The sequence below is a fragment of the Arcanobacterium urinimassiliense genome, assembly GCF_900119495.1.
GTDB lineage: Bacteria > Actinomycetota > Actinomycetes > Actinomycetales > Actinomycetaceae > Arcanobacterium_A > Arcanobacterium_A urinimassiliense.
Genome location: NZ_LT632435.1, coordinates 359302 through 416972 on the forward strand (window position 1 = coordinate 359302; position 57671 = coordinate 416972).

At 48.4% G+C, this 57671-nt stretch carries 43 protein-coding genes, 2 tRNA genes, 1 pseudogene and 1 CRISPR repeat array; of the genes and pseudogenes, 21 read left to right on the forward strand and 25 right to left on the reverse strand.

Features of this window, described 5'->3' with window-relative positions; genetic code table 11:
* Nucleotides 1-35 precede the first annotated feature (35 nt).
* Nucleotides 36-1019 carry a class II aldolase/adducin family protein gene (locus BQ7117_RS01685; protein WP_073995915.1) on the reverse strand — a complete coding sequence of 328 codons (984 nt, stop codon included), beginning with the start codon at nucleotides 1017-1019 and terminating at the stop codon, nucleotides 36-38.
* A gap of 12 nt (nucleotides 1020-1031) precedes the next feature.
* Nucleotides 1032-2495 (reverse strand): aspartate aminotransferase family protein, encoded by a 1464-nt coding sequence (locus tag BQ7117_RS01690; protein WP_073995916.1) that lies wholly within the window; start codon nucleotides 2493-2495, stop codon nucleotides 1032-1034.
* Nucleotides 2496-2704: 209 nt separating this feature from the next.
* Here BQ7117_RS01690 and BQ7117_RS01695 point away from each other — a divergent pair, with 209 nt between their 5' ends.
* Nucleotides 2705-4312 carry a xylulokinase gene (locus BQ7117_RS01695; protein WP_073995917.1) on the forward strand — a complete coding sequence of 536 codons (1608 nt, stop codon included), beginning with the start codon at nucleotides 2705-2707 and terminating at the stop codon, nucleotides 4310-4312.
* On the forward strand, nucleotides 4312-4899 hold the full coding sequence (locus BQ7117_RS01700) for a GtrA family protein (protein WP_084789811.1): 588 nt from the start codon (nucleotides 4312-4314) through the stop codon (nucleotides 4897-4899). The genes BQ7117_RS01695 and BQ7117_RS01700 overlap by 1 nt, the downstream gene beginning before the upstream one ends.
* Nucleotides 4900-5086: 187 nt before the next feature.
* On the opposite strand, the gene hrpA is transcribed toward BQ7117_RS01700, so the two are convergent.
* The gene (gene hrpA, locus BQ7117_RS01705; protein ID WP_143273944.1) at nucleotides 5087-9394 is read right to left on the reverse strand and encodes an ATP-dependent RNA helicase HrpA; all 4308 of its coding nucleotides are present in this window, start codon (nucleotides 9392-9394) and stop codon (nucleotides 5087-5089) included.
* Between the two features lie 204 nt (nucleotides 9395-9598).
* On the opposite strand from hrpA, the gene nrdD reads away from it, so the two are divergent.
* From nrdD to BQ7117_RS01725, 4 genes are all read left to right on the forward strand, one after another.
* Nucleotides 9599-11758: an anaerobic ribonucleoside-triphosphate reductase gene (gene nrdD, locus BQ7117_RS01710; RefSeq protein WP_073995918.1), complete on the forward strand. Its 2160-nt coding sequence runs from the start codon at nucleotides 9599-9601 to the stop codon at nucleotides 11756-11758.
* Between the two features lies 1 nt (nucleotide 11759).
* Complete coding sequence (nrdG, locus tag BQ7117_RS01715) at nucleotides 11760-12392, forward strand: anaerobic ribonucleoside-triphosphate reductase activating protein (protein ID WP_073995919.1); 633 nt, start codon at nucleotides 11760-11762, stop codon at nucleotides 12390-12392.
* 57 nt (nucleotides 12393-12449) lie between these two features.
* Entirely contained in the window at nucleotides 12450-13511 is a 1062-nt protein-coding gene (locus BQ7117_RS01720) for an endonuclease/exonuclease/phosphatase family protein (protein ID WP_073995920.1), read from the forward strand.
* A gap of 82 nt (nucleotides 13512-13593) precedes the next feature.
* Nucleotides 13594-13926 (forward strand): hypothetical protein, encoded by a 333-nt coding sequence (locus tag BQ7117_RS01725; RefSeq protein WP_073995921.1) that lies wholly within the window; start codon nucleotides 13594-13596, stop codon nucleotides 13924-13926.
* A gap of 5 nt (nucleotides 13927-13931) precedes the next feature.
* Here BQ7117_RS01725 and BQ7117_RS01730 read toward each other — a convergent pair whose 3' ends face one another.
* The 11 genes and pseudogenes from BQ7117_RS01730 to BQ7117_RS01780 form a co-directional block, all read right to left on the reverse strand.
* Nucleotides 13932-14684 (reverse strand): GntR family transcriptional regulator, encoded by a 753-nt coding sequence (locus BQ7117_RS01730; protein WP_073995922.1) that lies wholly within the window; start codon nucleotides 14682-14684, stop codon nucleotides 13932-13934.
* Nucleotides 14685-14722: 38 nt separating this feature from the next.
* Nucleotides 14723-16399: a phosphoglucomutase (alpha-D-glucose-1,6-bisphosphate-dependent) gene (gene pgm / locus BQ7117_RS01735; protein ID WP_073995923.1), complete on the reverse strand. Its 1677-nt coding sequence runs from the start codon at nucleotides 16397-16399 to the stop codon at nucleotides 14723-14725.
* Between the two features lie 151 nt (nucleotides 16400-16550).
* A complete protein-coding gene (locus BQ7117_RS01740; RefSeq protein WP_073995924.1) occupies nucleotides 16551-19223 on the reverse strand; it encodes a lysylphosphatidylglycerol synthase transmembrane domain-containing protein in 2673 nt (890 codons plus the stop codon).
* 131 nt (nucleotides 19224-19354) lie between these two features.
* On the reverse strand, nucleotides 19355-21700 hold the full coding sequence (locus BQ7117_RS01745; RefSeq protein ID WP_073995925.1) for a heavy metal translocating P-type ATPase: 2346 nt from the start codon (nucleotides 21698-21700) through the stop codon (nucleotides 19355-19357).
* Between the two features lie 77 nt (nucleotides 21701-21777).
* Nucleotides 21778-22017 (reverse strand): heavy-metal-associated domain-containing protein, encoded by a 240-nt coding sequence (locus BQ7117_RS01750; RefSeq protein WP_237563032.1) that lies wholly within the window; start codon nucleotides 22015-22017, stop codon nucleotides 21778-21780.
* 202 nt (nucleotides 22018-22219) lie between these two features.
* Complete coding sequence (locus tag BQ7117_RS01755; RefSeq protein WP_073995927.1) at nucleotides 22220-22912, reverse strand: DedA family protein; 693 nt, start codon at nucleotides 22910-22912, stop codon at nucleotides 22220-22222.
* 38 nt (nucleotides 22913-22950) lie between these two features.
* Nucleotides 22951-24384, reverse strand: a complete 1434-nt coding sequence (purB, locus tag BQ7117_RS01760; RefSeq protein WP_073995928.1) for an adenylosuccinate lyase — start codon at nucleotides 24382-24384, stop codon at nucleotides 22951-22953.
* Between the two features lie 75 nt (nucleotides 24385-24459).
* Nucleotides 24460-25374 (reverse strand): fructosamine kinase family protein, encoded by a 915-nt coding sequence (locus tag BQ7117_RS01765; RefSeq protein ID WP_073995929.1) that lies wholly within the window; start codon nucleotides 25372-25374, stop codon nucleotides 24460-24462.
* Nucleotides 25375-25420: 46 nt separating this feature from the next.
* Nucleotides 25421-26428, reverse strand: a pseudogene (purB, locus tag BQ7117_RS01770) (adenylosuccinate lyase); the annotation flags it as partial.
* A gap of 75 nt (nucleotides 26429-26503) precedes the next feature.
* Nucleotides 26504-27418 (reverse strand): fructosamine kinase family protein, encoded by a 915-nt coding sequence (locus BQ7117_RS01775; protein ID WP_073995929.1) that lies wholly within the window; start codon nucleotides 27416-27418, stop codon nucleotides 26504-26506.
* 37 nt (nucleotides 27419-27455) lie between these two features.
* A complete protein-coding gene (locus BQ7117_RS01780) occupies nucleotides 27456-28064 on the reverse strand; it encodes a hypothetical protein (RefSeq protein WP_073995931.1) in 609 nt (202 codons plus the stop codon).
* A gap of 166 nt (nucleotides 28065-28230) precedes the next feature.
* On the opposite strand from BQ7117_RS01780, the gene aroD reads away from it, so the two are divergent.
* Entirely contained in the window at nucleotides 28231-28998 is a 768-nt protein-coding gene (gene aroD / locus BQ7117_RS01785; protein ID WP_073995932.1) for a type I 3-dehydroquinate dehydratase, read from the forward strand.
* A complete protein-coding gene (locus tag BQ7117_RS01790) occupies nucleotides 28998-29459 on the forward strand; it encodes a PaaI family thioesterase (protein WP_073995933.1) in 462 nt (153 codons plus the stop codon). Before aroD ends, BQ7117_RS01790 begins: the two co-directional genes overlap by 1 nt.
* Nucleotides 29460-29513: 54 nt before the next feature.
* Here the strand turns inward: BQ7117_RS01790 and BQ7117_RS01795 are convergent, their stop codons facing one another.
* Both BQ7117_RS01795 and BQ7117_RS01800 read right to left on the reverse strand, forming a co-directional pair.
* Nucleotides 29514-30134, reverse strand: a complete 621-nt coding sequence (locus BQ7117_RS01795) for a uridine kinase family protein (protein ID WP_073995934.1) — start codon at nucleotides 30132-30134, stop codon at nucleotides 29514-29516.
* A 2-nt stretch (nucleotides 30135-30136) separates the two neighbouring features.
* Complete coding sequence (locus BQ7117_RS01800) at nucleotides 30137-32230, reverse strand: neutral/alkaline non-lysosomal ceramidase N-terminal domain-containing protein (RefSeq protein WP_073995935.1); 2094 nt, start codon at nucleotides 32228-32230, stop codon at nucleotides 30137-30139.
* 381 nt (nucleotides 32231-32611) lie between these two features.
* Here BQ7117_RS01800 and nagB point away from each other — a divergent pair, with 381 nt between their 5' ends.
* From nagB to BQ7117_RS01855, 11 genes are all read left to right on the forward strand, one after another.
* The gene (gene nagB, locus BQ7117_RS01805) at nucleotides 32612-33388 is read left to right on the forward strand and encodes a glucosamine-6-phosphate deaminase (protein ID WP_073995936.1); all 777 of its coding nucleotides are present in this window, start codon (nucleotides 32612-32614) and stop codon (nucleotides 33386-33388) included.
* 242 nt (nucleotides 33389-33630) lie between these two features.
* Entirely contained in the window at nucleotides 33631-36447 is a 2817-nt protein-coding gene (locus BQ7117_RS01810) for a CRISPR-associated helicase/endonuclease Cas3 (protein ID WP_073995937.1), read from the forward strand.
* Entirely contained in the window at nucleotides 36444-38054 is a 1611-nt protein-coding gene (casA, locus tag BQ7117_RS01815) for a type I-E CRISPR-associated protein Cse1/CasA (protein ID WP_073995938.1), read from the forward strand. Before BQ7117_RS01810 ends, casA begins: the two co-directional genes overlap by 4 nt.
* A 2-nt stretch (nucleotides 38055-38056) precedes the next feature.
* Nucleotides 38057-38650, forward strand: coding sequence for a type I-E CRISPR-associated protein Cse2/CasB (gene casB / locus BQ7117_RS01820; protein WP_073995939.1), 594 nt, complete (start codon nucleotides 38057-38059; stop codon nucleotides 38648-38650).
* A gap of 35 nt (nucleotides 38651-38685) precedes the next feature.
* Nucleotides 38686-39801, forward strand: a complete 1116-nt coding sequence (gene cas7e, locus BQ7117_RS01825; protein WP_073995940.1) for a type I-E CRISPR-associated protein Cas7/Cse4/CasC — start codon at nucleotides 38686-38688, stop codon at nucleotides 39799-39801.
* A gap of 8 nt (nucleotides 39802-39809) precedes the next feature.
* A complete protein-coding gene (gene cas5e / locus BQ7117_RS01830) occupies nucleotides 39810-40535 on the forward strand; it encodes a type I-E CRISPR-associated protein Cas5/CasD (RefSeq protein ID WP_073995941.1) in 726 nt (241 codons plus the stop codon).
* A complete protein-coding gene (gene cas6e / locus BQ7117_RS01835) occupies nucleotides 40510-41157 on the forward strand; it encodes a type I-E CRISPR-associated protein Cas6/Cse3/CasE (protein ID WP_073995942.1) in 648 nt (215 codons plus the stop codon). Before cas5e ends, cas6e begins: the two co-directional genes overlap by 26 nt.
* Before the next feature lie 38 nt (nucleotides 41158-41195).
* Nucleotides 41196-42167, forward strand: a complete 972-nt coding sequence (gene cas1e, locus BQ7117_RS01840; protein ID WP_237563033.1) for a type I-E CRISPR-associated endonuclease Cas1e — start codon at nucleotides 41196-41198, stop codon at nucleotides 42165-42167.
* Between the two features lie 9 nt (nucleotides 42168-42176).
* Nucleotides 42177-42530: a type I-E CRISPR-associated endoribonuclease Cas2e gene (gene cas2e, locus BQ7117_RS01845; RefSeq protein ID WP_237563079.1), complete on the forward strand. Its 354-nt coding sequence runs from the start codon at nucleotides 42177-42179 to the stop codon at nucleotides 42528-42530.
* Nucleotides 42531-42574: 44 nt separating this feature from the next.
* Nucleotides 42575-44311: direct repeats of the CRISPR family, unit length 28 nt; unit sequence GTGTTCCCCGCGTGAGCGGGGATGATCC.
* A 213-nt stretch (nucleotides 44312-44524) separates the two neighbouring features.
* Nucleotides 44525-44938, forward strand: a complete 414-nt coding sequence (locus BQ7117_RS01850; RefSeq protein ID WP_073995945.1) for a helix-turn-helix domain-containing protein — start codon at nucleotides 44525-44527, stop codon at nucleotides 44936-44938.
* A gap of 271 nt (nucleotides 44939-45209) precedes the next feature.
* Entirely contained in the window at nucleotides 45210-45461 is a 252-nt protein-coding gene (locus tag BQ7117_RS01855; protein WP_073995946.1) for a hypothetical protein, read from the forward strand.
* Nucleotides 45462-45684: 223 nt separating this feature from the next.
* On the opposite strand, the gene BQ7117_RS01860 is transcribed toward BQ7117_RS01855, so the two are convergent.
* The 6 genes from BQ7117_RS01860 to BQ7117_RS01885 form a co-directional block, all read right to left on the reverse strand.
* Nucleotides 45685-45776 (reverse strand) — tRNA-Ser (locus BQ7117_RS01860).
* Nucleotides 45777-45840: 64 nt separating this feature from the next.
* Nucleotides 45841-45927: transfer RNA gene (locus tag BQ7117_RS01865), tRNA-Ser, on the reverse strand.
* A 101-nt stretch (nucleotides 45928-46028) separates the two neighbouring features.
* Nucleotides 46029-47318, reverse strand: a complete 1290-nt coding sequence (serS, locus tag BQ7117_RS01870; RefSeq protein ID WP_073995947.1) for a serine--tRNA ligase — start codon at nucleotides 47316-47318, stop codon at nucleotides 46029-46031.
* Between the two features lie 67 nt (nucleotides 47319-47385).
* The gene (locus BQ7117_RS01875; protein ID WP_073995948.1) at nucleotides 47386-51312 is read right to left on the reverse strand and encodes an LPXTG cell wall anchor domain-containing protein; all 3927 of its coding nucleotides are present in this window, start codon (nucleotides 51310-51312) and stop codon (nucleotides 47386-47388) included.
* A gap of 401 nt (nucleotides 51313-51713) precedes the next feature.
* On the reverse strand, nucleotides 51714-52478 hold the full coding sequence (locus BQ7117_RS01880) for an ABC transporter permease subunit (protein ID WP_073995949.1): 765 nt from the start codon (nucleotides 52476-52478) through the stop codon (nucleotides 51714-51716).
* 2 nt (nucleotides 52479-52480) lie between these two features.
* Nucleotides 52481-53428, reverse strand: coding sequence for an ABC transporter ATP-binding protein (locus BQ7117_RS01885; RefSeq protein WP_073995950.1), 948 nt, complete (start codon nucleotides 53426-53428; stop codon nucleotides 52481-52483).
* Between the two features lie 284 nt (nucleotides 53429-53712).
* Between BQ7117_RS01885 and BQ7117_RS01890 the strand changes: the two genes are divergently transcribed.
* The gene (locus tag BQ7117_RS01890) at nucleotides 53713-54579 is read left to right on the forward strand and encodes a Bax inhibitor-1/YccA family protein (RefSeq protein WP_073995951.1); all 867 of its coding nucleotides are present in this window, start codon (nucleotides 53713-53715) and stop codon (nucleotides 54577-54579) included.
* Nucleotides 54580-54787: 208 nt separating this feature from the next.
* On the opposite strand, the gene BQ7117_RS01895 is transcribed toward BQ7117_RS01890, so the two are convergent.
* From BQ7117_RS01895 to greA, 3 genes are all read right to left on the reverse strand, one after another.
* Nucleotides 54788-55201, reverse strand: coding sequence for an FKBP-type peptidyl-prolyl cis-trans isomerase (locus BQ7117_RS01895; RefSeq protein ID WP_073995952.1), 414 nt, complete (start codon nucleotides 55199-55201; stop codon nucleotides 54788-54790).
* 72 nt (nucleotides 55202-55273) lie between these two features.
* The gene (gene msrA, locus BQ7117_RS01900; RefSeq protein WP_202613015.1) at nucleotides 55274-55879 is read right to left on the reverse strand and encodes a peptide-methionine (S)-S-oxide reductase MsrA; all 606 of its coding nucleotides are present in this window, start codon (nucleotides 55877-55879) and stop codon (nucleotides 55274-55276) included.
* Complete coding sequence (greA, locus tag BQ7117_RS01905) at nucleotides 55866-56339, reverse strand: transcription elongation factor GreA (protein WP_073995953.1); 474 nt, start codon at nucleotides 56337-56339, stop codon at nucleotides 55866-55868. The genes msrA and greA overlap by 14 nt, the downstream gene beginning before the upstream one ends.
* Nucleotides 56340-56774: 435 nt before the next feature.
* Between greA and mca the strand changes: the two genes are divergently transcribed.
* Complete coding sequence (gene mca / locus BQ7117_RS01910; protein WP_073995954.1) at nucleotides 56775-57656, forward strand: mycothiol conjugate amidase Mca; 882 nt, start codon at nucleotides 56775-56777, stop codon at nucleotides 57654-57656.
* Nucleotides 57657-57671 lie beyond the last annotated feature (15 nt).

Genomic DNA, 57671 nt, shown 5'->3' on the forward strand with positions numbered 1-57671 from the left:
CGCCCCGCCGGGTGCCTCTCCAGAAAATAAAGTGTTTATTTCTCTTTCCGCTTGGAATAGGTGAGTCGGTATACCGCATTCATAATCAAGCGATCGGGTAGAGGTAAGGGGCGCACGGCAAATATATTTGCCATAGTAGCGGTGAGGGCATTCTTATGAGTTATCATGCGCACCGCCTCGGCGTCCGCTATATCTTTTCCGTAGTAGTAGACAGCATTTTCGCCAAACATAGCATTCGCATAAGGATTAGCGCTCATCTTTATCCCTACGATTTGGGCAAAATCGTCTAAATACGGAGGGAGGGAATTCTTATACTGCAGCACCACCGGATCGGCATCTTCGAGTACGCACTTAATATCCGGGCGTTTCGCAAAAATGCGCTCTACTTCTTTGGGTAAGCGCCCGCCATCTCCTCGTTGATAAGCAGCGGGAGGAAGGTCTGCGCTATGTATATCGGTACGGCGTTCGTATTCTTCCCGGCAGAAATCTTCCACATCTAAAGCGAGCTGTAGAGCTTCCTCTGCTGTCTGAGCAAATACGATTAAGCCGTGTGAACGCATAAGCACAGCGCGGCTGCCGGTGGAGCGTAAAGCATCCATCACCGCATTGTGTAGCTTTTTCTGCCCCGGCAAGCCATAAGCGGCAGCCGGCAGGGTGGCAGAGCCCAGCTTCTTTTGCAAATCTTCAGGAATTGCATAGTCAGTGGTGCTGATAGAAAGAGCAGACGCATAGGGCTGATGAGTGTGAATCACGAAATTTGCATCTGCGCGCTCCCCGTAAATAAGGGCGTGCAGAGAACGCTCGGTCGTCGGTTTCAAATTTCCCTGATAGCTGCCGTCTAAATGGCAAACCACCATTTCGTCGGCAGTTAAATCCGCATAGTCACGCCCCGAAGGAGTGCAGTAGAAAGAATTTTCATCGATGCGCTGGGAAAGATTTCCCCAGGTGCGCGCCACTAAATTATTTTCTACCAACTTATGAGCGGTATTAATAATGTTTTCTTGAATTTCCGTACTCATATTTTTACTCTCTTATTTCTCTAGGCGTTCTACCTTGGAGAATACGCGGTCAAAGCGGCTCAGCGCATCGTCGATATCTGCTTCCGTATAGGCGGCAGAAGTGTAAAGACGCGAGCCGGCTAGAGTTACCAGCCCTTCCGCCATATAAGCGGCTCCCATATGCTCCATCTCCGCTTTCCGCTTAGAGGTCTGATCGAGCACACGCTTAATCTTCCACGGCTTCTTCCAGTCGATAGAGAAGTGCATAGTGCCTACAGTTTCTAGGTGGCAGACTGATTCTTGATTGAAAGCCACAAAGGGTAAATCGTATTTCTTTATTAAAGCGCGCAGACCTTTCGTCATCTGATCGCCGCGCTCTCCGGCTTTCTGGCAGGCGCCCGTCTCCGCAATTTCTTTAATGGTGTAGTAGCCGGCCAACGAAGAAAGCGGCGTGGCAGCTAGAGTGCCGCCGATAAGAGCTTTCTTTACTTTGTCACCAGTCTGGATACCAGCTGCGAGATAGCGCATATATTCGCGCTTGCCGCCGAGCCCGCCGGCGCCGGGATAGCCACCAGCTACTACCTTGCCGAATACCGTGAGATCGGGTTCGATGCCGAAATATCCTTGCGCACCATGCTCGGAAATTCGGAAAGCCGTCACCACTTCGTCAAAAATCAATAAAGCTCCGTACTTACGGGCGAGCTCCTGAGCACCTTCGAGGAATTCTTGGGTGAGGGGGCGGGTGCCGGATTCCGGGCCAATGGGCTCAATGAGTATGGCTGCTGTGCCGCCGCGATACTTCTTATGCTTGAGTTTGCGCTCCAGATCCTCTAAATCGCCAGGGAAGAATTCGTCGGTATAGCGGAAATAGGTGAGGGGGACGCCGTGGGCTTGGGTGAATTTAGAGCCCGGTACGCGTATTCCGTAAGCGAGCGAATCTGACCAGCCGTGATAGGCACCGCCCATTTTTAGTACATGTTTATGCCCAGTAGCTAACCGCGCTACGCGAATAGAAGCCATAGCAGATTCCGTACCCGTACCGAGCATCCGGAACATATCTACAGTAGGAATGAGCTCCGAAATGAGGCGGGCCAGCTTTGCTTCGTATTCATGGAATAGTCCAGTGCTCGGGCCGCAGGTATCTAGCAACTCTTTTACTTTCGTGCGCACCGATTCCGGATTAGAACCGAGCACGGTAGGGCCGCCTGCCTGCAAGAAATCCCAGTATTCGTTGCCGTCTATATCGCGCAGTTTATTACCGCTCGCTTTGTCGAAAGCTAAGGGGAAGGGGTGGTTGAAAGCCAAATTATGCTGTACGCCTCCCGGAATTACTTCTTTCGCGGATTCAATCATGCGCTTCGATTTCTGGCATTTTTTCTCAAAATATTCTTCTTCATATTCCCGCAGTGCCGTGGGATTAATGGAATATATAGGAAGCTCGATGAGGTGATCAAGTTCCGAGATAATGCTGCTTACACTCGGTTCGTTCATAGACATAATGACTCTCTTCGTTGAGGACCAAACTAAATCAGGACGCTATTATGGTAACACGGAGCAGAAATTAGCGGTACCCTTGGTCTTATATAGAAGCAATATTTTTTAATTAGTTGTGAGATACTGGAAAACAACAGTGGAAGGCAGCTTAAAAGAATTGCTTCTCCGCAGCTAGATATTCTCTGTAACAATGACGTTAAGGAGCGATTCTTATGTACGTACTCTCGTACGATATTGGCACGAGTGGGGTAAAGACTTGCCTATACCAGGTGGTGGATAAAAAACTTCTGGAAGTGGCAGCCGAAATGCGGGAGTACGATCTTTATATTCTGCCAGACGGCGGTGCTGAGCAAGATCCGGAGCAGTGGTGGGAGGCGCTCTGCTCTTCCACCCAAGCTTTGCGAAAAGAGCATGCGGCGGAATTAGATCAGGTAGAGGGAATCAGCTTCTGCTCGCAGATGCAATCGGTGGTGCTGGTAGATAAAGAAGGAAATGCGCTCCGTAATTCCATGAGCTATATGGATCAGCGCTCTACTGAGCAGTTGAAAAAAGGCCTCGGCAGCGGAATTACCGTATTCGGCATGAATGCGCGCAAGCTGGCAATTAGTTTACGGCATACCGGCGCGGTATCGGGTTCTGTAAAAGATCCGGTCTGGAAATATCATTGGGTGCGCGATAACGAGCCAGAAATTTTTGCGCAAGTGCACAGCTGGCTAGATGTAAAAGATTATCTAGCGGCGCGCATGACCGGAGAATGTAAGCGCAGCGAAGATTCGGCTTTCACTACACTCTTGCTGGATATTCACTCCAATCCTCCGCAATGGTCGAAAGAGGTGTGCAAGCTTTTCGACGTCAATATGGAGCATCTGCCGGAAATCATCCCAAGTACGGGGGTAGTGGGTTTGCTCCGCGAGCAGCAGGCAAAAGAATTAGGCTTGCCGGCAGGAATAAAAGTAATTTCCGGCGGAGGAGATAATTCTTTAATCGGCGTCGGTGCCGGAGCTACCAATATTGGAGATACGCATATTTACTGGGGTACATCCGGTTGGGTAATCACCGTAGCTGATAAGCAATTTGTAGATATTTCAGCCATGATAGCGGGAATCGTCGGTGCGGAACGCGGGCGCTATAACTACTTTGCCGAGCTGGAGACGGCCGGAAAATGTTTCCAGTGGGTACGCGATCACTTAGCTTTAGATGAAATTAACATCTACCTCGACCGCACGGATATCAATCCAGAGGAAGCAGATAAAGAGCCCGAGTATAAGAATCTTTACTCCTATATGAACAAAGTGATAGAGCAGGCAGAACCTGGCTCCGGAGGAGTAATTTTCACCCCGTGGCTGCACGGCAATCGTTGCCCCTTTGAAGATCCAAATGCGCGCGGAATGTTTTTCAATATCGGCATTGAGACCGGTAAAACGGAGCTGCTGCGGGCAGTTATCGAAGGAGTTTGCTTCCATCTGCGCTGGTTCATAGAAACTCAGGAAAAGAAGACTCCTACTGCACAAGTGGTGCGTTTTGTAGGCGGCGGCGCACTTGGGGAAGTCACTTGCCAGATTTTGGCCGATATTCTGGGGCGCACGGTGGAAACGCCGGCCGATCCGCAAAATATTGGTTCGGTAGGGGCAGCCATTGTGACTGCCTGTGGATTAGGGGTATATGAAACGGTTAGTGAAGGAGCTAGTTTCATAAAAGCAGCGAAACGCTATGAGCCTAATCCAGAGGTAAAAGCGGTGTATGATCGCAATTTTGTGGCTTTCAAGACCTTATATAAAAATAATAAGAAAACATTTGCGTTATTAAACGGAGGAAAATAATGACTGATGTAAATGAAGCTGGGGCTGTGGAGCCTAACTCCGCAGTGCCGGGGGAGGTAAAACCTCCTAAAGAACCAGAATCAGAGCGGCGGAAAGCGTTAAAGCAGGCTATCCTCTTTACGCTCTTTTCCTGCACGGCAGCTGCGGTAGAGGTGCTCACCTATACGCTCTTTATCTATTTGCCGCAGATGGACTTTTTCGTAAATACTTTCAATATGCCCCAGCAGTGGTGGGTAGACGGTATGGGAGCTGAAGCAGCTGCGACTAAGAAAGCAGTCGCCACTTGGGCACAGGCTATTTCGCTCTTCCTGTCGGTGGTATGGAACTTTACGATTAATCGTAAGTTCACCTTCAAATCCACTAATAATATTCCGATTGCTATGTTGAAAGTGGCTCTTTTCTATGTAGTATTCTTGCCGGCTTCCACGTGGTGGACCGGCGAACTGGTAGCTAAGGGTCTGCACCCAATGCTGGTAAAGTTCGGCAATCTGTTGGTGAACTTCGTCGGCGAATTCCTCTGGTGGAAGTACGTAGTATTCCGCGAGCCGAAGAAAGATAAAGCACCGAAAACAGTAGCAGAAGCTTAAGTTTTCTGTTTGTAAACAATGCGGGTAGCTCCGAAAATTTCGGAGCTACCCGCTTGTTATAGGTACTAGTTTTCACTGCGCTGAGCGATTGTGCCCTCGCGTTATGAGGGATCGCGCCCTCGCGTTATTGCACTATTGCGTTATTGTGGTGTTAATGTGGCATTTCCTCGCCGGGTAGCTCGCGAATTTATTTCTTTCCGCGCAATAACTTAGCCAGCCGCTGCGGGGATACTTTTTCTGCCGTCCCTAACTGCTGGGCAAAAAAAGATACGCGTAATTCCTCAAGTAACCATCTTCCGCGGCGCGCGCGCTCTGCGAGAGCAGTTTCATGCGGATTTTCCCGCGCAGTTATCTGTAAATCGTGTATCCATTCAGCTATTTCTGCTATCTGCAGCGCCAACTCTTCATCGCGTTCTATGTTGAGAGCGGCTTTTTCTATTCGGCACTTCGCCGCCTGTAAATAGCGGGAAAGATAGGGAAAATACTTTTCGGGAGTTCGTGATATAAAACCGGCATAGATTAACTGCGAAATTTGGGCGTGAATATCGGTGACTGGATTTATCAGGGAAATACTGGCTTTTTCTAAAGCGGACTCCACTTCTGCCCAATTTATAAAAATCTGTACACTGCGGCGTGCAAGCTGGTATATCTCATCTTCTAAACCATTTTTTACATACTGGCGAAGCTCTAGATACTGTTTTTCGCTACGCAACTTACCCAAGGGAATTTTATGCGTCTTCCCCCAGCTATCTGCTAAATTTCGCACCGCTGCTAGCTGTAAATCAGCCACGAGCGCGGCAGTATCTGGATAAGAGGAGCCCGCTAGAATAAGGGATTCTTTTCCATTCCACCGCGTGGTGATACGGATTTCTGGCAATGCCACTTCTCCCGCTAAGAGACTGATTATTCCGGTGCGCTGGGCTTGAAGCTGCTGAGCTGCGGTTGAAAGTACGCGCAGCTCCACATCTCCGGCTTGTAGCGTAACAAAAGTAGTTTTTCGTGCCACAAGTGCTGGATATCCGCGCACCACCCCGGCGGGTGTAGAGTTTTCCACTATTTCCGGAATTTCTCCTCCCGGTAGTTGCGGCCAAGTGGATAAATGTGCAGCTTGTGCAGTTATTTTTCTTCCCTCCGCTGCTTCTGCTGCTTTTTTCGCTGCAGCTGCTTGAGCAGCGTGCCGAGCGGAATCGCGGGCGGCTTTTTCACTAGCTGCCTGCTGGCGTAAGCGGCTTTCCGCTTCTTCTAAAGCTTTTGCCACTGCTCCCTGCACCACGGATTCCACCGCGGTACGGGCTTGCGGCGCCAGCTCTGCCTGCAGTTCTCGCAGCGAAATTCCCTCCGCGAGTATGGCACCTTTCTCAGAGCGCACTCGGAAGTGCATCTGTAAATGCTCTGGCAGTTCTACTGTTTCCCAGACTTCTTCCGGAATCTCTACTGCGCGCAGTTGCCGAGCTGCTGTGGTAAAGGTTTTTCGGAAACTAGGGGGAGCGGCCACTATTTCTTTCCAGGTGGGGAAGAGCTCAATTATTTCTCGCGCCGTATCGGGGGCGGGCACTAATTGCCGGCGTATTTTTTTCGGAAGTGCACGGATAGTGCTGGTGGTGAGCTCTTCCCACATCCCTGGCACCAGCCAATCAAAGCCATTTTCTTTTAATTGCGGAAGCAAAGCCACTGGAATTTCAATTGTGAGCCCATCTCCGTAACCGCCGGGGCGGAATTCGTAGGCGATGGGTAGAAGAATATCGCCTTGTGGCCATTCAGAAGGGAAATCTTCTTCAGAGTTTAAATTTTTTCCGAGGAGAAATTCTTGCGTGAAATCGAGCAGATGCGGCTGCTCTGTGCGCATAGTTTTCCACCACTTATCAAAGTGTCTTCCGGAAAAAATATTTTTTGGTAGGCGCTTAGCAAAGAAATCGAAGCGGGCAAATTCATCTGCCACTAATCCAAATTCCCGCCGGCGGTTTTCACTCTCGTGAGCTTCTGCGAGAGCCTGCTTATTCTGCTTTAGAAAAGCGTGCGGCGCCCGCCAATCTTGCTCCACCAAGGCGTGGCGAATAAAAAGTTCACGCGCTAAAGCCCGCGCTTCGGCGGTGCCTACTTGGGTAAGAGGCACTCTTCTATCGGCAATAATCGGCAATCCATACAGCATAATCTTGGCATGTACTTCTGCTGCTCCGCGCCGAGCTGACCAGTAAGGCTCGGAATATTGAGTCTTTAGAAGCGGGCCTGCTGCTCTCTCTATCCACTCGGGGCGTATTTGCGCTACCGTGCGAGCAAAAAGCCGCGAAGTTTCCACTAATTCGCTAGCCATCACCCATTCGGGATTGCGTTTATTTAGCCCAGAGCCGGGCCAGATTACAAAACGGCTTCCGCGCGGCCCTACATAGTTGCCATGGCGTTGATCCCAGTTGCCAATTTTGGAGAGCATACCGGTGAGTAAAGAGCGGTGAATAGCTTCTGCGGCGGGCACATCGGCGGAATTTCCGAATTTGCGCACTGCTGCCGCCACTGCGTAATTTTTTCCCGCTTCTGGGTGGGCGGTAATTTCTTTTTGCGCCTGCGCGGCAGAAGGAATCCGCAGGCGTTTCAAGTAAATACCGAGCGGTTTAGCTAATTGGCGTAGCTGATTCACCACGTCTTGCCACTCCCGAAAACGTAACCAATTCAGATATTCATCTTGGCAGAGCCGCCGAAACTGCGATCCAGAAAGTTCTTGCTGTTGAAAGCGCAGGTAACGCCATAAATTTAGATAGGCAAGAAAATCTGAACGCGGATCGATGAAACGGCTGTGTAGCTGATCGGCTTGGGTGGCGAATTCGACTGGGCGAAGTCGTACATCTTGTACGCTCATCGCGGCTACCAGCACGAGCACTTCGGCCGCGCAGCCGTTTTCTGCCGCTTCAAGCAGCATTCTCCCCAGTCGTGGATCGATAGGGAGGCGAGCGAGTTTTCGCCCCATTTTAGTTAACCGAGGAGTGCTGCGATTTAACTCTAGCGCGCCGATTTCTTCTAGAAGTTGTTTGCCGGCCTGTATCGCCTGCATATTAGGGGGATCAAGAAATGGGAAATCTGCTACTTCTCCTAGCTGGAGTGCTGCCATTTGCAGTATGACGGAGGCGAGTGAGGTGCGCTGAATCTCTGGTTCGGTAAATTGAGGGCGAGCTAGAAAATCGGCTTCGCTATAAAGACGAATCGCGATACCGCCGGCGAGCCGCCCACAGCGTCCAGCGCGCTGATCGGCTGCCGATCGGGAAACTGCTTCGATGGGGAGGCGCTGTACTTTTGTTTTAGCTGAATAGCGAGAAATTCGGGCAGTACCTGGGTCTATTACGTAGCGAATTCCGGGCACGGTAAGAGAAGTTTCTGCGATATTGGTGGCGAGCACGATGCGTCGGTGGGGATGGGCAGTGAAAATGCGGTGTTGCTCTGCCATAGAGAGCCGGGCATAGAGCGGCATAATCTCTACTGCGCCCGGCACCTTAGATTTTTCTCCCGGTGCGATGTAGCGATTTTGGAGGTGGTCGCGAAAAGCTTTTTCCGTATCGCGTATTTCTCCCTCTCCGGAAAGAAACACCAAAATATCTCCGGGGCCTTCCGCCATCAACTCTTCGGCTGCTTCCAGAATCCCCGTCACCTGATCGCGGGGTTGAAAGCGTGCTTCGGAATCTGTAGCTGTGTCTATAACAGCGTCTATAGCTGCGTCTGTAGTAGGGCGTTCCGCAGTGTCTGCTGTAGCTTCACTATCGAGGGGACGATAGCGGATTTCTATCGGATAGGTACGCCCACTCACTTCAATTACGGGCACTGCTGGCGTGGCGGCATTTTCAGGGGTGGTGTTTCCAGATATGGCGTTTCCGGGGGCGGCGTTTTGGGGGGCAAGGCCTCCGGAGTTAGCGTTTCTGGCTACGAATTTTCCAAAGTGCTGGGCGAAGCGCTGTGAATCGATAGTGGCAGAGGTGATTATCAGCTTCAAATCAGGGCGCTGGGGGAGAAGCTGCGCTAAATATCCGAGTAAAAAATCGATATTTAAGGAGCGCTCGTGGGCTTCGTCGATAATTATAGTGTCGTAGCGCAGAAGCTGTGGATCGTCGGGGATTTCCGCGAGGAGAATTCCGTCTGTCATCAATTTGATTAAAGTCTGCGGCGATACCTGCTCCGTGAAACGCACTTGATAGCCGACTATTCCACCTAGCTCCGTTTTTAGCTCGGCGCTAATTCTGCTGGCTACGGTGCGGGCGGCAATGCGGCGGGGCTGCGTATGGCCAATCAAGCCGTGGATACCGCGCCCTAGTTCTAGGCAAATTTTCGGTAACTGGGTAGTCTTTCCAGAGCCGGTGGCACCGGAGAGAATTACTACCTGATTCTCGGCGATAGCTTTCTTGATATCTGCCTGCCGAGCGGTAATCGGGAGTTCCGGCGGATAGGAGATTTCTGGCACGCTCGCTTCCCGCTGCTTGAGCTGCGCGGGAGTGAAACGAGAAAGCGGAGTGTGCACCTCTATATTCTTGCACAGCTGCCGAAGCTCAAGCGAATGCAAAAAATCCGGATGAGGACCTTCGTCCCTCTCATTTTATTTTCCTCGGGGAATGCAAAAACATTTGCAACACAATTTTTCCGAAAGGTGTGTCTGGTATAGAAATTGGCGCCGCTTTCGTCTTACTATCTATATCTAGTGGTAAAAAAAGACAGGAGGCACAATATGTTGGTTAATGAGGAGCTAAAGACCGACGCACAGGTAATCAAGCGGGATGGGCGAAAAGTAAAATTCGATCCGGCGAAGATCTATCGTGCTGTCTACCTGGCACTTAATAATAATGGGATAGATGATCACCCCTTTGCGATGGAGGCGGTGCGCCAGATTCTGCGTTCCCTTCCCGATGGTGATTTAGATATTGCCACTATTCAGACGGCTACGGAAAACTTCTTGATGAGCTCCAAGTATCCAGATGTAGCCCGTGCCTATATTGAGTACCGCCATGATCGCGATATTGCCCGTGAGCAGAATATGGACGTCACCTATTCAGTGGGGCGCCTCCTCAAGCGGGATAAGACAGTAGTAAATGAGAACGCCAATAAAGATTCCACTGTCTTTAATACGCAGCGAGATTTGACGGCCGGTTCGGTGGCAAAGGCCTATGCGCTCCGCTCCATGCTGCCGCGCGCCGTCGCCAATGCTCATATCAAAGGTGAAATCCACTATCACGATTTGGATTACCAGCCTTTCCAGCCGATGACTAACTGCTGCTTAATCGATATTAAAGGAATGCTGGAAAACGGCTTCCAGATTGGTAATGCGCGGGTGGAATCGCCGCGTTCGATTAACACAGCTACGGCGCAGATTGCGCAGATTATTGCGAATGTGGCTTCTTCGCAGTACGGCGGGTGCTCGGTAGATCGCGCAGATGAAATCCTCGCTCCTTATGCACAAATCAATTTCGAGAAGCATATGCGCGATGCTAAGGAGTGGGTGGAGCCGGAGCGGCAAGAAGAATACGCCTGGGCAAAGACGAAAAAAGATATCTATGACGCTATGCAGTCTCTCGAATACGAGATTAATACGCTTTATACCTCGAACGGGCAGACTCCTTTCGTCACCCTCGGATTCGGGTTGGGTACGGAGCGCCTAGAGCGGGAGATTCAAAAAGCAATTTTGCAGGTACGCATTAAAGGAATTGGGCGCGATTGCCACACCGCTATTTTCCCGAAGTTGGTATTTGGCTTGCGGCGCGGTGTGAATCTCGATCCACAAGATCCGAATTACGATATTAAACAGCTGGCTTTGGAATGCTCGGCGAAGCGTATGTATCCGGATGTGCTTTCCTATAAGCGAATTACTGAGCTGGAAGGCGATTATAAGGCGCCGATGGGTTGCCGTTCGTTTTTACCGAAATGGGTAGATCCGCAGACGGGAGAGGCGGTAAACGCTGGGCGCAACAATCTTGGTGTAGTTACTTTGAATGTGCCGCGTATTGCGATTGAAGCGCATGGAGAAAAGGATCGCTTCTGGAGAATCTTCTCGGAGCGTATGGAAATAATGAAAGAAGCTCTTTTCTACCGGATAAAGCGCTGCGAAGAGGCTTCTACCGAAAATGCTCCTATTCTCTACAAGTATGGAGCTTTTGGAAAACGAGTGGCCGAAAACGATACAGATGTTTCGCAATTTTTCCGTAACTATCGCTCGACTATTTCCATCGGCTATATCGGACTCTACGAGGCAGCCACCTGTTTCTATGGCCCGAACTGGGAGAATAATCCGGAAGCGAAAGAGTTTACCCTCGAGATTATGCAGAAGCTCAATGACTATGCGACTGCTTGGAAGCAGGAAGCTCCTTACTGGTTCTCGATTTATTCCACGCCTTCGGAGTCGTTAACCGACCGTTTCTGCCGTCTGGATCAGGCAAAATTTGGAATGATTCCGCACGTCACGGATAAAGATTACTACACAAATTCTTTCCATTACGATGTGCGCAAGAAAATTACGCCTTTTGAAAAGATTGATTTCGAAGCGCCCTATGCGGCTTATACCAAAGGTGGATTCATCCATTACTGCGAGTATCCAAAACTTACTCATAACTTGCAGGCCTTGGAGGCAGTCTGGGATTATGCTTACGATAAAGTAGCTTATCTCGGCACCAATACTCCTATTGACCACTGCTACGAATGCGGTTTTGACGGCGAATTCGCCACTACCGCAGAAGGTTTTGCGTGCCCCGATTGCGGTAATTCCGATCCAGCCACTTGTGATGTGGTGAAGCGTACGTGCGGATATCTAGGTAATCCGCAGAAACGCCCCATGGTGCATGGTCGGCATGTGGAGATATCTAATCGCGTAAAGCATATGGACGGCCCTACCAGGTAAAATGCCTATAAAAGATGAACACGGAATTCGGCAGCCAGCGGCGAAAGAATGGTGCGGAGAAGCGCTTTTCTGCGGAAATATAGCGGACTACAAACCCTTTAATTTCGTAGACGGCGAAGGCGTGCGCTGTTCTCTCTACGTATCTGGCTGCCCTTTCCGCTGCCCTGGTTGCTATAACCAGGCTGCGCAGAGTTTTCGTTATGGTTCTCCCTACACTGCGGAATTGCAAGAAAAAATTTTGCAAGATATTGCGCAGCCCTATGTGGCGGGGCTGTCTTTATTGGGCGGGGAGCCGCTGCTAGCTACCCCGATTTTACTTCCGCTATTGCGGGATTTTCGAGCTCGCTTTGGAAATACAAAAAACGTCTGGGTGTGGTCTGGATACACCTATGAGCAGCTCTTGGAGGAAGATAGCGCCAAAGTAGAGCTATTAGATCTCTGTGATGTGTTGGTAGACGGGCCTTTTGTGAAATCTCTTTATCATCACGATTTAGCTTTCCGCGGTTCTCGCAATCAACGGCTGATAGATTTGCCTGCTTCGCGGGCGGCGGGGCAGGTAATATTGTGGGAATCTGCGCAGCGTGATTCAGAAGGCACAGTGCCTTTCCTTAAACCCGCCGCTCCCCGCTCCTAGTTATACTGGCGGAGTATCGAGAATAAAAGTCCTATGCGGAGAGAACTTTAGAATTAGATGAAAATTATTCTGCGCTTTTTCCTATTGCTTTTTGCGCTACTGCTCGGAGGAATAGCTTTATTGAGCGTGCGGCTTGATTTATTTCCGCCGCTGGCGCCCTATCTGTTGCAAGAGCCTTTTGCACAAATAATTGCTTTGCGCGGGGTATTGGCGGTAGGAATTTTTGGGTGCGGCCTGCTCTGCGCCATTTTTTCCTTGATTCGCCGGCGGAGAAAAGGGCGCGGAAAAATTGCGGCCTGCTTAGCCTTGCTTTTACTTTTAGCGGCCTTGGGGCATGGAGCTACGATATTTCAGCGCGGAGTACATAATCTCGATAAGCTGCCGCAAGGGGTGCCTGGATCTATAAATGTGCTCACTTACAATACCCAAGGTGGAGCCACTGATATGGCCGATATAGCGGAAATAGTTAAAGCAGAGCAAGTGGATATTGTGGTGCTCCCCGAGACCTCTGCACCACGCGGGAAAAAACTCGTAGAGATGCTGGATCGAGCGGGATATACCTATCAGTATTTCGATACGCACACCTCGCGTTTTCAACCGGAGTTTTCTTCCACTATTTTGTTGATTTCTGACCGCCTTGGCGAATATGAGCTCGATACTTCCTCTTCGTATGTAGAGGGAGAAATATCTTTTATAAAAACTCGCCCCGTGCTCGACCCAGTGGCGAGTACCGCTTGGGAGCGGGCGCGCCCCAATATAATCGCTACCCACCCAATTGCTCCGATGCCCGAACGGCAAGGACGGTGGAAAAAAGAGATAACGACGGTATATGAAAATTGCCGGGAAAACACTAATTTCATTATGGCCGGAGATTTTAATTCTACTTTCGACCATCAGGCTGCACTGGGAGCGAAGTGTAAGGACGCGGCAAAAGAAGCGGGGAGTGGTGCTTTAGGAACTTGGCCTTCAGATATATATCCACTATTTGCCTCACCTATCGATCGGATAGTGCACGGTGGAAAATATTACCGCGGAAAATCGGCGCGTCTTGTCCAAGTAGGTGGTTCTGACCACCGCGGATTGTTGGTGCAACTGCGGTGGAAAGATTCGGAAAAGTAAGGAGTGCTTTGCCCGCCGGAGCTGAAAATATTTTTCTATTTTTCTACGCTAGAATAAAAGAGAGGAAAAGAGGTGTAAATAAATGGGCTTAGTGAGTGTAGCAGTAGTGGCCGGCACCAGTTATGTATTAGGCGCGAAAGCAGGTCGGGAGCGCTACGAAGAAATAAAAGCTAAAGCGGAAGAAGTTTGGGAATCGGAGGCTTTGGTAGAAGGGCGCGCGCGAGCAAAAATTGCGGCGAAAGAGGCTGCCAAGCAAGCTGCTTTATTTGCGGCTGCGAAGACGAAAGATGCCGCCGTTGCCTCTGCCTTATATTTGAAAGATGCTACCGTGGAAGCGATTAAAGGGCGCAAGGATTCCGCTCCGCAAATTATTGACAATCCAGAGCCGCCCCGCAAAATATCTGGCGGAAAATAGGTTTTTTAGTTATCTTCTTCGTCGGTGAATACAGTCGATTCGTAGCGATAGAGATCGCCGCGGTAGATATGCTGCCCCCACTCTACTACGTTCCCTTTGCTGTCGTAGGCAGTGCGATCAATAGTGAGTATCGGATCGCGCGTGGTAATTTTCAGCAATCTGGCTGGGCGATGCCGGGGATGTTCGGCACCAACCGTCTGCTTAGTAGAGCTAATTTTTGCTCCGGCGGCGTAGAGCAGTTCATAGAGTCCGTGCTCTTCGAGTTCGCTTACTTCGGGAGCAAAGCGTGCCGGCAGGAGATTAAAAAGAATCGCGATAGGAGTACCGTCTTTGAAGCGGAGTCTTTCTAAAGCGAGGATAGAGCTTCCTTCCGGGCATTCAAGCAGTTCCGCCGCGCGTTTATCTGCACTTTGCAGCTCATATCGCAGTATCTGCGTATGAGATACTCCGCCGCGCCGGCGAATATCGGCGTAGAGAGAGCTTAACGGGGCAGTGCGGTAGCGGGAACGAGGGGCTACTACCGTGCCTACGCCGCGTTGGCGCAACAGTAAACCTTTATCCACTAAGGTCTTTAAGGCTTGCCGCGCCGTTGGGCGGGATACCTGGAGGCGCTCTGCGAGCGACACTTCATTTTCGAGAAGCGTCCCTGGCAGCAAATCTCCATTGAGAATTTTTCTTTGAATAGGCTCTGAGATTTGTTTATGCAGAGCTTTACGGATATTTCGGTTAAGAGTGATATCTGGTTTCCAGACGTCCAAAGCGTTTCTCCTTGCGCAATTTTTTTATTTTCTCTATTTTAGCGCAAAGCAGCGTCTACTACTTCTTTCGCCTCTGCCTGTACTTGTGCTAAATGTTCTTCTCCACGGAAAGATTCGGCATAAATCTTATACACATCTTCGGTGCCAGACGGGCGGGCAGCGAACCAAGCATTCTCGGTACACACTTTCAATCCTCCGATGGGTGCCCCATTGCCGGGGGCTGCCACCAAGCGATCCGTAATTGTTTCACCAGCTAGTGTGGTAGCTTTTACATCTGCGGGGGAGAGCTGCGCGAGTTTTGCTTTCTGCTCTTTTGTAGCAGGAGCATCGATACGAGCATAGGCAGAAGCTCCGTACTTAGCCACCAACTCTTTATGGAGCAGTGAAGGGCTCTTACCTGTGACTGCCAGAATTTCTGAAGCGAGCAGATCCATAATGAGCCCGTCTTTATCGGTGCTCCAGACGGTTCCGTCTTTACGTAAGAAAGAAGCCCCGGCAGATTCTTCTCCGCCAAAACCAGCCGTACCGGCCAGTAGCCCAGGCACAAACCACTTAAAGCCCACCGGTACTTCTACGAGTTTCTTCCCCATGCCGGCCACTACTCGGTCGATAAGAGAAGAAGATACTAGCGTCTTACCCACCGCATCAGTCTGCCAGTGGGGACGGTGGCTGTAGAGATAGTTAATCGCGACTGCTAAGTAATGATTCGGATTCATCAATCCAGCATCGGGAGTGACTATGCCGTGCCGATCGGAATCGGCGTCGTTTCCAGTGGCAATATCGTAAGGCACTTCCCCTTGGGCATTTGGGTGCATCCGTTCTAGTAATCCCGCCATTGCATACGGGGAGGAGCAATCCATGCGAATTTTTTCATCCCAATCCAGAGTCATGAAATACCAGGTGGGATCGACTTCTGGATTAACTACCGTTAAATCTAGTTGATAGCGCTCTCCGATAGCTCCCCAGTATTCGGCGGAAGCTCCACCCATCGGGTCTGCTCCGATGCGCACTCCGGCAGATTTAATTGCCGCGAAATCTATTACCTGCGCGAGATTTTCTACATAGGCGGAAAGGAAATCGTACTTTTGAGTAGTATCTGCTGCCAGTGCTGTTGCATAAGGAATTCGCTTTACTTTCTTCCATCCGCTTTGCAAAATTTCATTGGCGCGTGCGGCAATCACTTTAGTGGCGTCGGTATCTGCTGGCCCACCGTGTGGAGGATTGTATTTGAAACCACCATCGCGCGGTGGGTTGTGCGAAGGAGTAATCACTATGCCATCAGCGAGCCCGGCACCGGTAGTGCGTACACCTGCCGGAGTTCCCGCTCCGTTTGCCAGCAAAATAGCTAAAGAGACGGCCGGGGTGGGTGTCCAAGAATTACGAGCATCGATTCGCACTTCGATATTGTTCGCTGCCAGTACCTCTAAAGCGGTACGTTCGGCCGGAGCAGAGAGGGCGTGCGTATCACGCCCGATAAAGAGCGGCCCATCAAAGCCCTGCGCTTGGCGATATTCTACGATTGCCTGCGTAGTCGCTACGATATGGGCTTCGTTAAAAGCGCCGTCAAAAGCGCTTCCGCGATGTCCGGAGGTGCCGAATACTACTTTTTGATTAGGATTATCTGGATCCGGCTCTATATCGTAATAAGCCGCTTGAAGAGCATCTACATCTATTAAATCTTCCGGAAGCGCCCGGGTGCCTGCACGTGTACTCATACTTTTATTCTTACAGGAAAAAAAGCGAATTTCCGAATTTGGGCAATTTTGAGTGATTTTGGACAGTTTTAGATAATTTTACACAATTTTTAACAATCGGCACGATTTGTCTTTTCGATAGGAACTCGCCCTGTAGATAAGATCTTGAATTTTAGATGAGATCTTTCCGATTGCAGAGATAGAGCCCGAGCCAGCCCAATGGCACCCGCCCCCAGAAAGTGAGTAGACGGTAGAGCACTGCGGTGGAAAAAGCAATTGAAGAAGGAATACCGGCTAGCACTAATCCGCCAGTGAGAGCAGCTTCTACGGGGCCGATACCGCCCGGAGAAGGTACTGCGGAGCCTACGGAATTAGATACTAAATAGGTGACGGTAAGCGTGGCAAGCGGAAGTTGGTAGCCAAATGAATAGAGGGAGAAGCCGAAACAAGCTACGAATCCCGCCGTGAGAATAATTGCGCCGCAGAAACCGATTAGAAGCCGCTGTGGGTGAGTCCCTAGCCAGACTAGCCGCGGCCAAATCTGGGAAAATACCGGGCGGATTTTGGCAAGTAACCAATTTCGAAGTTGCGGAATAATCAGGAGCAACCCGAGTAGCAATAGGAAAATTCCGATTCCCGTCACTATAGAGGCGGAAGGCAGCGAGAGGGTGCCTAATTCTCCCAAGCTGAGGGAGAGTATGAGCAAGAGGAGTACAGTGGTGAGAAACTGGGAGATTTGTACCATCGTGACGGTAGCTAAGGCGGGAGCAGTCTGGATACCTTTTTTCTGTAAGAACCGGAGATTTAAGGCGGCTGGCCCGACTCCCGCCGGAGCTACGAGAGTGACCACCGAAGCTCCTACCTGCACCAGTATTGAATCGCGTAGCTGCAATTTTTCTTGCGTATAGGCGTTTAGAATTATTCCCGAGCCGATATAGGTAAATAGCCCTGCAATAAAAGCGAAAATCATCCAAATCGGATCGGCTGAAAGTACCGCCGCTGATACTTCCGGAAAGTTAATAGATCCGAGCAGCACATAGATAGCTACGACGCCGATTATTACCATTACCACTGTTTTTACAGAGAAACGCCGCAGAGTAATAGCTGGCATAGGAGAAGCAGAAGGTATCTGCTCGGTAAGAGCACTGCGGAGATCCTCGAGATCTTTTTTGGAGAAGTGCGCGCGCGTCTGCTCGGGAAGTGCCGAATACTGTAAAAAGGGAGCTAAAGAGAGAATCTGTGCTTCGGAAAGCGAGCGTTTAATAGAAGCGAGAGTGCGCTCCGTGCCGAGCAGAGCTGCCCACATACTCGCTAACTGTGCCATATCTAGGAGACGGGAATATTCGGGAGCCGCAATCCGCCCACTATACCAATCTCGCAGCTGGAGGCGGCCATTTGCACTAAGAGAAATTGTGGCGGTGTGGATATTTCCGTGCGAGAGGCCTTGGCGATGTGCAGTTAGCAAATCTTGCCAGAGTCCATCTAGCTGGGTATCGCTGATAGTAGAAGCATCCAACAAAGAAAGGCGAGTTTCGTCTTCTATCTCTACCGCAATAGCGATGGAGAGCAAAGAGCTACCTAGTGCTTTAAATTGGGGAGGAATTATTCCCAGCCGTTCCGTCTGCAACATCATCAAACACATATGCTCTGCCGCATTTTCCAAACTCTGAGGGCTACGGCGGAAAGGAATTTTTAAAGCAATTCTTTGCCAAAGACTCTCTAAGATATTGAGGATGCGTCGATCTTCATCCAGCACTAGCAGGTGATATTTTTTCCCTTGGCTATCTTCTGCTAAATAGTTGCGCGAAATAATTGCGGAAGAAGTGATGGGGAAACGCTGACGGGCGTTTATGCGCAGCATCTCTGCGGTAGGGGCGGTACTTTCTGTGGTTGAGGAAAGTGGCGCAGTGGTGGATACCAGTGTGGTGGATTCATTAACCGCGGTAGCCGCCGTTTCTCTAAAATTCTCTGATTCTTCGGAATCAGCGCGGCGTCTCACCATTTTCTGCAAGGAATCTAAGGTGAGAGAATCAGTAAATCCAAAAGGCGCATCGCTGGTAATGAGGTGGCGCTGTATTTGTTCGGTATTTGCAATATCGTCTAGCCGGATGAGTTGTACTACGTCGATATCGGCTTTGCGTACGAGTTTTACGAGGTCTTCTCCCATAGCTCTTTTCGGAGCGCGCCCCATAATCCACCGAGCCAGCATTCCCATACAGATGCCGAGCAGGGTGGTGATAATTGCTCCGGTAATGAGCTGTTCACCTTTCAATACTGAAAGTACCAGCACTATTGCGAGTATCCACCAACAAATTTTTGCGAGCCGGGAATCTTCAATAGTGTTCGTCACCGTGAAAAGAGCAGATACCAGAGCTACGTAGGGTATTAAAGATATGAACGACTGCACTTCTAAGGTGGAAATAAATTCATCAGTAAATTGCGAATAGGGCCACCAGTATTCAGCGATAAAAGAAATTAAGTAGGAAGCTCCCACCGCCAGCAAACAAGCCCCTAAGGCAGTGAATAAAAGGCGCCAGCGCCGGCGGAAAATAATGTAGCCAAAAATTATGAGCGGCAATATAAAAGAAACTAGCCCGGCGAAGAAGTTAATCGGAATATAGAGGAGAGTGGCGATGGCCGAGTGGCTATCTGCGCTGGCAGCGGGAAGAGAGATAGTGATCGCGGGAGCGTAGGCAGAGTAAAGTGCGGCAAAGAGCATAGCGATAAGGGCGACGATGGCGCCCACTAAATCACTGGGGTGGCGTACCCAGCGTTGGGCGATATCTATTAGTACTACTTCGCGCTGTGATGCGGATAGTAGCTCCTGCGTTTCCCGATAGTGCACAATATCATCGTACTAGGTGAGAGAAGCAAAATCTAAAAGGCGGCTATTTTTATCAGGGGAAAATAGGGGAGAAAGAAGGGATAAGTAGGGGGAGAGAATCCACGCGGGAAGAAATAAATGCCGTGGTCACTCTAATATGGGCGAATAGGGGAACGTAAGCGGAGCGAATTTAAGACGACGATTACGGAGGAAGAAGCCATCGCGGCGGCGGCGAGTCCAGGCATAATAATTCCGCCGGCGGCGAGCGGAATAGCGAGTAGATTGTAGCCGAAAGCCCAGAAAAGATTTTCTTTTATAATTCGCAAAGTGCGGCGAGAGATAGCAATCGCTTGGGGCACGGCGCTTACTTTAGAATTCACTATCGTAATATCGGCTGCTGCTTTAGCTACGTCGGTGCCCGAACCCATAGCGATGGAAAGATCAGCAGCGGCTAAAGCCGCGGCGTCATTTATACCATCACCTATCATGGCTACTTTTTCACCCTTGGCTTGCAGATCTTGCAATAGTTGTAATTTCGCAGCGGGAAGCATTCCCCCGTGCGCCTTAATTCCTAGTTCGGCCCCGATAGTTTGCACCGCAGCAGGTGAATCTCCACTGGCGAGAAGTACCTGCATTCCTTGCTTCTTTAGAGCAGAGATAGCAGTAAAGGCAGATTTTCGCAGGGTATCTCGCACTTCGATGATTCCTAGAATTTCACTGCCGTGCGCAATAGCTACTGCTACGCTGCCGCGCTCTTGTAAATCCGTGGCTAGCGCGCGGGCATCAGCTATATCGACTCCCTGCGTTTCTAACCACGCTAAAGTGCCAGCGCAGGCGAAACTAGATTTGTCTGTGCTATCGGCGCTAACTTGCCCGGAAATTCCTTTCCCAGGTATTGCTTGAAAATTTGTAATCGGCAGCGGGCGAATGTCTTTGCTTTGCGCAAATTCTTTAATAGCTCCGGCAATGGGGTGCTCGGAATGCATTTCGAGCCCGGCGGCTAAAGCTAGAAGATAGCTTTCCTCTGGTTTTTCCCCTAGGGGAAGCACTCCTGCTACAGCCATCTTTCCAGTAGTGAGAGTGCCTGTTTTATCGAAAATTATCGTATCTATCCGGTGGGCATTTTCTAAAATATCCGCCCCTTTAATAAGAATTCCCGCGCGCGCCGCATTCCCCGAACCAACGAGGAGGGCAGTCGGGGTAGCAAGACCAAGTGCACATGGGCAGGCCACTACCAGTACCGCAATAGCCGAGCTTAGTGCGGCCCCCACCGGATCTTGTAGTACGAAAAGGCGTAGCAGCAGAGTACAAAGCGAAAGTATCAGCACGGCAGGCACGAATACGGCAGATATTTTATCTGCTAATCTTTGCACTCCGGATTTTCCAGTTTGTGCTTCTGCCAGCAGTTTCCCCATTTGCGCCAAAACAGTATCGGCTCCTACTCTTTCGGCGCGCACGAGCAGTGAACCGTAAGTATTGAGGCTCGCTCCCGTCACTTCTGCTCCGGGAGCTACTTCGAGGGGTAGTGATTCGCCGGTGAGGAGGGAGGTATCTACGGCCGAATTTCCTTCTACCACTACACCGTCAGTCGCTATTTTTTCTCCGGGGCGGGTGCGGAATAAATCTCCACATTTTAGCTGGGTAATTGGCACAACCTTATTTACTGCTTGGCCATTGGCGCGGCGCACAATAAATACGTGCTGTACCCCTAAATCTAATAGTTCTTGGAGAGCGTCTCCTGCGCTGCGCCGCGATTTTGCCTCTAGCCACCTGCCAAAGAGCAGAAAAGTGACTATCATAGCGGCTGATTCAAAATAAATATGGGAAGTGCCGGCAGCTGCTAAAGAATGAATACCGCGCATATGCATTTGATATCCGCTGTGCCCGGCTTCCCCTCCGCAAAGAGCCCAAAATGACCAGCCAAAAGATACCAAGACGCCCAGTGAAACTAGCGTATCCATGGTAGAGGAACCGTAACGGGCGGCTCGAAAAGCTGCTCGATGGAAAGGCAGAGCGCACCAGAATACTATCGGCAGTGAGAGCAGCGCTACCACCCACTGCCAAGCGGGGAACTGCAGAAAAGGCAGCATAGAGATAGCCACGACGGGAATGCTGAGCCCGAGCGATATCTGAAAACGCCGCTGCAGCCCAGCTACTTTTTCGGCATTCGCTTTCTTCGCTGCGGCTGCGGCTTCCTCTCCGGAAACTTGCCGTACGAGGTGTTTTTCTCCGGTTTCGTCGATATAGGTTTGGGTAAGCAGCCGGGCTCCGTATCCGGCCTTCTCCACGGTGTGGATAATATCCTGAGCATCTAATGATTTTCCGGCAGCGGTGATTTCGAGATGGGCTCTTTCCGTAGCTAGATTCACCACTGCTTGTACGCCGGGAAGTTTATTTAATTTTTTCTCTACGCGCGCCACGCACGAAGCGCAGGTCATTCCCGAAATAGCAAGATCCATTTCGCGGCCGTAACCGGCAGAATTGGTAGAAGAATTCATAAGACTATCCCTTAAATTCCTTTAAATGCAGGAAATAAATGCGGTAAATAAATGAAGTAAATTTTAAATGCGCGTGGTTAGCGAATAATATCTTCTATTTGGTAATCGCCGGCTTCCGCTATTGCCGCTCGGATGTCGGCGTCACTAAGTTCTGCCGCACTCTGAAAAGTGACGCGACTAGTGGCTTCGGGGTGCAAATCGATTTTTATATCACTTACGCCCGGTAACTCGGCTAGTTCCTCTTCTACATGCGCTGCGCAGTGCCCACAGGTCATTCCAGAAATTTTTATTTTAATCATGGTAATTTCTCCGCTCATTATTTTTTAGTTAAAGTTTGCGTGCAGTAGTTTGCATACAAAAGTTTGCATACAATTTTTCGATGTGGTAGTTTTCCGATTCTTGTAGCTGTGATCCTACAGTTTTCAATTCTACTGACTCATCCTTAGTTGGGCTCCCCTTAGCGGTGAGCCTGCGCCTCCAGTCTAGGTAGCTCATGCAGCCAGAGCAAGAGGAAGGCAATCACTTATTTTCGGTAGAATCAGCTGATGGGGTGGTTTTTCGCCGTTCCCAGAGCCGTTTGCCAATCCAGATAAATGCAGCTAGAAGCAGAGCTCCGAGCACTAGTTTGGAGAATATCCCTACGTAGTCTTCCACAATATGCCAATTTTCGCCTAGAGCGTATCCGGCGCCGATGAGTACGGTATTCCAAATTGCACTGCCGGCTGCGGTAAAGAGCAGAAAGAGCGGGAAATTCATGCCGATGACGCCGGCGGGGAGAGATATTAGGGAGCGAAATATGGGAATCATGCGCCCGAAGAAGACGACGGCTTGGCTGTGCCTATCGAAAAATTGCTCCGTCTTATCGATATCGGAAACCTTAAAAAGCGGTATTTTCCCCATGTAGTGGCGGGTGCGCTCGCGGCCGAAAGCATAGGCGAGTAAGTAGAGAGCGATAGCTCCCGTCACACTTCCGGCGGTTGCCCAGATGATGGCAGAGATAAGGCCGAATTTAGTACCGAGAGAAGCGGTGAAGCCGGCGAGCGGTAAAATAATTTCCGAAGGTAAGGGCGGGAAAAGATTTTCTAAAGCGATTAAGAAAGCTACGCCGATACCGCCGAGCGATTCCATTATATTTACTGCCCAGGCAGCTATCCCATCGGGATTTATAGGTGCAGCCAAGAAAATTGGCAAGGCCAGAAAATTATTTATCATCTGCAATTCCGTGTTTAGGTATTTCTCTAGTTTCGTAGTTATTCTGCTAGTTCCGGAAGAAAATCTACTAATCTGCTGGCCAGCCCAGTATAGGTAGCGGGGGAAAGCTCCAGTAGTCTTTGCTCTGCCGCCGCGGGTAAATCAAGATTTTTTATAAAATCACGCATATCGCTAGCGGTTACTTTATGCCCGCGCGTGAGCTCTTTTAGCTGCTCATAAGGATTCTGCATACCGGGAGTGCCCGCGGCGGCAGCGATACGCATAGTCTGCTGTATCGGCTCGGCCAGTACTTCCCAAGCATGTTCCAAATCTTCGGTGAGCCGCGTTAAATTCACTTCCAGCCCCGCCACTCCGCGCTGTAAATTTTCAATCGCCAGCAGGGAATGCCCGAAAGCGACCCCCATATTGCGCAAGGTAGTGGAATCGGTGAGGTCACGTTGCCAGCGAGAAGTTACGAGAGTAGCGGAAAGAGAATCGAAAAGAGCGCAAGAAATTTCCATATTTGCTTCGGCGTTTTCAAAACGAATGGGGTTCACCTTATGCGGCATAGTGGAAGATCCGGTAGATCCTTGCGCCGAAAGTTTTTGCCGAAAATATCCCAGCGAGATATAGAGCCAGAAATCAGTGGCGAGATTGTGGCAAATACGGTTGAAGTGAGTGAGGATGGCAAAAATTTCGCTTAGCCAATCGTGTGATTCAATCTGCGTAGTGAGCGGATTCCAAGTCAAACCGAGTTCTGTTACGAAATCGCTGGAAAGAGCTAACCAATCGGCCTGCGGAAGGGCGATACTGTGGGCACCGTAAGTGCCGGTGGCGCCGTTAAATTTTCCGAGATATTCCACCTGTGCTAGCCGTTGTAGCTGGCGTTGCAGCCGATAGGCGAATACGGCGATTTCTTTCCCAATCGTGCTCGGGCTTGCCGTCTGCCCGTGGGTGCGAGCCAGAAGCGGGCAATCTCGCTCTGTAATCGCCAATTCGCGCAGCTGTGCATAAAACTTCTGTGCCGCCGGTAGCCACACTTCTTTTAAGGCTGCCTTCATCATCAGTGCATAAGCGAGATTATTTATGTCTTCCGAAGTGCACAGGATATGTACTAATTCTCCCAACTGGGGCAGAGAGCTGGCAGGGGGGAGGGATTCATTCTGCGTGAGCCGTCGTTTCAAATAGTACTCTACGGCTTTTACATCGTGGCGAGTTTCTGCTTCGATAGTTTTTAACTCGGCTATATCACTGGCTCCAAAATTTTCAGCTATTTCGCGCAGGTATTCACAATCTGCCGCTGTTAAAGGCGATAAATCTGGGATTATGCGGCGGTCAGTTAGGAATATAAGCCACTCTACTTCTACTTTTACGCGCGCGCGATTGAGGGCAGCTTCGGAAAAGTAGTTCGTAAGAGGGGCGGTAGCTTGCCGGTAGCGCCCATCTAATGGGTTGAGCGAAATCAACGGGGTAATTTTGGCAAAATCCTGCATAGTGCCATTCTTTCATGGAAGGCGAAAAGCGGCCACTAGGAATGCGAAGAAAAACGGATGCGTTGTATGTCTACGCTAAATATATCTCTGCGCTATATCGATTACTGCTGCTCCGTATCCGCCTCCGAAAATTGCGGCATGCACGATGAGCATATGTAACTGATGTAGCCCGATTCGTTCCTCCCAGCCGGATGCGAGAGGAGAAACTTCTTCGTAGCCAGCGTAGATATCGGGAATGAAATCTGCTCCGAATACTCCTAGCTGCGCTAAATCAGATTCGCTGTGCCCGCCGTGGCTGGCAGGGTCAATTAAAATTCCGGCGACGCTTTCTGCATCGGCGTGAGGGGGTGAAGAGGTGAAGGATTGTGCAGTTTGGGTAGTTTGGGTAGACGCCGGCACGGATTTCATACTCGGCAGCGGTGCCGGCAAGGTAGGAGGAATCCCCCAGAGGAGATTGCCACTCCAGAGATCGCCGTGCAGTAAAGCCGCATCGCTTTTCACTAGTTGTGGCTGGGGAGAATCAAATGCTCCGTCACGCAGTTTTTCTGCTAATTTTTCTATAAGTTTTCCGCTTCGAATATCAATCGATCCATTCTCCAATGCAGCAGGTAGATAGGGAAGTAAACGGTCAGCTCCATAGAATTCTCCGAAGCTACGCCTGGGGCCAGCTGCGGAAATAAGCGGTAAAGAGGTAGCTCCCATAAAGCCAGATTTTGCAGAAAAACCGCTGGGCGCTTGCCCAAATAGACGGTTAGTGCCGGGAGTTGGTAAATAAGCGTGCGTATAGGCCAAAGCGCGGCCAAAAGCGCGCGCTGCGGTGCGGGTAGGAGGGCGGCGTGTAATAAAAGCAGTGGTGAGATAAGTAATACTTTTTTCGATTACCGGCGCGCACCAAGCTCCGCCAGCTTCCTGTGCAGCTTGTAAATCTGCTAAACCAGCTAACTCAAAAGCTATAGCCGGCGCGCTGGCCGTCTTTTTATACACTTTCATAATTCGCTTCCGGAAATTCTCGCTAGTAAAAGTGGGGTTAATTCANGGAAAGAGAATCGAAAAGAGCGCAAGAAATTTCCATATTTGCTTCGGCGTTTTCAAAACGAATGGGGTTCACCTTATGCGGCATAGTGGAAGATCCGGTAGATCCTTGCGCCGAAAGTTTTTGCCGAAAATATCCCAGCGAGATATAGAGCCAGAAATCAGTGGCGAGATTGTGGCAAATACGGTTGAAGTGAGTGAGGATGGCAAAAATTTCGCTTAGCCAATCGTGTGATTCAATCTGCGTAGTGAGCGGATTCCAAGTCAAACCGAGTTCTGTTACGAAATCGCTGGAAAGAGCTAACCAATCGGCCTGCGGAAGGGCGATACTGTGGGCACCGTAAGTGCCGGTGGCGCCGTTAAATTTTCCGAGATATTCCACCTGTGCTAGCCGTTGTAGCTGGCGTTGCAGCCGATAGGCGAATACGGCGATTTCTTTCCCAATCGTGCTCGGGCTTGCCGTCTGCCCGTGGGTGCGAGCCAGAAGCGGGCAATCTCGCTCTGTAATCGCCAATTCGCGCAGCTGTGCATAAAACTTCTGTGCCGCCGGTAGCCACACTTCTTTTAAGGCTGCCTTCATCATCAGTGCATAAGCGAGATTATTTATGTCTTCCGAAGTGCACAGGATATGTACTAATTCTCCCAACTGGGGCAGAGAGCTGGCAGGGGGGAGGGATTCATTCTGCGTGAGCCGTCGTTTCAAATAGTACTCTACGGCTTTTACATCGTGGCGAGTTTCTGCTTCGATAGTTTTTAACTCGGCTATATCACTGGCTCCAAAATTTTCAGCTATTTCGCGCAGGTATTCACAATCTGCCGCTGTTAAAGGCGATAAATCTGGGATTATGCGGCGGTCAGTTAGGAATATAAGCCACTCTACTTCTACTTTTACGCGCGCGCGATTGAGGGCAGCTTCGGAAAAGTAGTTCGTAAGAGGGGCGGTAGCTTGCCGGTAGCGCCCATCTAATGGGTTGAGCGAAATCAACGGGGTAATTTTGGCAAAATCCTGCATAGTGCCATTCTTTCATGGAAGGCGAAAAGCGGCCACTAGGAATGCGAAGAAAAACGGATGCGTTGTATGTCTACGCTAAATATATCTCTGCGCTATATCGATTACTGCTGCTCCGTATCCGCCTCCGAAAATTGCGGCATGCACGATGAGCATATGTAACTGATGTAGCCCGATTCGTTCCTCCCAGCCGGATGCGAGAGGAGAAACTTCTTCGTAGCCAGCGTAGATATCGGGAATGAAATCTGCTCCGAATACTCCTAGCTGCGCTAAATCAGATTCGCTGTGCCCGCCGTGGCTGGCAGGGTCAATTAAAATTCCGGCGACGCTTTCTGCATCGGCGTGAGGGGGTGAAGAGGTGAAGGATTGTGCAGTTTGGGTAGTTTGGGTAGACGCCGGCACGGATTTCATACTCGGCAGCGGTGCCGGCAAGGTAGGAGGAATCCCCCAGAGGAGATTGCCACTCCAGAGATCGCCGTGCAGTAAAGCCGCATCGCTTTTCACTAGTTGTGGCTGGGGAGAATCAAATGCTCCGTCACGCAGTTTTTCTGCTAATTTTTCTATAAGTTTTCCGCTTCGAATATCAATCGATCCATTCTCCAATGCAGCAGGTAGATAGGGAAGTAAACGGTCAGCTCCATAGAATTCTCCGAAGCTACGCCTGGGGCCAGCTGCGGAAATAAGCGGTAAAGAGGTAGCTCCCATAAAGCCAGATTTTGCAGAAAAACCGCTGGGCGCTTGCCCAAATAGACGGTTAGTGCCGGGAGTTGGTAAATAAGCGTGCGTATAGGCCAAAGCGCGGCCAAAAGCGCGCGCTGCGGTGCGGGTAGGAGGGCGGCGTGTAATAAAAGCAGTGGTGAGATAAGTAATACTTTTTTCGATTACCGGCGCGCACCAAGCTCCGCCAGCTTCCTGTGCAGCTTGTAAATCTGCTAAACCAGCTAACTCAAAAGCTATAGCCGGCGCGCTGGCCGTCTTTTTATACACTTTCATAATTCGCTTCCGGAAATTCTCGCTAGTAAAAGTGGGGTTAATTCACAGGAATACTCTCGCGGCTAATAGTGAAATTTTTCCCAGAAGAGGTATTCCAGCACTTTACTCCGGTTTCTGCCACGCTGCAGGCGAAGTTTTCATAATTCACTGCCGTGCCGTAATTCTGTATCTGCGCGGAGGGAATCTGCACGGAGCAGGAAGTTTTTACAGCGCCATTCGCTTCTAAAGTCACCGTAACTGGTTTATCGGCGCAGCCAGCCGGGCTGGGGAAAGAATATTCATAAATAGTGCAAGCTACCGACCCAGCTAATTCGCAGTTGATGTTTTGGGTCGGGGTGGAAAATGCATCTGCTTTTATTGCCCCCTCCGGCACCGAAAAATCGGCAGTTTGTTCCGGTGTTTCTGCCGCCGCGTCGGCGTTCTCTTTCGGAGCCGGCGAATCAGCGCTAGAGCTTTCGGCGGGCGCGGTAGATTTCTGTGCAGCCGGCTGTGGAGAATCTTCGCGCGTGAGCAGATAGTTTATGTGGAAAAGATAGGCAAAAGCACTCACTAATGCGATAACGAGTAAAACTCCCAGCGTGGCGCTCCCGATAATTATTTTTCGCCGGGAAAGGGGAGTGGAAAATTTCGGCAGAATTTTTATCACTAGCTTGTACTCCTAGCTGCTTACACTCGATATTTGGCGCTTTTGCCAGTCTAGCTAATCTTTCGAGCCCTGGGTGCAAAATTATTTTCTTCAGACTAATACTAATCTAAGAAATTGCCGATAGAGCATATTTGCTAGACTTAAGGAAGAGGAGACGGAGGCGCGCATGATTTTTAACTCTCACCACCAGCCGAATATAATCGTGCCGATTACCGGTACTACTGCGCAAATGTTGCTGGAAGAAGCGCGCGCCGCCGAAGCTGCCGGAGCTGATGTGATTGAGTGGCGGATAGATTTTCTTATTGGCACCCGGGAAATGCTCTCTTTCGTAGAAATAGGTAAAGAAGTCATAGAGCCGCTTTTGAAAGCCACCACCCTTCCGCTTCTATTCACTCTGCGCACTGCCGAGCAGGGCGGGCAAGTGAAATTAAGGTCCGGGCGTTACCGCTTACTTTTCGCGGAATTACTCGATACGCTTCTGCAGCTAGGAGGAGTAGATCCACAGCGTATAGGTATCGATCTCGAGTATTCATTTCCGCAGGCTGCTGCGCTAGCGGGGCGGGCGCGCGCGGCTGGCTACACCGTAGTGATTTCGCTACACGATTGGAAAGAAACTCCGGATAACGAAATTTTGAAATTACTCTTTTTAGAGATGTTGAAAATTCCGGATGCGATACCGAAAATCGCCGTCACTGCGCACAGCGAGCAAGATGCCAACCGCTTGCTGGAAGTCACGAAAGAAGTAGTGGCAGAATCTGCCCGTCCGGTGATTGCGGTGGCGATGGGCGAAGCTGGAAAAAATACTCGTCTTTTTGGTTGGCAAGCTGGCTCGATAGCTACTTTTGCCCATCTGAATGGAGAATCCGCTCCGGGGCAACCTTCCCTAGCGGAGCTACAGCAGGCGTTGGCGGCGCAAAAGAAAGAAATAGAATAATGGCAGAAAATAAAATCGACTTAGATGCGCTCACTTCTTTACCTGCGCGCCGCGAGCTTTTGGCGAATCTTCCACAGCTCACAGCAGATTTCCAAGCTCTTTTAGGAGACGATTTACTGCGGCTCGGCCTGGAAGTGCACGTAGCAGGGGGAGAAATGGCAATCTGCTCTTTAGGAGTGGCCGGTTTTCGCCAGCATCAAGGTATCATCATGGGCGGCGCCAATGCCCTATTGGGGGAGTGCGCTGGTTCTTTTGCTGCTTCGCTGGCAGCTCCGGCGGGGAAAATTGCTATCGGTACTGATATTCAAATGCGGCATTTACGAGTGGCGAAATCAGGGCGGATTTACTGCTTAGCGCGCCAGCTGCGGATTAGTGCAAATAGCGGCGTATATAGTCTGCGTATTTATCGGGAAGATGGAGAGCTGACTGCTGCTGGCAGCCACGCCTGCGTATTCAAGTAGTGGGGTTGTGCGCAGGAAATATCTGTGTAATAACTCTGCAAAAACTCTGCAAACTCAGGTGGAGAGAATAAAATCAGCGTTTTCGCGGCTATGGAAGCGCGCGGCAATTTCTGCTTCCTGCTTTGCCCAGATATTCCAATAAGAGCTCCAGTTATACGAATCTCGGCGGGCAGTGCGTGCGCGGCGGATATCTTCGGGAGCTTCTATCCAAATAATCAGATCTACTGGCAGAGCCGCACTGGCACAGCCCGTTAAAAAGGTCAGCGGTGCGGGATAAAGTTTTTCTGCTTTGCGCCAGCTATTTTTTTGCCAATCCCAGCGGGAGGTAGTTACGGGGTCAGGGTCAAGGTCGGTAGTCAGCGGGGAAGTTTCCCGGTCTGCTGAAGCGGCGCTTGAATCAAGAGGAGAAAATTCGGCGGCGGCGCGTAAATCTTCCACTACTTTGGTCAGCCGCGTCACCGCGCCGGATAAATCTTCCCAACCGGCTGCCCATTCTTCTACTTCTAGTAGCAGTGAATCCGGGAAGTGTTGGCGGAGTTGCTTAGCCAAAGTGGATTTTCCGCTGCCACTCGGCCCGTCAATGGCAATATATGCCGGGGTCGGCAGAGAGCTTATAGCGCGCACTATCTGCGGTATAAGCTGCTCTGCCGACCCTATTTGCGATATTTTAGCCACGTTTAACGCACGGTGAAGGCATCAGAAGTTCCGCTATAAGGAGTGATTTCTCCCTTCCAGTTCTTCCAATCGCCGTTTTGTACGAAGCGATAGGTACCCGCCGGAGTATCTTTACCGATTCTCCACTCCACGGTAGTAATTGAACGGCTAGTGCCATCGCGGCGCCACTTAAAGGAAGTATCCCAATCGCGGTCGCCGAGATAATCTACCCACTTACCATTCTCTAATTTCTGTACTTGCCCGAAATTGTCGAGGGTGCGGTAGTTGTTCTTCGGGTGCGCTCCACGGAATTCCGCAAAGGCCGTATCACCTACCTGATAGCTTTCGGCGGGCTGGGTAAGCACTTGCCCGAATTTCTCCCCGGGCTTCACATCGTCACGTACCACGCCTGGCCGCTGCGAGAAGAGCTTAGTATTCGGGAGTTTCGGTAGTTCCCCGTCTCCCAGCGTGCTCCCTTTGCGCATGGAATCAGCCAGAACACTGATTTCTTGCTTTGTAGCAGCAAACTGGTAGGGGCCAAATTCGGTGGAAGCGCCTTCATAATGCTGTGCGGCATATTCGGCACGCGTGCCCATATATCCGCCATAAGCATTTGCTGGGCTCGAAAGAATTACCTGCTTAATGCCGTCTTCTTTCATTATCTCGGCGGTGAAGGCTTCGAGCTTCCGGGTGGCCATAGTAGTAGTTTCAAAAGGAATCGCGATTATCGCCACTTCCCCTATCCGCATCACCTGGAAAGGCATCTGGGTGGAAATCCAGCCGAGCTTTCCGTCTGCCACCAGAATTGGCTTTTCACCCTGGCAGGGATCTTTACCGAGAGAAATCATCTTTCCGATTCCACGTACCAACGCTCCCACAAAAGATTGATCCATTTTTAGGTTGCGATCAAATACGTCGAAATTATCGTTCGTCATTCCCTCATAGACGCCCGGCACATTTGACGGGCCATTCTCTCCACCGGGGGCAAAAGAGTAACCACGCGCCGGCACACAGGTCTGGCGCTCGCCCGCGCCGTCTGTGTACTCTGCTGCTACCTTATGGCCCGGCATATTCACATAATGGCTTCGCGCATCCACCGTACCTTGCAGTTTTTCGCCACTCGTCTGGAAAAGCTCCCACGCTTTTTCAAACTGTGGGGCGCCGGCTTTCTTCGCATTCAGGTACTCATCGCTGCTGCCTTGGAACCCTTCCACGGAGTGGGCATTTCCGGCCGTGGCCACAGTATCGCCTACGGAGGAATTAGCGAAACCAGCTACGAAGCTGTGTGGATTACTCGGATCCGATCCCATTTTTTCTTCAAATAGGTACTGGGCGTAGCCCTTGTTGTCGCTGGAAATAAGATTCCAATCCATAGAGAAAGAAGTGGGGTGTACGCCGAACCAGTTCAACACGCCAAGGGCGGTGCCATCTTTCGCAGTAAAGGAAAGTTGTTCAAAATCTTCGCGCACATCAGTGGCGTAGTTACCGGCTTCCGGATTCGTAGCGTAAGCAGCTGCGGAGCGGTTGCGAGCTACGCCGGAGAGATTCCCTTGTTGGAACTCTATATTTCCCGGTTGGAGATTATCGTGCGCGCGAGAAATAGAGGCTACGATGCCGTCTACCATGGCGTCTACGATTCTCTGGTCGTAGTTGTACCCGGCTCCGTCTTTACCGGCAATGCGGTAGAGCTGCTCCGTAGAGATGCCCGCATTCGAAGCGTGAGTGTGGGTGGCGGTGAGCATCACGTTTTGGCTCGTATAGAGATCTCCGTACTTTTCCTTTAATTTATCAAGCACGCCCAGCCGCATATTCTGCTGGATAGAGTGGGTGTCGATAGTTACCATCACCACCCGTTTCGAAGTTTTCAAATCGCCTACGATGAAAGCGTGGGAATATACGCGGGAGGCAAGCCCAATAGCTTCTTGCCCGGCGGCATATCCCATCATTCCAGTTTCGGCCACAGCGCCGGTCACATCGTAGATGCCGGTGCCTACTAGATATTCTGCATCGGCAGAAGTTGCGCCTGCTAAGGCAGGGGCAGCTGAAAGAGTGAGGGCAGAAAGCGCGAGAGTTGCCAGACCGGCATGCAGCTTTTTCCGCCAAGAAAATTTTGCCATAGTTGTGCTCCTCGTGTGCTCGGCGTTGAGTCTAGAGTTGCGGTTGGTGCCATTAGCATCTACCTAGGGGTGAAAATGAATATCAATACATTTTCACCGTTGGAAAAATCTTAACAGATAAATACAAAATATACGCAGTAAAAAATGAAAATATCTGCTACTGAATTAAATAGATAAAAATATATAAAAGTAGAGAATATAAATAAGGTATTTTTGGAAATTTGCAAAGCGGAGTGAAAGATTGGAAGTAAAAGATTGCAAACCCGGAAGTAAATACCGGAAAAACCCGGAAGTAAAAGAAACGCACTAAAAAAGCACCCCGCCGAGCCAGGTATTCACTATAATTTATCCGTTGCTAGAGAAAATGCAGAGAGGTGCACTATGCAAATCGGAATTTTTACAGACGAAACAGCTTTAGCTACTACTGCTGCGAAGCATCTTATTAAGATCCTAAATAATTCAGAAAATAAGGTACTGGGCTTAGCTACTGGCTCTACGCCGTTGCCGCTCTATGAGCAGTTGCGAGCTGCTAATCGCGCCGGAAAATTTACTCTGCGAGGTGTGCAGGGCTTTGCTTTGGATGAATACGTTGGGATAGCCGCTGATCACCCAGAAAGATATCGGAATGTATTACGAGCCGAGCTAGTTGGTGACGATAAGACTGGTCTGCGCGAAGAAGATTTGCACACTCCGGAGGGGAATGCTGCCGACCCGCGGCAGGCTGCTGCTGATTATGACGCAGCTATTAAAGCAGCGGGTGGAATCGCTATTCAGATTCTGGGAATCGGAGCAGACGGGCATATTGGTTTTAATGAGCCAGGTACTTCGCTTACTTCGCGTACGCACGTAGATGTATTGACTGAGCAGACTCGCCGCGATAATGCTCGCTTCTTTGAAAACGATATGGATAAGGTGCCCAGCCAATGCATTACGCAGGGCTTAGGCACGATTATGGAAGCAAAGTACATAATGCTTATCGCTACTGGCGAGAATAAAGCTACCGCCGTGCGGGAGCTAGTAGAAGGGGGTATTTCGGCTCGTTGGCAAGCTTCTATGCTGCAGATGCACCCCAATGCATTAATTCTGGTAGACGAAGCGGCAGCGAGCGAATTACAGCTAGCGGCCTTTTATCGCGAGCGTTGGAACCACAACCTCTGAGGTTTTATGTGTAGGGTGAAGAAAATTTTCGGCTGCAATATTTTTTGATGGTTCTCTGAAAATTTAATATTTATAGACGTTATCCTCGAGTTTTGGACGCGAGGATAACGTTTTTATTTATCGAAATAAGCACTGCGACAGAGTCAGAATAAAAATTTACATAATTTGGAAGTGGATATTTGAAGAGCAGTGCAGCGAATAGATGTTATCCTGGTCACTAGAAAATGACCGAAAGAAGTCAAATGCCAGAAAAATCTTGGAATGCAAAATTGCCGCCTTATTATGTGGCATGGGCAAAAGCAGATAAAGAAAGTGGTAATTGGATGCCCCTTATTACGCATTGCCAAGATGCAGGAGCTGTAGCAGAACTTTATTGGGATATTTTATTGCCACCTGCAGTAAGAGGGGTGGTAGAAAGTTGGTTAGCTAGTGCGGGCATAGAAAACCCGGAAAAACTTGCGAAAAAACTTAGCTGTTTTTTAGTTTCTGCACATGATGTAGGAAAACTTTCTCCTGCTTTTTCTGTGCAAGTAGATTATTTACAGCAAAAAATGTGTGCATTGGGTTTTAAATATCCGCATTTCAATTCGGCAGAACGGCGAAGTACTCCGCATTCTGCTATTTCCCAAACAGCTATTCGGGAGTGGCTCCAGAAAAAATTTCCGGTAGTTTCTATGCAGAATATCCAGAGTTTAGCTTGTGTAGCGGGTGGACATCACGGGAATTATCAGGCGATGCAGACATTAAATAAAGCTATGCCTGGTTTACGTGGGGCCGGTAGAGAACCGATATGGCAAAAAGCGCGAGAAGAACTGCTAGAGGTACTGCAGGAAACTGTAGATTTATCTGATAAAGAATTAGAAGACTTAGTAACAGTTGGATTGAATCAACCGAGTCAGATAATTCTTACGGGCTTTACCATAATATGTGATTGGATAGCTTCTAATGCGGATCTTTTTCCTTATGATTTAGCTGCTAAATTAATTCATAACACTGCTCTGGAAAGAGCAGATATTGGTTTAGGAAATCTAAATTTACCTTTGCCTTGGCAGCCAGAAGAATCTACAAATGATGAAGAATTATTTGCTTCGCGTTTTCAACTTCCTGCTAATTTTTCTTTGCGGCCTATACAACGAGATATGTTAAATATTGTGCGAAAAGTAGAGCGGCCTACGTTAATTATTGTGGAAGCGCCTACTGGAGAAGGAAAAACAGAATTAGCTTTTACTGCTTGCGAAATTTTAGCGCAACGTTTCGGCTATGGAGGAGTGTTCACGGCTCTTCCCACTCAAGCTACTTCGAATGCAATGTTTTCTCGTATGCTTAGCTGGCTGCAAAAATCTGTGCCAGAATCTGATTTTGCTTCTGTAAACCTACTACACGGAAAAGCTCAATTTAATGAAGAATTTACAAATTTACAGAACTGGACTTTTACAGGAATTGGCGAGAGTGAGGCAGATACTTTAGAAGCACATTGGTGGCTTTCTGGTCGAAAAAAAGCAATTTTGGCAGATTTTGTGGTGGGAACTATTGATCAGGTATTGATGGCTTCTTTAGTGTCAAAGCACGTCGTGCTGAGAATGCTTGGGCTTGCTGGAAAAATAATAATTTTAGATGAAATACATGCTGCCGATGAATATATGCAGGTATATCTGGACGGAGCTTTACGTTGGCTAGGAGCATTAGGGATTCCGGTAATTGCTCTTTCTGCTACTTTACCGCCCACTCGGCGGGCAGCTATGCTTCGTGCCTATCAAGAAGGCAGGAATGATTCACCTGTAGAAATAGAAAGCGTATGTAGGAAAGCTAATAATTCCTCTGGTTATCCGCTTATCTCTTTAGCAGAGGCAGATGTAGAACCTGTAATTTCTGCTCCGTCTGGGCGTAGATCAGAAGTGCATATTGAATTTTACCCAGAAAATGAAAATTTTTCTGTGCAGCAGTTTATATCAGAAATTTGTGCTGGAGGATGTGTAGCTATTATTCGTAATACAGTAGCGCGGGCACAAAAGACTTACCAAGAGTTACAGACTGAATTCGCTGAAGATGTGGTCTTATTACATTCGCGTTTTCTTACAAATGACCGTCTTAAATTAGAAGAGAAACTTGTGCATTTGTTGGGAAGAGAAGGGAATCGTCCTAAAAGATTGATAGTGGTGGCTACTCAGGTAATAGAACAATCATTGGATATAGATTTTGATTTTATGGTGAGTGATTTAGCGCCTATGGATTCGCTTATTCAACGAATGGGTCGTCTACATCGGCATATTCGTTCAAAAAATACTCGGCCAAAAAATATGCAGAATCCACGATTTATAATCACTGGATTTACAGAAAATGCGGAAGGAATACCAATAGTAGATAAGGGTGCAGCGAGAGTGTATGGAGAAGCTCTGTTACTGCGCAGTTTAGCTACTGTTAAAGAGCATCTCCATTCTCAAGATGTAATTATAAGTCCTGATGATATTGCGGGCTTAGTGCGTAGAGCTTATGTAGAGGATATGCCGGCACCGGTTGGTTGGGAAAAAATTTGGCAATTTGCTGAGCAAAAACGGAAGGCAGAGCTTGTTCGATTAAAGAGTCAAGCAGAAACTGGATTAGTCGAAAAACCCAAGTCTGGAGTGCAAGCACTGAATGGATGGGCGCAAGGAATTGCTAGCGATGATGAAGAAGTGCTCTCTAGGTCGGTACGAAATATTGCAGATTCAATTGAGGTAGTGGCAGTCGTGAAAGGGCCAGACGGTAAAATACGTACTTTTGATTGGTTGGATGAATACGCAAATGAAGAAGTAGATCTAGAAAATGGGTTGCCTGCAGAGTTTGCTAAAGCTATAGCGTGCTGCACAGTGCAATTGCCGGGGTGGTTAGCTCGGGGAAATTTAGGAGATAAAGTCGTTGCAGAATTGGAAAAAGACGGTATTCGGAGTTGGCAAGATTCGTATTGGTTAAAAGGAATGTTGCCGTTAGTACTAAATCCTGATTTCACTAAAGATATTGGCGAGTATCGAATTAGATACGATAAAAATATTGGTTTTACGGTAGAAAAGAAGGAAAAATGAGTGTTTCCAGCTTTAATTTAATAGATGAGCCTTGGCTAGTAGTAAAAGATTTAAAGGGTGCTGTGCGGCATATTTCTATAAAAGAAGCTTTCCGGGATGCACAGAATATTCACGGATTAGCAGGTGAGCTACCTTCGCAAAATTTTGCGGTGCTTAGAATATTGTTAGCAATTTTGTATCGAGTATTCGACAAGAAAGAGCATGAAAATGCAGTAGCTGATTGGCAATATCTCTGGGAACAGCCTTCTTTACCAATCTCACCCATAGAGGAGTATCTAGAAAAGTGGCATCATCGATTCTTTCTTTTTGATTGTGAGTATCCCTGGTTCCAAGTAGGAGATTTGGAGAGTGTAAATGGCGATAAAAAACCGGTGAATTTGCTAATTCCAGATTGTCCGAGTGACGACAGTCTTTTTACTATGCGACGAAATTATAAATCCATTTCACCAGCAGAAGCTGCTCGCTGGTTAATTCATTGCCAAGCCTACGATATATCGGGAATTAAAACTGGTGCAGTGGGTGATGCACGAGTGAAGAGTGGAAGAGGATACCCCATTGGTCCAGGATGGGCTGGCTGGATGGGAGGTATAGCAGTAACTGGTGATAATTTACGAGAAACTTTACTGCTAAATTTAGTATTTTCTAGGAACCATTCTGAATATGATTTACCGATTTGGGAGCAGCCAGCAATGACTGCAGCAGAGCGAAAAGATGTGCAAGCACATGGACAAGTAGAGCTTTTAACTTGGCCACAAAGGCGTATTCGGTTATTTCTAAATACAGATGGAGAAGTGGGCAAGGTACTCATATGTAATGGGGATCCAATTGCGTATCAGTTCCAAGATTCCCATGAGTTGATGACTGGTTGGCGATATAGCGTTCCGCAGAGTAAAAAATTTAAAAAATCTATTTATATGCCGAGAGAATTTGATTCTGAAGAAGTCCTATGGAAAGGAATTTCGGCTTTACTACCTACTATTGGGACGGAGGCTGCGGAAGCTAGTTTTAAACCATGCGGAGTTTTAGAGTGGTCAGCTACTTTAGCGCAAGAAGGGATATTGCCGTTTTCGAATGTAGTGCGTATTGAAACGGTTGGAGTGGTTTATGGGCCACAAAATGCTTCTTGGGAAGAAATTTTTAGTGATGAACTATCCTTTAATGTACGCTTAGCTGCGGCGAGCGGATTAGCAGCTAAAGAAACTATATATGATGCTGCCGAGAGAGCCACTGAAGCAGCTAAAGCTGTAGGGCGTCTCGCTGGTGACTTGTCCATAGCGGCTGGTGGTGATGCAGAAGCGCAGAGTGTTCGAGGAAGAATACAAGCTTTTTCTGCTCTAGATAGATTATTTAGAGAATGGTTAAAAGATTTTAATCCGGAAGATGATTTAGAGCTGCAATTACAGCGATGGACGGATACGGCGAGAGAGATTATTAAAAAAATTGGGAAGCAATTAGTAGAAGAAGCAGGGCCTGCCGCTTGGATTGGGCGTAGATCTACACAAAGTGGTGTGCAGAGATTTTATTCTACAGGTGTAGCAGAAGTGCGATTCAGGCATTCTTTATTTAAAGCCTTTCCCTGTTTTGAACCAGAAAAGGAGAATAAATAATTATGGATATTACGAGTGCGGATGTGATAAAGCGAGAAGTTACATTGGCAGGGTTTGTCGCTGCTCGAGTGCAGAAAATACAGGGTAGTTATTTAGCTGGAAATTCTCGAAGTAAAGCAGAACTGGCGGCATTGAGGAAAAATGTGGGTAAAGAACTAGGGACTGATCCAGCAGTTTGGCAAATAGTTTTTTCAGAATTCCCTGATCGGTTAACTGGCCACACTGATTCGCCAAATAGGTGGGAATCTGCTGCTTATACGGCATTTACTTTATTTGCGATGCATATGCAATCGGCGAAAAAGTCTATGCATATACCTAGAGTTGGCTTGGGCACTGCAATTCAACAGCTTTTGCCGGTGCAAGATGCTGAAGAACAAAATTCACCAATATTACGGCGTTTTCATGCGTTGGGAACGGCAGAAAGTTTTTCTGAAATTACTTACCACATGCGTGGAATAATTCAGCTGTTGAGAAGGAAAGAAATAGGCCTCGACTACGGAAAATTAGCTTCTAATTTGGCAGATCTACAAGTGCCAGAGAAGCAAAATAAAGTGCGCTTGGAATGGGCACGTGAACTTTATAAAAGAACTAATTAATCGAAAATTAAAAATAAAGGTGTAAGGAGCGAATCATGACAAATATTTATATAGATATACACGCTATTCAAACAGTACCGCCCAGTAATATTAATAGAGATGATACCGGTAGTCCTAAAACGGCAATTTTTGGGGGAGTGCGCCGTGCTCGAGTATCTAGTCAGGCTTGGAAACGGGCTATTCGGCGTGATTTTTCTGAATACTTGGATGAAAAGGATTTAGGAGAACGTACACTTTTTGTTGCAGAGAGAATCGCGCAAAAATTGCAGGAAATTCGCCCAGATTTAGCTGATAAAGCTGTGGATTTAAGTATGCAAGCTTTGAAAATAGCCGGAATAGATACTAAAAAAGCAGCTGTAAAAACCGGGGGAGAAGATACGGTAGAGCGTGCGCAAACTAAGTATTTATTATTTTTAAGTAGACCGCAGATTCAGGCAGTGGCAGAGCTTATTGCAAATTCTTCAGAAGAAAAGCCTACTAAGAAAGAAATGAAAAAAGCTTTGTCGGAAGGAGTTTCTGTAGATGTAGCGTTATTTGGGAGAATGATTGCTGATGCAGCAGATTTAAATGTAGATGCTTGCTGCCAAGTAGCACACGCTTTGAGTGTACATGCAGTGGATACAGAATTTGATTACTTTACAGCAGTTGATGATAACGCTGAAAAAGAGAATTCTGGAGCTGGAATGATCGGTACGGTCGAGTACAATTCTTCAACTTTATATCGCTACGCTACATTAAATGCTCGAGAATTAATTGATGTGCTCGGCTCCAAGGATGCTGCTGGCAAAGCTATAGAAGCATTTTTACGTTCTTTTATTACGAGCATGCCTACCGGAAAACAAAATACTTTTGCAAATCGCACTTTACCGGATTTTGTCTTAGTAACGGTGCGAAAAGATCAACCAATAAATTTGGTAGGTGCATTCGCGGATGCAATTACCTCCCCGGCAGAGCGTTCACGTATAGCGGTAAGTAAATTATTAGAGCGAGAGCGAAATATTGATCAAACATACGGGATAGAACCAGTAGAGAAATTTGCGATCGCAGTAGGTGATTGCGGTGAATCGCTGGCACAGTATGTAGATATTAAACGTGTTTCTTTAGAAAATTTAATTTCACAAACGGTTTTAACTGTTAATGAACACTGCTAGGGGTGAAAATGTCTACGCTTTTATTGCGTTTAGCTGGTCCTCTGCAGTCTTGGGGAGAAAATAGTCGCTTTAATTATCGAAAAACTAGATCAGAACCGACTAAAAGTGGAGTATTAGGTATTTTAGCGGCAGCTTTAGGGCGACGCAGAACGGACCCTTTAGATGATTTACTTCAGCTTCAATTCGGGGTACGTTGTGATCAGCCAGGTGATATCATACGAGATTTCCAGACAGAAATTGATTGGAGAAATAATAAGTCGTTTCCGCTTACATATCGTGATTATTTAAGTGATGCGGTATTTGTTGCGGTTTTAGAGGGAGAGCAATCGTTTATATGTGATTTACAAGAGGCACTTTTACAGCCGGCATTCCCACTTTATTTAGGAAGGAGATCTTGCCCGCCCGAGCCCGGTTTAGTGCTGGGAATTTCTGAAAAAGATTTCGTCACCGTATTAAAGGAAGAAAAAATACATGCGAATGAGAAATATCTGGAGCGATTGCCAGAAGTGAAGCGTTTAGAAATAGTGCGTGATGCTTTACCAAATGAGCAGACGCAAGAAGCTATTCGTGATGTTCCTATTTCTTTTGACATGCGTTATAGACAATATGGGTGGCGAAATGTGGTACGCGAATATAGTTACCCTTTGCAGAACCAATATTCAAAGATAAAACCAGCGGCAAATCCACTCGATTTAGCGGAGGAGAAAAATGTATCTGACTCAGCTAGAGATTAATCCTCTACGTCGGCAGGCGCGGCGTTTATTAGCTAATCCGCAGGTTATGCATGCGGTTATTATGAGAATCTGTTCTCCAGAAAATGGTGAACGTGTTTTATGGAGAATAGACGATACTGATGCGGGGGTTTTTCTATATTTGGTAAGTCCACAGCCTCCAAAAATTGCTGATTTAAATGCAGAAATTGGCTGGCCAAGAAAAGAAGCAAAAACAGTAAGCTACGTGGGATTATTGGATTCATTGCGTGAAGGAGATTGTTATGCTTTTCGATTGACGGCCAATCCAGTACATACAGTAGCTATTTCTGGTAGGAAAAAAAGATATGGGCATGTGACGGTGCAACAACAGAAAGAATGGTTTTTACGAAAAGCGGAGATAGCCGGTTTTACAGTGCGTAAAATTTCTGCAGATGCGGATGAAGAAATTCCAGATTTCATTGTGCATGGTAGGAAGATTCAAACTTTTCAGCGGCAAGGAAAAGCAGTAACCATCAATACTGCTAGTTTTTCAGGAACTTTATGCGTTGTCGATCCGGTCTTATTAAGAAAAGCTTTAGTAGAAGGTATAGGTCCCGCTAAAGCTTATGGGTGTGGATTACTTACGCTAGCGAGGATTATTTGAGGGAAATTCCAGGAGCTCGCCCTAGTGAAGTACAAGAGTTGGCTCGTATTCAAGATCGTTTATCTTTTTTATACGTAGAGCATTGTTTAGTCGAAAGAGATGATAATGCTATTACTTTCACGGATGAAAGGGGAACTGTATATATTCCTTCTGCCGCTATAGGTGTACTTTTGCTCGGACCGGGGACCAATGTAACTCACCAGGCTATGGTAGTGATTGCAGATAGCGGTGCCACTGCAATTTGGGTGGGTGAACAGGGAGTGCGCATGTATGCGTCAGGCCGTTCAATGGCGCGTTCTGCTCATTTATCTATAAGGCAAGCAAAATTGGTGTCGAATAAGTGTAGCCGTCTAGAAGTGGCTAGGTTTATGTATCAAATGCGTTTTCCTGGAGAAGATGTTACTTCTTTAACTATGCAGCAACTTCGTGGGCGAGAAGGAGCGAGAGTTAGGGCAGCTTATCGAGCAGCTGCAAAAAAATATGGCGTTAAATGGGCAGGAAGAGATTATAATCCTGAAGATTTCCTTGCTAGTAATGAAATTAATCAGGCTTTATCGGCGGCAAATGTTTGTTTATATGGAGTAGTGCATGCCGTAATTTTAGCTCTTGGATGTGTGCCTGCTCTGGGATTTGTGCATACCGGGCATGATTTGAGCTTCGTCTACGATATAGCGGATTTATATAAAGTTCAGCTTAGCGTTCCAGTGGCCTTTCAAACTGTAGGAGAATTGCAAGGTACTTGGCATGTAAATCAATCTGATAATGAGGTATCAGTGGGTGATTGGGAAAATTTACCAGGTATTATTCGTAGACGGATGCGAGATAGAATTAAGGATTCAAAATTATTAATTCGCTGTGTGCATGATGTGAAAAATATACTTACTTTTTCAGATTCAGAGAAATCCGATATAGCTGAGAGTGAGGAAGCTGAAATTTTGTCCTTATGGGATGAAAGATTTGGCCGAGTAGAGGCGGGAAAGTTATATAGTGCGGAAATAATTAAGGACTAAATAATCATGATGGTTCTAGTTGTGAATAGATGTCCGCAAGGTCTAAGGGGTTTTATTACTAGGTGGTTATTAGAAATATCTCCAGGTGTTTACGTGGGAAAACCTAATTTTCGAGTTCGAGAAGCTCTCTGGAATAGAACTATAGAGATGATTGGTGATGGTCGGGCTTTAATGGTGGAGAATGCCCAAAATGAGCAGGGATTTTGTTTTCGTGTGCATAATTATGCTTGGAATCCTGTGGATTTAGATGGAATGCAGCTAATTATAAGGTCGGCCAAATCGGATGCGTTAAAGAGTTCGTTTCATATGAAAAGAGGATGGAGCCTGACTAGTAAAAGGAGATCAGCGCGTAAAAAGAAATAAATATATTTCTAGATTGGTACTAGAATATTGCCTAATAAAAAAGTGTGTTCCCCGCGTGAGCGGGGATGATCCTTAATACCCTTAGCGGTAACAAACTGCACTAACGTGTTCCCCGCGTGAGCGGGGATGATCCCTCTCGAATAAAATTCAGGGCTTCTTCCTCACCGTGTTCCCCGCGTGAGCGGGGATGATCCGTGCGTTGCCCTTCCGGATTCCGCAGCACCCGCGTGTTCCCCGCGTGAGCGGGGATGATCCTTTAGAAAATAATCTATAGAAAGCTAAAACAATGTGTTCCCCGCGTGAGCGGGGATGATCCTAATCTGTTCTTGAACGATATTAGCGATAATCGGTGTTCCCCGCGTGAGCGGGGATGATCCTGGGGCGTAATTAAAGGTTTTCCTCTCTATAGGGTGTTCCCCGCGTGAGCGGGGATGATCCCGTGTGCGCGCTACGTGCGCCACGCAATGACCCGTGTTCCCCGCGTGAGCGGGGATGATCCTATGTAAAAACTGATGTTATTCCAACTGTGCAAGTGTTCCCCGCGTGAGCGGGGATGATCCCCAGAGCGGCGCGGTCATCAGTAATCGTCATTAGTGTTCCCCGCGTGAGCGGGGATGATCCTAGCCGCGGAGAACGGCAATGGATACCTGAGCAGTGTTCCCCGCGTGAGCGGGGATGATCCTATAAGTTGTTTCATCTTCATACGTTATTTGTGGTGTTCCCCGCGTGAGCGGGGATGATCCTGAGGGTGCGCCGGACGCGCACAAGGCGAAAACGTGTTCCCCGCGTGAGCGGGGATGATCCTAACGCCGCCGAAAAAAACGAGCAAGGAGAATGGTGTTCCCCGCGTGAGCGGGGATGATCCTTACCACCTATATATAAGATACGTGAACGCACTGTGTTCCCCGCGTGAGCGGGGATGATCCTGGCTAGTCTGGAGCGTGAGCCGAAGCATTTAGGTGTTCCCCGCGTGAGCGGGGATGATCCTGGAAATAAGTTTCTAGCCTCGTATAATAATCCGTGTTCCCCGCGTGAGCGGGGATGATCCTACCTACGGCGGCTATTCGACTGTTTCTAAGCAGTGTTCCCCGCGTGAGCGGGGATGATCCCTTTCGTTTCAACGTTTCAATATCAGTAACCTGGTGTTCCCCGCGTGAGCGGGGATGATCCTAGAAAATGCTGAAGCGAAACTCCGCGGACTCGGTGTTCCCCGCGTGAGCGGGGATGATCCTGGGAAAGACCGCGGCAGCTGGGTTTACGTGATGTGTTCCCCGCGTGAGCGGGGATGATCCCCGAACACGGCGTTTTAGGTGAGAAAGAAAAAAGTGTTCCCCGCGTGAGCGGGGATGATCCGGCACATACCCGGTAGAAGTACTAGGCTGTAAGGTGTTCCCCGCGTGAGCGGGGATGATCCTAACGGGGTAGGCGCTGAAGATGCCGCCGAAGCGTGTTCCCCGCGTGAGCGGGGATGATCCTTGGTATCTTGCCTGCCGGGATTCCGGATCAGGAGTGTTCCCTGCGTGAGCGGGGATGATCCCGAGCTTATGCACGCTATCGGAATGATAGTGGTGTGTTCCCCGCGTGAGCGGGGATGATCCTAATACCATGAAGCCAAGGGGACGGTCACCATCGTGTTCCCCGCGTGAGCGGGGATGATTCCACCATTCTGCCCGCTTAACATCGACGGCTTCAGTGTTCCCCGCGTGAGTGGGGATGATCCTGTTTGCAAGACGGCGAAAACTATCGTTAATGAATGTTCCCCGCGTGAGCGAGGATGATTCTACTATAACTTTAAGCGATGCTAGAATTTTTCTGTATTTCCCGCGTGAGTGGATGATTTCCGAAGAAGCGTTCGTTACTTGGCTTTACTGCGAGTTTATCCTGGTGTGGGAAGCTAGCGAAGCTAGTGGGCTTTTAGCTCAAAAGGTAGAAAGCTTTAAGGCTGATATAGTGCACGATTCTCAGAAAATTCAAACAATAAAGGAGTAAAGCGAATGAATGGAGCTACCTTACGCGCCTACAGGCAAATTATTGGTATAGGGCAAGAAGATTTAGCAATCCGCCTAGGCTATAAAGACCGGAAAACGATACAACGCTGGGAAAACGAGTCTTGGCCTATACCACCCGAGTCTGCTGCACAAATCGAAAAACTTTATCTAGACCGGATAGACGAAATTGAGGATTATTTAGATCAGGTAGAATATTCTATTGAAGAAACAGATAGTGGAGAGTCGGAAGAGATAGTGCTATCTATTTATCGTTCTGCTTCTTCATATCGGCGTGGCATGGGAGAAGACGCAAAATTAATGTCCTGGAGTGAGCATAGCGCTAAAATGGCTGTGCTTTGCGCTAGACTCACTGCGCTCGGATACAAGGCACGGGTTGATTATGTAATTGAAGAAAACTAACAGTATGTGACTTAGTGTTCCCTGCGTGAGCGGGGATGATTTCAAACAAAGTGGGCATATTATTAGCTATTTTGGTGTTTCTTGTGTGAGTAGAGGATATTTTTACCCTGCGTTGTCTAAGAATTTATTAGGAATTACTTAGTAATTTTGGGCAATAACTTTTATACAATGAGGTATGTATGTACTTATCGCCCAGATGCAGTATTTAGATGGCGTTTAGATAATGCGGAACCTGTTGGGAATGTGCTTTGGACAATACTAGGAAAGAGTAATGATTAGTTTAGAAGAAGCAATCAAACTAGCTGAAGCGCGCTTTCACGAAATGTTTAAGAATAGGCAAGTAGAGTTTTCGCATATTCGTGAAGACGATAACTACTACGCTTTAGGTAATGATAAAAAATATCGGGTTATTGGGCAACCTGCTTTTCTAGTAGATAAGACTACCGGCGAAGTAATACCTTTTAACGGTAATCCTTTTCATGGCTATGGAAAGCTACTCTCTAAAATGCGGAAAATTAGATAAAAGAAACTTTCTCGGATCTTTTAACTACCACAAACGAGAATCTTTTAACTGCCACAAACAAATTGTGTTTCTTGATTATTTACCACTCCTAGCAGTACCCCTATAGTGCCCTTCAGAGCCATAAAGTCACTTAAAACTACCTAAATTTATTTAAAGAACTACCGTCACTTTTCGGCTTAAAATCAACGAAAACCCCGCTAAATCAATGATTCAGCGGGGCTACTGGCGGAGACGGAGGGATTTGAACCCTCGAGCCGCTTTTATGCAACTACTCCCTTAGCAGGGGAGCGCTTTCGACCACTCAGCCACGTCTCCTAACGCTATAAAATGATAGCGGACTTGCTACTATTTCAGCAATTCTGTATTTATTTATCACTTGCGGAGAGTGGGGGATTCGAACCCCCGATGCGCTTGCACGCATACCGGTTTTCAAGACCGGCTCATTCGGCCACTCTGACAACTCTCCCGATTGGCGCCTTAATATAAAATCGGCGCTTCTCGATTCTAAATGAAACTTTTGCCGCAGCGAAACCGGTCGCCCCGGCTCCGCAAAAAATCACTTCTTTTTTAAGCAGATGGGCCTTTTTCTACTGGCTCAATTAGTTCTTTTCCACCTAGATACGGGCGTAAGGCCACGGGCACGTATAGTGAGCCATCTGCCTGCTGATGATTTTCTAGCATAGCTACTAGCCAGCGCGTAGTGGCCAGAGTGCCGTTTAGAGTAGCAGCTACTGCCGTATTTCCTTCAGCGGTGCGATAGCGGATATTGAGCCGCCGCGCCTGGAAAGTAGTGCAGTTGGAGGTAGAAGTAATTTCCATATAGCGATTCTGGGTAGGTAGCCAGGCTTCGCAGTCATATTTCTTTGCGGCAGAATCACCTAAATCTCCGGCCGCCGTATTAATCACGCGGTAGGGAAGCTCTGCTTTCGCAATCATTTCTTCTTCCCAAGCTAGCAACCGCTCATGCTCAGCCGCTGCTTCTGCCGGCGCACAATATGAAAACATTTCCACCTTGTTGAACTGATGTACGCGAATAATTCCCCGGGTATCTTTCCCGTAAGAACCTGCTTCGCGCCGATAGCAGGTAGACCAGCCGGTATAGCGGCGGGGCCCGGCAGATAAATCAATAATTTCGTCTTTATGATATCCAGCTAATGCCACTTCGGAAGTGCCGGTCAGATAGAGATCATCTGCCGGTAAATAATAAATTTCATCGGCATGGGCACCCAAAAATCCAGTACCGCCCATAATATCCGGATTCACCAACGTAGGAGTGGTGAGCATCGTGAATCCATATTTTTCTGCCTGATCCACGGCCGCAGTGAGCAGAGCCAATTCCAGCCGCGCACCAATCCCCTTCAGATAGTAGAAACGAGAACCCGATACTTTCGTGCCCCGCTCCATATCTACAGCATCTATGCCCTCGGCAATATCTAAATGATCGCGCGGGGTAAATCCGGCAGCAGCAAAATCACGCGGAGTGCCCACATGCTTCAACACTTCGTAATCGTCTTCTCCGCCCTCAGGTACATTTTCCCCAATCAGATTGGGCAATTGCCGCATAGCTGTATTGAACTCGTCTGCGGCCGCATTTGCCGCATTCTCTAAGTCCTTTACTTCTTTCGACATTTCTTTCGCGCGCTGTAAAATTTGGGGGCGCTCCTCCGCGGAGGCTTTCCCGATAGTGCGCGAAAGATTTTTTTGCTCGGCACGCAGATTCTCGAATGCCTGTAAAGAAGATCGCCGTTTTTCATCGGCAGCGAGGATTTCGTCGATTAAACCTTCGTTTGCACGGCGGGCACGCTGCGAAGCCCGCGCATATTCCGGATTTTCTCTGATGGTACGGATATCAATCATACCTATAAGAATACGCGCGAAGCTGCGCAGCTGCTAATCCAAGCCTTTTCCGTGCGCTAAAGCTCTTTTAAAGCTCTTTTGCTTTGCGAATTTTTCGGCGAATGAAAATTCCGCCTCCGGCCGTTCCTACTGCTCCCAGCAGCATACCGCCAATTTTTATACCCGTCTTTTCCAGCATTTCTCTGTTATCCGCCGCAATGCGAGCATGCCAATCATCTTCCGCAGTCACTACCTTTCCACTATAGGGGCTTTCGCCTTGTGCTTTTGCGCGGTCGTGATGCTTATTTCCAGCTTCTAATCCGCGCAATTCTCCTTGGCAGATAATGCTTTCTCCTACATCCAGCGTGCGGCGTGGGCAGCTAATTTTTTCTACTTCTCCACTGCCCTCCAAGGTGCGATCAGTGACGGTGATATTTTGCAGATCAACATTCCCCGTATTGGTGAGCTGGAACGATAACGGTACCGGCGTTTTTGCTTTCGCTGCGGGAATCTCTAAAGCGGCGCTCGCGCTATCTCGATCCCCTTGTGCCAAACCGCTCTCGGTATCGTATTTTTCTACAGAAATCTCTAATTTTTCGGGAGTAGTAGTGCGCACGGTATTAGATTGCCGCGGCACACCGTTATAGATTTCTTGGAAAGTATTTTCATACTGTCCCGGGCGTATCCGCTCCATTTGCAGATACAAATCGAAGCCTTGCTCCAAATCGAGTCGGCTATTGACCAACTCTAAATAATCTGCCGTCGCATGTGCCTCAATTACTCCGTCTTTATCTTCTACCTCTAAGAAGCAGGCATAGCCAGATAAACTTTGGCATTCGGTGCCAATTTTCTGCTGAGCAATAATTTCGCCGCTCTGTGCTAGGCGCTTTTCGCCGGCATATAAATCGCGTGCCGCCACCATCACCCAAGTGCCGTTGAAGTGGTCAGCTTGCTCTGCATAGTCATCGTGTATATTCCAAGATTCGGCGGCATATCCGCGCTCCGCTGGCAAAATAGCAGAACTTAAACGGTAGTTAAACAGTTTTCCTATTTCTATTTCTCCATCGGCTAGGCTTTTTCCGCCAATTTCGATATTCACATCTTTTTGCGGATTAATTTCTTGCAGCGGATTAGCCACTACCGGAGTACTAATTTGCATATTCTCGATATTTTGTTGCGCGCTGTTCTTAATCGTATACCCCGATTTTGCTTTCTTTACCTGCGCAGGAATATATATAAAATACTCTTGCCCGAGTAGCTCTTGGTCAATTATGGAACTCGCCAAAGGATCAATAGGGCGCTGGGCATAGGTAGCTAAGTCGAGATTTGAATCTTCTGCGGCAATAGTTTCTCCGGCGTTATTCTTATGAGCCACGGTTTTGGCAAAAATATACGCCTTTCCGTCTTTTATCTGTATAGTAAATTTCTCCGTCACGGTTGCGCCCGTTGCTTTATTGACCACGCTTATTTGCTTTGCATCAAGCGTGAGATAATCTTCGTCAAAATCGTCAATCATTCCTAATTTATGTATGTCATAAGCAATCTCTGCGCGCGACGGCCGAGCATCGAGGCGGAGACGGTAGAGAATCGTATCTCCTTGTACCAGTACTTTCCCGTCTATATCGGCTAACTGGGTATTCAAATCTTCTTTATTCGGCTCTACCAGTGGGATATACACGCGCGGGATATCGGTGCTGCGCACCTGATTATTGATTTTAATAAAGGCTTGGTTGGCTACTTGACTTCCCGGAGTGACGTCGAGAGTAGTTTTTCCCGTGAAGCGCAGCAGCAGCGCCCCCGCTTTCTTTAAGTTAAGTAAATTATCTTTAATCCACGCTTCAGTAAAAGTTGCGGTGAATTCGCTGCGTTCATCGTTAAAAGTTAGTTCGTACGCAGAGCGGGGAATAGCTTTATTGGTGCGCGTATCGTAAAACTCAATAGATTCTTTTTCTAATTGAAAGTGTTTATCGTAGGTATCGCGCACTGCGAATTTCTCTAATGCGTAGGCACTCTCCCCTGCTTCTGCGGGCCACTGCAGATCCACATCCACTAAGTACTCCAATATTTGCCCCGGGAATACGGCTTGCCCGGCAATCGAAGATTGATCTCCTCCCTGCGATGCAGCAGCGAGCACATCTTTTTTATCTTTCCCGTTCCAGATAAATACGGGAGGATTATTAGTGGGAATTTTTTCGGAATTCCACATTTCCCAGCCGCCGTTATGCAAGGTAATCACTTGATTATTGGTGTCGGTATCCGGCCCGAGCGGGCGAAACTTTCCGGCGATATAGAGTTTCATCGGCACATCGGCTTCGTTGTGGGCAGTGCGTGCTAAAAAGGCTGGCAAAGCTTGTGCCGTAGTGATGTTTTGGGCGGTTTGAATAGAAAATTCTGCCGTCACATCTTCATTTCCATAGAAAACGCGGGCTTGCGAAGTATCGGTGAAATCCACAAAACGTGCTGCTTCTCGCCAATCATCTACTAGCGAATAAGAAGTGAGTGGCGAAGCTAAATTTTTCCGAATTTTTCCGTTTACCACCGCTCCTACGCTGTCTCCGTGCAGAAAGAGTTTTCTATCGGCGCCTTTAGCATTACTCCATTCTGGATCATAGCTCTGCAGAGCTCCATTTATATCCAGTACCCAAGCTTTATCGGGTTGCGGCGTCACTTTTTTCGTCTCTTTTATCTCGGTGCTTTGGCAAAGAGTCATCTCTTTATCCCAACAGGCACTGCCCTGATCGGGAATTGAATAATCGTGAGCAGAGGCGCCAGCTTGCTGCGGCACAATCAAGGTGTAATTTCCTACCTGCTGCGGATGAATAGTAGCTACTACCGATTTTGCTTCTTTCTTTATCTCTGCCGGCACGGCTTTCCCGTTCTGATCCACCACTTGGGGAGTGCCAATAGTGATTCCCTCGGCGAGAATTTCATCGCGCAAAATTAACGTAGTAGTATCTCCCATTCCCATGCCGGTGATTCGAGCTTGATAGCTCATATTGGCTGCTACTTGGAAATCGCTCGCTTTCCCATCTGCACTGCGTAGTTCCTTTTGTGGCGCTGGAGCTGGCAAATTCCACGTTTCATGCGCATTTCGATCAGCAGTATCTACCGCTTTTGCCATATGCCCTTGCTGAGGAATCTGTACATCAAACCAATAGCGGCCGGCCGGCCAAATTTCCCAACCGAAATCAGCAGGAGTAAATTCGGGAGATTCCTTAGTGGCCTTATTGGCGATAGTAAAGCCTTTCTGGGCTTGTTTTTGCGCAGTCCCTTGCGCAGGATAGGAATCCCAATTTAAGAGAATTTTTCCAGTGACTTCTTCGGAGATAGTGGTATCGGCATAGGCAGTAATTGCGTCAGATACGCTTTCTTTACCCCCTACTTGCACTGCTCCTGCTTGTGCCTTAGTGGAAATTTCCAGCTGATAATTACGAGGTGGTTCATTCTCGGCGAGAGCTACGCACACAATATCGGCGTTCGGCCGGATATGAGAGATAAATTCGTCGTGAATTTTTTGAATATATGGCTGATAAGCAGTATTTGCTCGGTATCCAACTAGTGAATTTATAGCACTCGGCCAGTAATACGCATAATTTTTCTGCCAAAATTCGCTCGTGGCACCAGCTGCGTACGGGTACTGCGGATCATCTACCATTGCCACTCCGAGCTGCACCACTCGCGCGTGCTGAGTGCCGGTACGCTGGCGGGCTTCCGCTAAAGCAGTATTACATACGCGAGTGGCTTTATTTCGAAAAATACTATTGTGGGCGCCCGGATTTTTACTGAGGAAATGATTTATCGAAGCGCCGTCCCAGCCCTGCTGGGGATTATCGGGATTGTCGTAGGTGTAGAGCCAAAAATGATTCGCGCTCTCGCCGCTGCTCCCTCCTACCGAACCGCCGCCTCCTACTTCTCCGCGCGCCCCTAGGGGAAGCAGAAACAGCCCGAGCAGCAAAAGCACTATTCCGCCGCTGGCGGTAATTTTATTCCGATTATTTCGGATGCCGTCTTGCATATTATTCTCCTCAGATATCCTAATTTGTGCTTTAGAACTGCTCTTTCGCACTTGCACGGCACGGCAGCACTTCTTGAAGCAGTGTTTTCTTCAGTTTGCGCAATATCGCCCTTTTTGTATCGGAAGAGATTTAATATGTGCATGCTTCTTCTGCAGAGGAGGACTGTGGACAATCTGAAACAGGGTGGGTGCATTGCGCGTGATGGGCTAAGCGAACAGGGCGGGGCACCGTACGTGGCGGGGGCACCGTAGGCGGCGGGTGCAAACGAGTGTGACGACACAAACGAGCGGGAAAAATCTTGGTAAAAAATAGCGTGGGAAGAATAGCGCGCGAAAAATAGCGAGGGCGGAAAAACCAGTTTTCCGCCCTCGGTGTAGGTATTTAGTATCGGAGTATTTCTTTAGATATCTGTGCGGGTAAAGCGCAGAACTCCTAAGACCAAGAATATCAAGGGGTAGATCCAGAAAATCCCCAAGGCCTGCCAGGGATCGAAATGGTTTTCTAAGCCCAGAATAGTTAACGAAGAGGTGACGTTATTTCCTAAATTTCCAAAGATGAAAGGAGGAAGCGTCTCTTGGAAAAACGGCTTAGGTATGAGGGTGATTAGCCCGAGCAACTCCGTGATTACAAATCCGAGAGTGATGGAACCAGCGGTAGAACGCAGCGTATAGCCAATTCCGAGCCCCAAAGCAGCCGACCCTAATAGCATTAGAATCGTGCGTAGATAGATAATCAAAGTATTGGAGTCGAGATTATCGGTGGTATTTCCAGATAATGCCAGCAGTGCTACTCCGATGGCCAGCAGTAAAATCGCGACTAAAGCGCTATAGCTGAGTAAGGCCAACAGTTTGACGCTGAAAATTCGTCCGCGCCGTGGGTCAGCTAAGATTGAAGTGCGCATAGTGTTTTGGCTATATTCACTCGTCACTGCGCCTATGCCAATAATGAGCAGCAGTAATGACGGTAGTTTCCAAGGGATAGTTACTCCGGCAAAAGGCATAGGAATATTGCTTTGGAACGCGGCTAATGCCATCAATGCGGAAAAAAGTATCACCAGTACTAGGGAAGTGATAATCGTAAATTTCGTAGTGGTGAGGCGGTAGAGTTCTGCCCGGTAAGAGCGCGAAAAAGAAACTTTATAGTTCGTCGATGCGGTATTTTCCATGATTATTGTTCCTTCTTCTCTCCGTGCTGCCGCCTAGAAGTGTATTCAAATTCTCCGGCCGTCATCTCCATAAAGACGTCTTCCAAAGAAGAGTGAATATCTTGTAGCTCGTGAATTTCGCAGTTTCGGGTATACAACAAATTTCCTATTGAAGCGCAGCTGACGCCAGGTACTTCAATATAACCCCGGGGGCGTGCTGAATCAGCGGGTCGCTTTTCTGCCGAATAGCCAGCCGCAGTGAGCACCTGATAAATTTGCTCGTTATCCGCTCCTACTATTAGTGCCTTGGAGTGAGAAGCCGATTGAGTAAATTGCGTGACGGGGCCGGAAGCTAATAATTTACCTTTCCCAATGATGATTAGGTCGTCGGCAGTAATCGCCATTTCGCTCATCAAGTGGGAAGAAATCAGTACGCTCCGCCCTTCTTGGGCATAAGTGCGCACTAATTGGCGTATCCAACGCACCCCGTCTGGATCTAAGCCATTGACTGGCTCATCGAGGATAAGAACTTCCGGATTGCCGAGTAATGCGGTAGCTACACCGAGCCGTTGGCACATTCCGAGTGAAAAAGTTTTTACCTGTTTCTTCGCCACATTTTCAATTCCAGTTAGTCGCAGTACTTCTTCTACGCGCTCACGGCTAAAACCGTGGGTAGCAGCCACTGTGAGCAGATGCTGCCGAGCTGTGCGACCACCGTGAAAAGCCTTTCCGTCTAATAGAGCTCCGACTTTCGTGAGTGGTGAGGGTAATTTTTGATATTCCACTCCGTCAAAAGTGGTGCGCCCGGCGTTGGGGATATCAATTCCCAGCATGCAGCGCATCGTAGTCGATTTTCCTGAGCCGTTTGGCCCTAAGAACCCAGTAACTCTGCCGGGTTGCACTTGAAAAGAAAGATCGGAAACCGCCGTCTTTCGTCCATATTTTTTCGTCAGGTTTTCTACCGTAATCACCAGCTACCTCCTCGGTAGGTATTTCCTTATCAAAATAGCATTATTGCCAATGCGTTTCTATGTGGGCATAGTTATGTGAGCACAGTTATGTGGGCATAGTTATGTGAGCATAGTTATGTAGGCATAGTTATGTAGGCATAGTTATGTGGGATATGCGGGCAAAGTTATGCCGGTATGGTTACGGAAATGTTCGCTTTAGGAGTATTTTTCAACTATTTATTTCTCGGAGCTCTCCAGTAGGATAAATATAGAAAACCGAGGATTCACTACCTGAGGAGGCAGTCATGAGTAACCCGGTAATGGAACGTAATCCTTATTTCAAGGCTGCGCCGGGGCGAGTAAATACGCCACCGGTAAACCGCGGCAATGTAGGGGAAACCAGTTACGATAACGATTATTCGCCCTACGCTGCCCCGAGCTATCAGAATCAAGCGGATGCGGCATATGCCGGTACGGCCGCGCCTTTTAGTACCGCCGAGTCGATGAGCTATCGCGATGCGATGAATAAAACGGCAATTTTATTGGCGACGGCGATAATCTCCGGAGTGGCAGCCGTAGTGCTATTCCCGCCGGCTGCTTTAACTTCTTTGGCAATGATTTGTTCCCTCGTCGCCTTCGTGGTCGGGATGGTAATTGCTTTTAAGCGTATTGTGCCGCGTGGCTTAGCCATAGCCTATGCCGTTTTAGAAGGGGTGACTTTAGGAGCGCTTACCGGTTTTCTGGAACTCTATATTCCCGGTATCGCTATTCAGACTATTCTCGCCACCACCGTAATAGTGGGGGTGACCTTAGCACTTCACTACAGTGGCAAAGTGCGCACAACTGCGCGCGGTCTAAAATTCGTGCTTATAGCTGCAATCGGTGGAATTATCTTTAGTTTCCTAAATATGCTGCTCATGATGTTTACGAATTTTAATATCCGCACGGATATCACTTTCTTAGGTATGCCACTCGGAGTGGGGCTGGGGATACTCATGATACTGGTGGCGGCCTATATGCTGATTGCCGATTTTGAAGCAGTGCAGGTGGCGGTGCAAAATGGAGCTCCGCGGGAGTTTGCTTGGACTTGCGCCATCGGCATTGTGATGACTATTTTCTGGATCTACTTAGAGGTGCTCCGCATCATAGCGATACTGGCAGATAATCGCTAGGAAGTAATAGCGCTCGGAAGTCTGGTAATCGCTAAAAGCTTGGCGATTACTAGAAAAGCTGGCAATTTGGAAAGCCGGTATAGCGCGCTTTGCATCCTTTAGGTGAAACTTAAATCCGCCCAACGAAAGTTATTTCGCTGGGCGGATTTATAAGTTATAGGTGAATTAAATTTTGCGGTATTTAGCGCTGTAAATAGCTAAATGTGCTTTAATTCTTGCGGTAAGCTCCGAGAATATCTACCACGAATACGAGGGTATCTTCTCCGGAAATACCGGCGCGCGGATTTCCCCGTTCCCCGTAGCCTTTTACAGGAGGTACCGAAATAAGCACGCGGCTTCCTACCTGCTTACCTACGAGAGCTTGATCCCAGCCTTGGATTACCATTCCCACGCCAATCGGGAAACGAGCTGGTTCAGCCCGGAAATAAGAAGAATCAAATATATCGCCGCCCCAAATTTGGCCGTGATAATTTACTTCTATTTCCTGCCCCGGCTGCACTACTGTGCCATTACCTTCTTCTAGAATCTGCACCCGTAGCCCTTTAGGAGCGGGAGAATCTGGAAAAGTAATTTCGGGTACCTCGCCAAAAGATCCGGAAATTTTCGGTAGTACGACGTCCATTCGTATGCCTTTCTTATTAGATAATGCACCTTTATTCTACGCTATTTAGAGATTCGGCAGGGGGGAAGCTATTTAGAGATTCGGCAGTGGGCAAGCTACGCCAGTGCGGCTGTGGCAGCGATAGCCCTGAGGGTGCTTTTGCAGATAGTTCTGATGATATTCTTCGGCTAAATAATACTTATAAGTTGCCGCCGGTAGAATATCGGTGACTATTTCTCCTCTGCCAGATCGTAATAATTGCTGCTGGTAGATTTGGCGCATCTCTTTGGCGAGTTTTTCTTGGGATGCCGAAGTATAGAAAATTAGGGAACGATACTGGCTTCCGCGGTCGTTACCTTGCCGATCGCGAGAAGTGGGATCGTGGCACTCCCAAAATATTTGGAGAATTTTTGCTGCGCTAATACTTTCTGTATCGAAAGTGACGCAAACCGTCTCCGCATGCCCCGTAGTTCCGCTGCAAACATCTTCATAACTGGGGTGGGGAAAAGTGCCTCCCATATAGCCCACACTCGTATCTAGTATGCCGGGAGTGTATTGATAAATTTCTTCTACACCCCAGAAGCAGCCGGCCGCTAGATAAATAGTTGCCGAGTTAGCTGAGTTATCCGAGTTATTTAAGCTATCTGAGCTAGCCGAGATATTTGCGCTAGCCAAGTTATCCGAGCTAGAAAGATTCAATTTTTTGTACTTCTACCTGGAATTCTTTTCCGTTCGGAGCGGTGTAAGCGGCTTTATCTCCTACTTTTAATCCCATAATCGAAGCCCCTAAAGGAGCAGATTCCGGATAGACGGGGATATCCAAATCAGCGGCCGCTTCCCGCGATCCCAGCAAAAACTTTTTCTCTTTTCCGTTCACCACAGCGGTGATAATTAAACCGGGCGCCACCACTTCCGCCGAGGTGGGAGCTTCCCCTACTTCGGCGTGCTCTAGCAGATAGGTGAGTTCCTGAATCCGCCCTTCCATCTTCGACTGTTCCTCGCGAGCTGCATGATAGCCGCCGTTTTCGCGTAAATCTCCTTCGGAACGCGCCGCCTCAATACGGGCCGCAATCTCAGTGCGTCCGGTGGTCTTTAGGCGCTCCAACTCTGCGTTTAAGCGGTCGAAAGTACTCTGTGAGAGCCAAGTTGTATCTGCCATCGCTTTCTCCTCTTACTCCGCCGGCCATATTCTGCTTTATTCCGCGGGAATCCATTTTTCAGAGCAGTTATTTCTGCCCTGCCGCCTGTGTGCTTACGAATACTCAATAATAGAACGTTAAAAAAAGTTTTTCTACTTATCTATTTCCTCATTCTGCATTTCTAGTCATTTGTATTTCGGGGCAGTTTGTATTTCTTGCGCTCATTATTTTTCGGGCGGGCGTTATATTTTGGGTGCTCGTTATTTTTCGGGTGTTTGCATTTTTGAGTATTTACTTTTTAGGTATTCGCTTTGGGAGCGTTCATGACGTTCGCTTCTTGGCCGTTCACCTAAAGCAGCTTGAGAGGAGAAAATTGCGAAGAATCGGCAGGGTGGATAGAGTTTCAGAGGAGAAAAGCAGAAATTTGTGAAAGATAGATAAGCTGAGGAGAATAATTGGTTACGGAAAAACGCCTGCTCGCTGTACATGCTCATCCCGACGACGAAGCGTCTAAAGGAGCGGGGACGGCGGCAAAATACGCCCAGCAGGGGCGCGTGCGTATTGTGACCTGTACGGGTGGAGAGCGGGGAGATATTCTCAACCCGTATCTAAAAATTACGCCGGAACTGGAGCAGGATTTAGTGGGGGTACGCCGCGCGGAAATGGCGGCGGCAGCGGCTGCTTTGGGGGTAGAGCACACTTGGCTCGGGTTTATTGATTCGGGATTACCTACGGGTGATCCTTTGCCTCCGGTGCCGGAGGGTTCTTTTGCAGCGATTCCGCTAGATGAACCAATACGGCGTCTAACGGCAGAAATCAGAGAATTTCGCCCACAGGTGCTTATTTGCTACGACGAAAGTGGTGGATATCCGCATCCAGATCATATTCGAGCTCATGAAGTATCCGTGGGTGCCTATCGAGCGGCAGCTGATGCGAATTACGCTCCCGAACTGGGAGAGCCGTGGCAGATTACAAAAGTTTATTACGATATTTCGCTTTCGCGGCGCCGTATGCGCACCCTACACGAAGGGTTGCTGGCGCGGGGGAAAGAGAGCCCTTTAGAAGTTTGGTTTACGCGGCATTCGCATGAACAGCGGCCGGAAGAGCTCCCTGCCAGTGCGCGTATCGACGTAGCTGAGTTTTTTCCGCAGCGCGATGCGGCGTTACGTGCGCACCAGACGCAGATTTCTCCCGATAGTACTTTTTTTGCAGTGCCGCGCGATATCGAGGCAGAAATTTGGCCATGGGAAGAGTTCTACCTTGCTTTTTCGCAGGTAGGAATGCCGGAGAAAATGGAGAGTGACCTCTTTGCCCGTATACCAGGAATCGAAAGCTAATTTACCGCGGCAAAG

Bases quoted from the DNA above. Each gene is read 5' to 3' on its own strand.
- cas2e (WP_237563079.1), top strand. From the start codon at position 42,177: ATGGTTCTAGTTGTGAATAGATGTCCGCAAGGTCTAAGGGGTTTTATT.
- cas7e (WP_073995940.1), top strand. From the start codon at position 38,686: ATGACAAATATTTATATAGATATACACGCTATTCAAACAGTACCGCCC.
- cas5e (WP_073995941.1), top strand. From the start codon at position 39,810: ATGTCTACGCTTTTATTGCGTTTAGCTGGTCCTCTGCAGTCTTGGGGA.
- BQ7117_RS01790 (WP_073995933.1), top strand. From the start codon at position 28,998: ATGGCAGAAAATAAAATCGACTTAGATGCGCTCACTTCTTTACCTGCG.
- BQ7117_RS01775 (WP_073995929.1), bottom strand. From the start codon at position 27,418: ATGAAAGTGTATAAAAAGACGGCCAGCGCGCCGGCTATAGCTTTTGAG.
- BQ7117_RS01700 (WP_084789811.1), top strand. From the start codon at position 4,312: ATGACTGATGTAAATGAAGCTGGGGCTGTGGAGCCTAACTCCGCAGTG.
- nrdD (WP_073995918.1), top strand. From the start codon at position 9,599: ATGTTGGTTAATGAGGAGCTAAAGACCGACGCACAGGTAATCAAGCGG.
- BQ7117_RS01890 (WP_073995951.1), top strand. From the start codon at position 53,713: ATGAGTAACCCGGTAATGGAACGTAATCCTTATTTCAAGGCTGCGCCG.
- BQ7117_RS01875 (WP_073995948.1), bottom strand. From the start codon at position 51,312: ATGCAAGACGGCATCCGAAATAATCGGAATAAAATTACCGCCAGCGGC.
- BQ7117_RS01810 (WP_073995937.1), top strand. From the start codon at position 33,631: ATGCCAGAAAAATCTTGGAATGCAAAATTGCCGCCTTATTATGTGGCA.
- casA (WP_073995938.1), top strand. From the start codon at position 36,444: ATGAGTGTTTCCAGCTTTAATTTAATAGATGAGCCTTGGCTAGTAGTA.
- BQ7117_RS01685 (WP_073995915.1), bottom strand. From the start codon at position 1,019: ATGAGTACGGAAATTCAAGAAAACATTATTAATACCGCTCATAAGTTG.
- BQ7117_RS01750 (WP_237563032.1), bottom strand. From the start codon at position 22,017: ATGAGCGGAGAAATTACCATGATTAAAATAAAAATTTCTGGAATGACC.
- cas6e (WP_073995942.1), top strand. From the start codon at position 40,510: ATGTATCTGACTCAGCTAGAGATTAATCCTCTACGTCGGCAGGCGCGG.
- greA (WP_073995953.1), bottom strand. From the start codon at position 56,339: ATGGCAGATACAACTTGGCTCTCACAGAGTACTTTCGACCGCTTAAAC.
- BQ7117_RS01725 (WP_073995921.1), top strand. From the start codon at position 13,594: ATGGGCTTAGTGAGTGTAGCAGTAGTGGCCGGCACCAGTTATGTATTA.
- purB (WP_073995928.1), bottom strand. From the start codon at position 24,384: ATGCAGGATTTTGCCAAAATTACCCCGTTGATTTCGCTCAACCCATTA.
- serS (WP_073995947.1), bottom strand. From the start codon at position 47,318: ATGATTGATATCCGTACCATCAGAGAAAATCCGGAATATGCGCGGGCT.
- pgm (WP_073995923.1), bottom strand. From the start codon at position 16,399: ATGAGTACACGTGCAGGCACCCGGGCGCTTCCGGAAGATTTAATAGAT.
- BQ7117_RS01745 (WP_073995925.1), bottom strand. From the start codon at position 21,700: ATGAATTCTTCTACCAATTCTGCCGGTTACGGCCGCGAAATGGATCTT.
- casB (WP_073995939.1), top strand. From the start codon at position 38,057: ATGGATATTACGAGTGCGGATGTGATAAAGCGAGAAGTTACATTGGCA.
- aroD (WP_073995932.1), top strand. From the start codon at position 28,231: ATGATTTTTAACTCTCACCACCAGCCGAATATAATCGTGCCGATTACC.
- nagB (WP_073995936.1), top strand. From the start codon at position 32,612: ATGCAAATCGGAATTTTTACAGACGAAACAGCTTTAGCTACTACTGCT.
- BQ7117_RS01880 (WP_073995949.1), bottom strand. From the start codon at position 52,478: ATGGAAAATACCGCATCGACGAACTATAAAGTTTCTTTTTCGCGCTCT.
- BQ7117_RS01850 (WP_073995945.1), top strand. From the start codon at position 44,525: ATGAATGGAGCTACCTTACGCGCCTACAGGCAAATTATTGGTATAGGG.
- BQ7117_RS01765 (WP_073995929.1), bottom strand. From the start codon at position 25,374: ATGAAAGTGTATAAAAAGACGGCCAGCGCGCCGGCTATAGCTTTTGAG.
- BQ7117_RS01895 (WP_073995952.1), bottom strand. From the start codon at position 55,201: ATGGACGTCGTACTACCGAAAATTTCCGGATCTTTTGGCGAGGTACCC.
- BQ7117_RS01855 (WP_073995946.1), top strand. From the start codon at position 45,210: ATGATTAGTTTAGAAGAAGCAATCAAACTAGCTGAAGCGCGCTTTCAC.
- nrdG (WP_073995919.1), top strand. From the start codon at position 11,760: ATGCCTATAAAAGATGAACACGGAATTCGGCAGCCAGCGGCGAAAGAA.
- BQ7117_RS01800 (WP_073995935.1), bottom strand. From the start codon at position 32,230: ATGGCAAAATTTTCTTGGCGGAAAAAGCTGCATGCCGGTCTGGCAACT.
- BQ7117_RS01690 (WP_073995916.1), bottom strand. From the start codon at position 2,495: ATGTCTATGAACGAACCGAGTGTAAGCAGCATTATCTCGGAACTTGAT.
- BQ7117_RS01695 (WP_073995917.1), top strand. From the start codon at position 2,705: ATGTACGTACTCTCGTACGATATTGGCACGAGTGGGGTAAAGACTTGC.
- BQ7117_RS01720 (WP_073995920.1), top strand. From the start codon at position 12,450: ATGAAAATTATTCTGCGCTTTTTCCTATTGCTTTTTGCGCTACTGCTC.
- BQ7117_RS01755 (WP_073995927.1), bottom strand. From the start codon at position 22,912: ATGATAAATAATTTTCTGGCCTTGCCAATTTTCTTGGCTGCACCTATA.